General features: G+C 62.4%; 57 protein-coding genes, 1 tRNA gene and 2 pseudogenes. 40 read left to right on the top strand and 20 right to left on the bottom strand.

The genetic code is table 11. The annotated features are described in order from the left end of the window. Both QW863_RS35220 and QW863_RS35215 read left to right on the top strand, forming a co-directional pair. The coding region (locus tag QW863_RS35220) for a transposase (protein ID WP_315718325.1) at positions 1–487 on the top strand (487 nt) is incomplete at its 5' end. 223 nt (positions 488–710) lie between these two features. Further along, positions 711–1,412, top strand: a complete 702-nt coding sequence (locus QW863_RS35215) for a hypothetical protein (protein WP_315718324.1) — start codon at positions 711–713, stop codon at positions 1,410–1,412. A gap of 402 nt (positions 1,413–1,814) precedes the next feature. On the opposite strand, the gene QW863_RS35210 is transcribed toward QW863_RS35215, so the two are convergent. Further along, complete coding sequence (locus QW863_RS35210; protein WP_315718323.1) at positions 1,815–2,363, bottom strand: DUF6714 family protein; 549 nt, start codon at positions 2,361–2,363, stop codon at positions 1,815–1,817. Positions 2,364–2,771: 408 nt separating this feature from the next. Next, positions 2,772–3,707 carry a hypothetical protein gene (locus tag QW863_RS35205; RefSeq protein WP_315718322.1) on the bottom strand — a complete coding sequence of 312 codons (936 nt, stop codon included), beginning with the start codon at positions 3,705–3,707 and terminating at the stop codon, positions 2,772–2,774. A 429-nt stretch (positions 3,708–4,136) separates the two neighbouring features. On the opposite strand from QW863_RS35205, the gene QW863_RS35200 reads away from it, so the two are divergent. The 5 genes from QW863_RS35200 to QW863_RS35180 all read left to right on the top strand — a co-directional run bounded on the left by QW863_RS35200 (position 4,137) and on the right by QW863_RS35180 (position 8,581). Next, positions 4,137–4,547, top strand: coding sequence for a hypothetical protein (locus QW863_RS35200; RefSeq protein WP_315718321.1), 411 nt, complete (start codon positions 4,137–4,139; stop codon positions 4,545–4,547). Positions 4,548–4,733: 186 nt separating this feature from the next. Further along, positions 4,734–5,234, top strand: a complete 501-nt coding sequence (locus QW863_RS35195; protein ID WP_315718320.1) for a hypothetical protein — start codon at positions 4,734–4,736, stop codon at positions 5,232–5,234. Between the two features lie 417 nt (positions 5,235–5,651). After that, complete coding sequence (locus QW863_RS35190) at positions 5,652–6,197, top strand: hypothetical protein (RefSeq protein WP_315718319.1); 546 nt, start codon at positions 5,652–5,654, stop codon at positions 6,195–6,197. A gap of 477 nt (positions 6,198–6,674) precedes the next feature. Continuing rightward, positions 6,675–6,917: a hypothetical protein gene (locus QW863_RS35185; protein WP_315770016.1), complete on the top strand. Its 243-nt coding sequence runs from the start codon at positions 6,675–6,677 to the stop codon at positions 6,915–6,917. Positions 6,918–6,934: 17 nt separating this feature from the next. Next, complete coding sequence (locus QW863_RS35180) at positions 6,935–8,581, top strand: recombinase family protein (RefSeq protein ID WP_315718317.1); 1,647 nt, start codon at positions 6,935–6,937, stop codon at positions 8,579–8,581. A 280-nt stretch (positions 8,582–8,861) separates the two neighbouring features. Here QW863_RS35180 and QW863_RS35175 read toward each other — a convergent pair whose 3' ends face one another. The 3 genes from QW863_RS35175 to QW863_RS35165 all read right to left on the bottom strand — a co-directional run bounded on the left by QW863_RS35175 (position 8,862) and on the right by QW863_RS35165 (position 10,833). Continuing rightward, on the bottom strand, positions 8,862–9,947 hold the full coding sequence (locus tag QW863_RS35175) for a YeeE/YedE family protein (protein WP_315718316.1): 1,086 nt from the start codon (positions 9,945–9,947) through the stop codon (positions 8,862–8,864). A 121-nt stretch (positions 9,948–10,068) separates the two neighbouring features. Continuing rightward, complete coding sequence (locus tag QW863_RS35170; protein ID WP_315718315.1) at positions 10,069–10,419, bottom strand: metalloregulator ArsR/SmtB family transcription factor; 351 nt, start codon at positions 10,417–10,419, stop codon at positions 10,069–10,071. A gap of 24 nt (positions 10,420–10,443) precedes the next feature. Then, on the bottom strand, positions 10,444–10,833 hold the full coding sequence (locus QW863_RS35165; RefSeq protein WP_315718332.1) for a thioredoxin: 390 nt from the start codon (positions 10,831–10,833) through the stop codon (positions 10,444–10,446). 121 nt (positions 10,834–10,954) lie between these two features. Here QW863_RS35165 and QW863_RS35160 point away from each other — a divergent pair, with 121 nt between their 5' ends. Then, entirely contained in the window at positions 10,955–11,689 is a 735-nt protein-coding gene (locus tag QW863_RS35160; protein WP_315718314.1) for a cytochrome c biogenesis CcdA family protein, read from the top strand. On the opposite strand, the gene QW863_RS35155 is transcribed toward QW863_RS35160, so the two are convergent. Next, on the bottom strand, positions 11,690–12,406 hold the full coding sequence (locus QW863_RS35155) for a hypothetical protein (protein ID WP_315718313.1): 717 nt from the start codon (positions 12,404–12,406) through the stop codon (positions 11,690–11,692). A gap of 94 nt (positions 12,407–12,500) precedes the next feature. Here QW863_RS35155 and QW863_RS35150 point away from each other — a divergent pair, with 94 nt between their 5' ends. From QW863_RS35150 to QW863_RS35070, 17 genes are all read left to right on the top strand, one after another. After that, entirely contained in the window at positions 12,501–13,091 is a 591-nt protein-coding gene (locus tag QW863_RS35150; RefSeq protein WP_315718312.1) for a thioredoxin family protein, read from the top strand. Positions 13,092–13,220: 129 nt separating this feature from the next. Next, on the top strand, positions 13,221–13,664 hold the full coding sequence (soxX, locus tag QW863_RS35145; protein ID WP_315718311.1) for a sulfur oxidation c-type cytochrome SoxX: 444 nt from the start codon (positions 13,221–13,223) through the stop codon (positions 13,662–13,664). A 20-nt stretch (positions 13,665–13,684) separates the two neighbouring features. After that, positions 13,685–14,137 (top strand): thiosulfate oxidation carrier protein SoxY, encoded by a 453-nt coding sequence (soxY, locus tag QW863_RS35140; protein ID WP_315718310.1) that lies wholly within the window; start codon positions 13,685–13,687, stop codon positions 14,135–14,137. 18 nt (positions 14,138–14,155) lie between these two features. Continuing rightward, positions 14,156–14,482 (top strand): thiosulfate oxidation carrier complex protein SoxZ, encoded by a 327-nt coding sequence (gene soxZ / locus QW863_RS35135; RefSeq protein WP_315718309.1) that lies wholly within the window; start codon positions 14,156–14,158, stop codon positions 14,480–14,482. 33 nt (positions 14,483–14,515) lie between these two features. Beyond that, positions 14,516–15,340: a sulfur oxidation c-type cytochrome SoxA gene (soxA, locus tag QW863_RS35130; RefSeq protein ID WP_315718308.1), complete on the top strand. Its 825-nt coding sequence runs from the start codon at positions 14,516–14,518 to the stop codon at positions 15,338–15,340. 24 nt (positions 15,341–15,364) lie between these two features. Beyond that, complete coding sequence (gene soxB, locus QW863_RS35125; protein ID WP_315718307.1) at positions 15,365–17,059, top strand: thiosulfohydrolase SoxB; 1,695 nt, start codon at positions 15,365–15,367, stop codon at positions 17,057–17,059. A 5-nt stretch (positions 17,060–17,064) separates the two neighbouring features. After that, the gene (gene soxC / locus QW863_RS35120; RefSeq protein ID WP_315718306.1) at positions 17,065–18,348 is read left to right on the top strand and encodes a sulfite dehydrogenase; all 1,284 of its coding nucleotides are present in this window, start codon (positions 17,065–17,067) and stop codon (positions 18,346–18,348) included. After that, positions 18,332–19,033 carry a c-type cytochrome gene (locus QW863_RS35115; RefSeq protein WP_409978003.1) on the top strand — a complete coding sequence of 234 codons (702 nt, stop codon included), beginning with the start codon at positions 18,332–18,334 and terminating at the stop codon, positions 19,031–19,033. Before soxC ends, QW863_RS35115 begins: the two co-directional genes overlap by 17 nt. Before the next feature lie 26 nt (positions 19,034–19,059). Next, complete coding sequence (locus tag QW863_RS35110) at positions 19,060–19,494, top strand: hypothetical protein (RefSeq protein WP_315718331.1); 435 nt, start codon at positions 19,060–19,062, stop codon at positions 19,492–19,494. 10 nt (positions 19,495–19,504) lie between these two features. After that, positions 19,505–20,407, top strand: a complete 903-nt coding sequence (locus QW863_RS35105; protein WP_315718304.1) for an alpha/beta hydrolase — start codon at positions 19,505–19,507, stop codon at positions 20,405–20,407. An 8-nt stretch (positions 20,408–20,415) separates the two neighbouring features. Beyond that, positions 20,416–20,856, top strand: a complete 441-nt coding sequence (locus tag QW863_RS35100) for a DsrE family protein (protein WP_409978004.1) — start codon at positions 20,416–20,418, stop codon at positions 20,854–20,856. A 68-nt stretch (positions 20,857–20,924) separates the two neighbouring features. After that, positions 20,925–22,025 carry a YeeE/YedE family protein gene (locus tag QW863_RS35095; protein ID WP_315718303.1) on the top strand — a complete coding sequence of 367 codons (1,101 nt, stop codon included), beginning with the start codon at positions 20,925–20,927 and terminating at the stop codon, positions 22,023–22,025. A gap of 418 nt (positions 22,026–22,443) precedes the next feature. After that, a complete protein-coding gene (locus QW863_RS35090) occupies positions 22,444–24,132 on the top strand; it encodes a methyl-accepting chemotaxis protein (protein WP_315718302.1) in 1,689 nt (562 codons plus the stop codon). A gap of 452 nt (positions 24,133–24,584) precedes the next feature. Beyond that, positions 24,585–25,127 carry a YeeE/YedE thiosulfate transporter family protein gene (locus QW863_RS35085; RefSeq protein WP_315718329.1) on the top strand — a complete coding sequence of 181 codons (543 nt, stop codon included), beginning with the start codon at positions 24,585–24,587 and terminating at the stop codon, positions 25,125–25,127. A gap of 10 nt (positions 25,128–25,137) precedes the next feature. After that, entirely contained in the window at positions 25,138–25,695 is a 558-nt protein-coding gene (locus QW863_RS35080) for a YeeE/YedE thiosulfate transporter family protein (RefSeq protein WP_315718301.1), read from the top strand. Between the two features lie 48 nt (positions 25,696–25,743). After that, positions 25,744–26,085, top strand: a complete 342-nt coding sequence (locus tag QW863_RS35075) for a rhodanese-like domain-containing protein (protein WP_315718300.1) — start codon at positions 25,744–25,746, stop codon at positions 26,083–26,085. Positions 26,086–26,344: 259 nt separating this feature from the next. Further along, positions 26,345–28,312 carry a methyl-accepting chemotaxis protein gene (locus QW863_RS35070; RefSeq protein WP_315718328.1) on the top strand — a complete coding sequence of 656 codons (1,968 nt, stop codon included), beginning with the start codon at positions 26,345–26,347 and terminating at the stop codon, positions 28,310–28,312. Between the two features lie 100 nt (positions 28,313–28,412). Here QW863_RS35070 and QW863_RS35065 read toward each other — a convergent pair whose 3' ends face one another. Further along, complete coding sequence (locus QW863_RS35065) at positions 28,413–29,252, bottom strand: SDR family NAD(P)-dependent oxidoreductase (RefSeq protein WP_315718299.1); 840 nt, start codon at positions 29,250–29,252, stop codon at positions 28,413–28,415. Between the two features lie 151 nt (positions 29,253–29,403). On the opposite strand from QW863_RS35065, the gene QW863_RS35060 reads away from it, so the two are divergent. Continuing rightward, complete coding sequence (locus QW863_RS35060) at positions 29,404–29,793, top strand: response regulator (protein WP_315718298.1); 390 nt, start codon at positions 29,404–29,406, stop codon at positions 29,791–29,793. A gap of 105 nt (positions 29,794–29,898) precedes the next feature. On the opposite strand, the gene QW863_RS35055 is transcribed toward QW863_RS35060, so the two are convergent. Next, a complete protein-coding gene (locus QW863_RS35055; RefSeq protein ID WP_315718297.1) occupies positions 29,899–30,126 on the bottom strand; it encodes a hypothetical protein in 228 nt (75 codons plus the stop codon). A gap of 227 nt (positions 30,127–30,353) precedes the next feature. Here QW863_RS35055 and QW863_RS35050 point away from each other — a divergent pair, with 227 nt between their 5' ends. Beyond that, positions 30,354–31,589: a GGDEF domain-containing protein gene (locus QW863_RS35050; RefSeq protein WP_315718296.1), complete on the top strand. Its 1,236-nt coding sequence runs from the start codon at positions 30,354–30,356 to the stop codon at positions 31,587–31,589. A gap of 21 nt (positions 31,590–31,610) precedes the next feature. Continuing rightward, positions 31,611–32,240, top strand: a complete 630-nt coding sequence (locus tag QW863_RS35045; RefSeq protein ID WP_315718295.1) for a peptidoglycan recognition family protein — start codon at positions 31,611–31,613, stop codon at positions 32,238–32,240. 75 nt (positions 32,241–32,315) lie between these two features. On the opposite strand, the gene rpoH is transcribed toward QW863_RS35045, so the two are convergent. Both rpoH and QW863_RS35035 read right to left on the bottom strand, forming a co-directional pair. Next, a complete protein-coding gene (rpoH, locus tag QW863_RS35040; protein ID WP_315718327.1) occupies positions 32,316–33,215 on the bottom strand; it encodes an RNA polymerase sigma factor RpoH in 900 nt (299 codons plus the stop codon). Positions 33,216–33,434: 219 nt separating this feature from the next. Beyond that, the gene (locus QW863_RS35035; protein ID WP_315718326.1) at positions 33,435–34,430 is read right to left on the bottom strand and encodes an RluA family pseudouridine synthase; all 996 of its coding nucleotides are present in this window, start codon (positions 34,428–34,430) and stop codon (positions 33,435–33,437) included. Positions 34,431–34,461: 31 nt separating this feature from the next. Between QW863_RS35035 and QW863_RS35030 the strand changes: the two genes are divergently transcribed. Next, positions 34,462–34,800 carry a hypothetical protein gene (locus tag QW863_RS35030; RefSeq protein WP_315718294.1) on the top strand — a complete coding sequence of 113 codons (339 nt, stop codon included), beginning with the start codon at positions 34,462–34,464 and terminating at the stop codon, positions 34,798–34,800. Positions 34,801–35,208: 408 nt separating this feature from the next. Next, positions 35,209–35,283, top strand: a tRNA-Glu gene (locus tag QW863_RS35025). Positions 35,284–35,472: 189 nt separating this feature from the next. On the opposite strand, the pseudogene QW863_RS35020 reads toward QW863_RS35025, so the two are convergent. Further along, a pseudogene (locus QW863_RS35020) lies at positions 35,473–36,168 on the bottom strand (tyrosine-type recombinase/integrase); the annotation flags it as partial. A 1,020-nt stretch (positions 36,169–37,188) separates the two neighbouring features. On the opposite strand from QW863_RS35020, the gene QW863_RS35015 reads away from it, so the two are divergent. Beyond that, positions 37,189–37,422, top strand: coding sequence for a helix-turn-helix transcriptional regulator (locus QW863_RS35015; protein WP_315770014.1), 234 nt, complete (start codon positions 37,189–37,191; stop codon positions 37,420–37,422). Positions 37,423–37,832: 410 nt separating this feature from the next. On the opposite strand, the gene QW863_RS35010 is transcribed toward QW863_RS35015, so the two are convergent. The 3 genes from QW863_RS35010 to QW863_RS35000 form a co-directional block, all read right to left on the bottom strand. After that, positions 37,833–38,564 (bottom strand): competence protein CoiA family protein, encoded by a 732-nt coding sequence (locus tag QW863_RS35010; protein ID WP_315770012.1) that lies wholly within the window; start codon positions 38,562–38,564, stop codon positions 37,833–37,835. 406 nt (positions 38,565–38,970) lie between these two features. Continuing rightward, complete coding sequence (locus tag QW863_RS35005; protein WP_315770010.1) at positions 38,971–39,306, bottom strand: hypothetical protein; 336 nt, start codon at positions 39,304–39,306, stop codon at positions 38,971–38,973. Further along, positions 39,306–40,784 (bottom strand): hypothetical protein, encoded by a 1,479-nt coding sequence (locus tag QW863_RS35000; protein ID WP_315770008.1) that lies wholly within the window; start codon positions 40,782–40,784, stop codon positions 39,306–39,308. Before QW863_RS35000 ends, QW863_RS35005 begins: the two co-directional genes overlap by 1 nt. A gap of 361 nt (positions 40,785–41,145) precedes the next feature. Here QW863_RS35000 and QW863_RS34995 point away from each other — a divergent pair, with 361 nt between their 5' ends. The 8 genes from QW863_RS34995 (at position 41,146) to QW863_RS34960 (ending at position 48,989) form a co-directional block, all read left to right on the top strand. After that, positions 41,146–42,042 (top strand): hypothetical protein, encoded by an 897-nt coding sequence (locus QW863_RS34995; protein ID WP_315770007.1) that lies wholly within the window; start codon positions 41,146–41,148, stop codon positions 42,040–42,042. Then, the gene (locus QW863_RS34990; protein WP_315770005.1) at positions 42,039–42,506 is read left to right on the top strand and encodes a hypothetical protein; all 468 of its coding nucleotides are present in this window, start codon (positions 42,039–42,041) and stop codon (positions 42,504–42,506) included. Before QW863_RS34995 ends, QW863_RS34990 begins: the two co-directional genes overlap by 4 nt. Next, complete coding sequence (locus tag QW863_RS34985; RefSeq protein WP_315770003.1) at positions 42,503–43,948, top strand: ThiF family adenylyltransferase; 1,446 nt, start codon at positions 42,503–42,505, stop codon at positions 43,946–43,948. Before QW863_RS34990 ends, QW863_RS34985 begins: the two co-directional genes overlap by 4 nt. A gap of 3 nt (positions 43,949–43,951) precedes the next feature. After that, positions 43,952–44,824 carry an SMODS domain-containing nucleotidyltransferase gene (locus QW863_RS34980; protein ID WP_315770002.1) on the top strand — a complete coding sequence of 291 codons (873 nt, stop codon included), beginning with the start codon at positions 43,952–43,954 and terminating at the stop codon, positions 44,822–44,824. 9 nt (positions 44,825–44,833) lie between these two features. Continuing rightward, positions 44,834–46,303 (top strand): dsDNA nuclease domain-containing protein, encoded by a 1,470-nt coding sequence (locus tag QW863_RS34975; RefSeq protein WP_315770000.1) that lies wholly within the window; start codon positions 44,834–44,836, stop codon positions 46,301–46,303. 25 nt (positions 46,304–46,328) lie between these two features. Then, positions 46,329–47,387: a TIR domain-containing protein gene (locus QW863_RS34970; protein WP_315769998.1), complete on the top strand. Its 1,059-nt coding sequence runs from the start codon at positions 46,329–46,331 to the stop codon at positions 47,385–47,387. Between the two features lie 108 nt (positions 47,388–47,495). Beyond that, a complete protein-coding gene (locus QW863_RS34965; RefSeq protein WP_315769996.1) occupies positions 47,496–48,803 on the top strand; it encodes a hypothetical protein in 1,308 nt (435 codons plus the stop codon). A gap of 60 nt (positions 48,804–48,863) precedes the next feature. Continuing rightward, positions 48,864–48,989 (top strand): hypothetical protein, encoded by a 126-nt coding sequence (locus QW863_RS34960; protein WP_315769995.1) that lies wholly within the window; start codon positions 48,864–48,866, stop codon positions 48,987–48,989. A gap of 87 nt (positions 48,990–49,076) precedes the next feature. On the opposite strand, the gene QW863_RS34955 is transcribed toward QW863_RS34960, so the two are convergent. Continuing rightward, a complete protein-coding gene (locus tag QW863_RS34955) occupies positions 49,077–49,565 on the bottom strand; it encodes a hypothetical protein (RefSeq protein WP_315769994.1) in 489 nt (162 codons plus the stop codon). 71 nt (positions 49,566–49,636) lie between these two features. Here QW863_RS34955 and QW863_RS34950 point away from each other — a divergent pair, with 71 nt between their 5' ends. After that, the gene (locus tag QW863_RS34950; RefSeq protein WP_315769992.1) at positions 49,637–50,437 is read left to right on the top strand and encodes a hypothetical protein; all 801 of its coding nucleotides are present in this window, start codon (positions 49,637–49,639) and stop codon (positions 50,435–50,437) included. A 74-nt stretch (positions 50,438–50,511) separates the two neighbouring features. On the opposite strand, the gene QW863_RS36100 is transcribed toward QW863_RS34950, so the two are convergent. The 5 genes and pseudogenes from QW863_RS36100 to tnpA all read right to left on the bottom strand — a co-directional run bounded on the left by QW863_RS36100 (position 50,512) and on the right by tnpA (position 52,997). After that, positions 50,512–51,132 carry a transposase gene (locus tag QW863_RS36100; protein ID WP_409978005.1) on the bottom strand — a complete coding sequence of 207 codons (621 nt, stop codon included), beginning with the start codon at positions 51,130–51,132 and terminating at the stop codon, positions 50,512–50,514. Beyond that, positions 51,129–51,509, bottom strand: coding sequence for a transposase (locus QW863_RS36095; RefSeq protein WP_409978006.1), 381 nt, complete (start codon positions 51,507–51,509; stop codon positions 51,129–51,131). Before QW863_RS36095 ends, QW863_RS36100 begins: the two co-directional genes overlap by 4 nt. Before the next feature lie 70 nt (positions 51,510–51,579). Further along, positions 51,580–51,876 (bottom strand): annotated as a pseudogene (locus QW863_RS36090) (transposase domain-containing protein); the annotation flags it as partial. A 69-nt stretch (positions 51,877–51,945) separates the two neighbouring features. Beyond that, positions 51,946–52,299 (bottom strand): IS66 family insertion sequence element accessory protein TnpB, encoded by a 354-nt coding sequence (gene tnpB / locus QW863_RS34940; RefSeq protein WP_172179936.1) that lies wholly within the window; start codon positions 52,297–52,299, stop codon positions 51,946–51,948. After that, positions 52,296–52,997, bottom strand: coding sequence for an IS66-like element accessory protein TnpA (gene tnpA / locus QW863_RS34935; RefSeq protein ID WP_315769989.1), 702 nt, complete (start codon positions 52,995–52,997; stop codon positions 52,296–52,298). The genes tnpB and tnpA overlap by 4 nt, the downstream gene beginning before the upstream one ends. Between the last annotated feature and the right edge of the window lie 48 nt (positions 52,998–53,045).

Genomic DNA, 53,045 nt, shown 5'->3' with positions numbered 1-53,045 from the left:
GCCGCACGTGACCGTCTTCGACAAGTCGGCCCGCACCGACGGGACCTTCTCGCGTGAGGCCTTCACCTACGACCATAGCAGGGACGTCTATCGCTGCCCCGCTGGCAAAACCCTCACCACTACAGGGACGCTGGTGAACAACGATACGACGGTCCTCTACCGTGCGAGCAAGCACGATTGCCAAGCATACTCTCTCAGAAGCAGGTGTTGCCCCAACACCCCGGCCCGAAAAGTGCCGCGCTCGGTCTACGAGGGCGCTCGCGACATGGCACGCGAGATCGCAAGCTCACGGGAAGGCCGCACTTCACGCCGGCTCCGCAAGAAGATCGAGATGCTGTTCGCGCATCTCAAGCGCATTCTCAAGCTCGATCGCCTGCGACTAAGAGGGCCGAACGGCGCACGCGACGAGTTCATCCTCGCTGCAGCCGCTCAGAACCTTCGCAAAATGGCCAAGCTGATCCCGATGCCCGCACCGACGCCCGCGTGACCCCCACCAAGCCAACTCATCCGATAAACGGCAGTCGTTCACGACGAAACTACAGCCTACTTTTTCAACGGAATCGACCATAAGCGGACATTCACAGTCTCTTAAGGCCTTGAGGACCAGCGCCGATTGGGCGTATTCACAAGATAGTGCCACTTTGATACTCCTCGCGGCATTGAGCAACTCCATAGGGATTTGACTTCGATCTCTGCCTGCGGGTGCAAATGTGGTTCAGAAGAAAGTCGCCCCTCGTCTTTTTGTGATATTTGCGCGTGAAGCACATGAAGCCGTCATCTTCCGTCGGGGTCCGTCGGACTGGTTTCATATCATTCGCTGGGACACCAAGGGCGATAAGTTCTATCCGGGCGCCTGGCTGAAAGGGCGCATCTATCCAGAAAAATGTGATCTTTCGCCTGATGGCGAATTGCTGCTGTCGTTCATCCACAAAGGTCGTGGCCTGAGAACGGACTACACCGATGCATGGAGCTCGATCAGCAGGAGTCCGTGGCTTCATGCTCTTGGCCTGTGGCCCCAGGGAACAACGTATGGCGGCGGAGGACGATTTACAGATAATCGAAGCGTTGTCCTCAGATTTTACCCGGTAGCAGCACATCCAAATCATCCGGGTACCGGGATCAATGTCAGCTTTATTGCGTCTGACACGAGTTTTGCCAGAAAGACCGATCTCGCACCTTTACATCGATCGACCCAAGAAATTTCGGGAGCCGAGTGGACCGGCCGAGATCAGCGAGGCAGATTGGTTTACGCTGCTAATGGCAAGCTCATGCGCGCAGGCACAAAGACACAGCAAGCTACTTGCCTGGCCGACTTCAACAATCTCGTTCCGGACCCGCAACTGCCCCCTTTCTCCGCGACGGTGCCGCTCGGAGCGAAGAAGCTTCAGAGACGTGTCGAACGTAAACAATGATAGCAGCGCCATCTGGACCTGAGATCGTATATCAACGCGGATGGAATCTCTTTTCTCTTTTGGTGGAAGGCGCATCCCAGTAGCTCGTTCGCTATTGTCCGCTCTGGGTCAAAATGTGAAAATCCGACCTGAGCAATTCTGGTCCGTTGACCACCCCAGAGCGGACCTCAACCCGGCGGCTCGCCACTTCGCTGATGGGGAAGAAGCAGCCGTCGATGCACCCCACCCGGAAGGTCGGCTATGGGCGAATTGCGGACGTGACCGGGTCGCCGGACCGTACCCTGAATGGCCCTGGAGGCTGCCGACTTGCGGCGCTGCATCAAGTCGGCAACTATCCGAGGTACACCGGCCGTGACGCTAGCTCGTTCGGGACGGCAGCAAGTGACCCATAACGTAAGATGGTCAACGTCCTTGAGGCTTCGCCACTCGATCATACCAATACGTTCCTAGTGCCTCGACAATAGCATTATTCACGATATAGCCGTAATCTGGCCGATCTCGCAGTGCTCGCCATTCAAGATAATGAACGATCGCGACAGCCTGGCGGTGATCTAACAAGCTCCAGCGATTGCGAGCACATTCAGCCTCGAGCTTTTCGCTTTGTGGCTTGGCTCTCTTGTTGTGTGATCGGGGGGCAAAGCCGTGAGTGAGTGCAAAGATTGGGTCGACCATCCGCAGCTGGGTGGTCATATCCGCAATAATGTAGGCAGGTATGTAGAAGCAAATCGCTTCATCGGTCAGAAAGCTCAAAGCTGACCCGAGGCCGCTTGGTACCTTATCCAGCCATTCGGGCGCGAGTGTTGTCCAGTCATCCTTATCGTCAAATGCCGCGATGACCCGCAATGGCTCGTCGCCTTGGGCGCTGTTGACCAGCGGAAGGAACCGACCCTGCCGCCGTGCTGGGAAGGCCTGTCGTATTTCTTCGATTAGAGCCTCGACGGATACTGTCATGCTTTCCCTGCAAGATGCTCAGAGACGCGCCCAGTCGACGCGTCAAGCCCATGTCTCAGCTTCAACTTAACCGCCAGGCGCCCAGTGGACACATGAGGCTAAGAGACACGATTAACGCATCGTTTCTAGGGGCTATTTGTTGGCGTTCGACTTCCGGAATTGGCCCATGGCTGCCGACTTGCGGCGCTGCGGCAAGTCGCCTGTTATCTGGGGTACACCGGCCAAAGCGCCACCCCATTTCGGAGGACAGCCCATGGCCCGGCAGAGAAAGGCCGTCAGGGCCATGCCATGTCGGTTATTCGAGGTTGTGCAGAAGAGAGTCACTCGGCATAAGAATTTCAGTCTTTGACCCGAAGCTGACCTCGACACCAACTTGGAATCCCCCGACAACCCGCTCGGTTGATCTCGCTACGAGCGGCGGTGAACCTCGAACGACGCCATCAAGTCAAGGATACGCTGCTGCATCCTCTGCCAATTGGGCACGTCCTCCGGCCGATGACGGAAATAGAAGTGTCGGCCCTTGTTGATGAAGCGGTGCTGACAGGACTTCGGAACAGCCTCGGACGGCGTGCCGCAGCCTATTATCGTGGTGTTGACGCCATGACCGTCATCATAAGCAAGATAGCCATTTCCGACGTACTCCTTGCCGTCCTTGCCATGCGTGATGGTTTTGGTCTTCACGAGACCAAACTCTCTACTTTGCTCGACAATTTCTCCGCCGGGCGGATCTTTCATTAGACTTAGCATCCATTCGGGGTCCCACGTGACGAAGACCGAGTTGCTGTCAAATTCCGCCGGCATCAGACGGCGGTCGAGTGGTTGGAAGTCGGGAGCGGTCGTCGCAAGCAGCAAGCTCGGGCTTGACCCGCCGCTCCACTCTGCTTGCCAGACGGTTGGGATGAGATATGTCTCACCTCCAGAATACCTGATGTAATAGCTGTCCGGCGACACGGGGATCAGTGCCAGCCGCTTACCCACGAAGTCACGCACCTGCAGGCAGGTAATCGCCGGCCCCCGACCCTCAATATGCCCGTTTATTACGCCCGGCTCGAAGACGCGGTGGAGATACGACCAGTGATATAGGCGCACATTGGAGGGTTCGCCGACAACGAGGATCGCGTGGTGCTGCATGTAGAGCAGACCATCGTGCCTGGCCCTCATTTTAAAGATCGACAGGTCGAACCATACGCGTGCGGGCCGGTAGTCGGAGGCCCCGTCAGAAATCTGGATGCAATACGGCTCAGATCCAGCGATCTCTTCAGCGCCATGAGCTACAAGGAGCGATGTCGCCGCGCCTGCGGCGACAAAGAGCAAGGTCACAATTAGAGCCAGACCAACAAGCATTCGTAGCGAAATCAACTCAATCCCCGCCGTGCCACACATTCTATTTCGACCGGCGATATTGGAGTTTGCGCGTGGGGTCGCAGCAAGCACCGTTTATCGGAAAGTTCGGCAAATGGCCGGTGGTCGCGTACGGTATTGTACTTGTTCGTCCGCCTCCCAGAGTGAGAAACGTCAGTGTCTGGCCCAAGGCTGCCGACTTGCGGCGCTGCGGTAAGTTGCCTGTTATCTGGGCTACACCGGCCATAGCGCCACCCCATTTTGGAGAACAGCCCATGGCCCCGCAGAGAAAGGCCGTCAGGGCCATGCCATGTCGGTTATTCGAGGTTGTGCAAGAGATTTGCGCGGCATGAGAATCTCAGTGTTTGACCCATTGCTGACCTTGAGAAGTCTTGGCATCGTGTCGCGATTACTAGCGATCAGGGTGCGAATATGCGTACATTGAAGATGACAGGGCTCGGCGCGCTTTGCTTGATTGCTTGTCTTTTATTCGACCGAGCAGAGGCATGCGCGGTGGCGAGCGCACAGACTGGCGTGCTCTTCGACCATATCCCTGCGGAGCTCGATGCGCCCGTCATCGTAGAGGTGACGATCGTTGGCAGAGAGGCCGATATCAGTTCTCAGAAATACGGCCGTTTGGCTGTGATGGATGCTCGGGTCGACAGGGTTGTCAAGGGGACACCCGATCTTGACGCGTTGAAGGTTGTTACGTCCATCAGCACCTGCACCCGAATTGGCGTCGGACATGGTTTTGTTGCCGGTGCGATTGATCACGATGCCCGGATCGGCCTCGAGCTGATTGCGATACAGCGACCCTATCAAACCCTAACGCAAAGACGATGAACTCGACCGGGCTTATCAAAATGTGCTTCGTAAGGCTTCCTGTCCCGTTCACCGCGCCGACGTGAGCTTCGTTCAGCGACGTTGGCATTCATGCAATCTTTACTTGTATTCCGGACAACTCCGCTGAATGCCCCTAGAGGCCTTGGCCGATGGCGCCGGAGTTCTGACGCACCCTATGAGCCTCGTATGACATTTATTGGCCCGAGAGCCCTTTTTGGGATTTTGCTGTCTTCGTTGATAGCTGGATGCGATCTCAATCCTCAACTCCGTCCACTGCCCGTGCCAGCCGACCAGGCAGCGTTTCAGAGTGCGTGGAACGCTGGCCGCAGCTACAGTACTCTCACCAACTCGTCCAGCTACGATGGTCGTGTGGAAGAGAAAATGCCAAGGAATCTGCGTAATTGGACCGGGAAGGTGCTCATCAAGAAGACGGTGCGCGGCAAGGTCGATTTATTTGTAATACAGGTCGCCGATCAAGTTGCCGTCGTCGCCTACAACGTCGATCCGGCGCTTCGCGCTGATCTGGCAGATCGAGATAACTACGTTCAATTCAGCGGAGTTCGACCGGAACACCCGTCGCCAACATTTCCTTCGGACGAGCTACAGGTCTCCGGAATATGGGTACTTTTCGAAATGAGACTGGACAAGGTCTCAGTCCCTAATCACCGGCAGGGACAAGGCATATAAAGAATCCTTCAGAGCACGTTTCGAATGTTGGCGCGAAGGCGAATTTCACGCGCAGTCTGCGGAAGTCAGCTTTTGGCCCATCGCGACGAAATCCGCCTATGGCCTGCATGGAGGCTCTGAGGGAGTAGACCGGACCTGCCAGAGATCGGGCAAAGCCGTCGCGATCGACCCATCGCGACATATTGCGGTTCTGCACGAAGTCGGTCGCTATAGGGACAAAGCAGACATTGCTTTAGTCGCATCGCGCCGCAGGGTTTATGGGTACACGGCCTGGCCGTGAGTGAAAACCGGATATCCATTGACGTAACGAATCGGCCGTGATTCGATTCGCGGCACTGGCCGCTACAGGCCAGGCAAGCGGCCCGCACAGGTGCTGAAGACACCTGCACGAGCCTAACCCTCAACATGGAGAGTGCCATGTCTCAGGCTGATTCTGCCTATACCACGAGTCGTTCAATCTTTCCTGCCAGCCCGGCCGTTCGGCGCCGGCAGTTTGTCACCGGCGGCGGCGCCATCCTGGCCGGGGTCATCACGGCCTCACAGGCTGAAAGTGTTGGCGTTTCGACCTCGCCCGACCCGGTCCTCGATGCCATCGAGGGCCACCGCCGAGTCTTTGAGGAACTGGGGCGCCTGCTCGCCGAGCAGGATGCTGCCGAGCGCGAGCTGCGCGGTGCGCCCTGCGGCAGGCGGGCCGAGCTGGAGGCCAAGTTAAGTGGCCTCTGCGCGGCTGAAGGCGCACTCGGTCGGGCTGAGATGAAGGCCTCGCGTCAGCTCGCCGGAGTCGTGCCGGGAAGCCTCAAAGGAGCGGCCGCGGCGTTAAAGTATGTGCGCGAGTGTTATGAAGTTGGCCAGTACCCCCTTTACGAGGAGGATGGCTACCGGCTGCTGCTGCTCTCGACTGAACGCGCGATTTGTGCGGCCGTTGGTCTCGCTATTCCGCATCGTGTTGTTGATCCTCGCTAACGATTGCGCGTCTTCCTACGAGCGGGATGTGGAAACGAAGTCCTGGTCGAACCGCGACGCACCCCCAGACGAAGGCGGTGGAACGGATATCTGCGACCTACGACCATCGTGCCACATCTCGGCTCCACAAAAGGACGAAGAACAAGATCAACGTGAAGGCAATCCGGGTGCGCCTAGACATGACGCAGGAAGAGTTCGCAGCTCGCTTCGGATTCAGCGCTCAATACGCTATGCCATTCGGAGCAAGGTCGCGACAGCCGGAGGGGCCGACACGCGTGTATCTTCTCGCGATCGAGCGCGCCCCGAAGGCCGTGCAGAAGGCTTTGCAGGCTGTGTGATGCGTTCGAAATCTACGCCAAAACGGCCGTTCGTAAGTATCTGCGCGCTCCCGTACGATGGCAGGATTTTTGGTCTTCTCTTCCTGAATTCGTCGCCGCTTGATGCTCGTTTGACTTCACCAATCGGGCGAGCGACGGCATGGCAGATGACACAGAACTGGAGCTGGACGACATCAGACCGGCCAACGACAATCAAGGTCCGGAGGATGGAACGAGCAAGGCGGATAACAAGACGCGGCGACAGTTGGAGCAGGTGACGTTGACCATTGCCCGGCTGATCGGACGCCGGATTGCACGGAAACAGTTCGCGGCGCTCAGCGCCGCCAATGATAACAGGCCTCAAGCCACGAACGATGCGGAGGACGAGGCCGGCAAGGATTAGACAGAACGGAGACCGTCATGCCCCGCGTTGCGCTTTACGCCCGCTACTCGTCCGACAATCAGAGCGAAAGCTCGATCGAGGATCAGTTTCGCCTCTGCCGAGAGCACGCCAAGCGCGAGCGATGGAAGGTCACGAGCACCTATCACGACGCCGCCATTTCGGGCGCGAGCATGATCCTGCGGCCCGGTATCCAGTTGTTGTTGCAGGATGCGCAACGCGGTCTGTTCGATGTCGTGTTGGGCGAGGCGCTGGACCGGATTTCTCGTGACCAGGCGGATGTCGCCACGCTGTTCAAGCATCTGCGCTTCGCGGGCGTCTCCATCGTCACCCTGGCCGAAGGCGAGATCAGCGAGCTTCACGTTGGCCTCAAGGGCACTATGAATGCCCTGTTCCTCAAGGACCTCGCCCTGAAGACTCATCGTGGTTTGCGCGGCCGAGTGGAGAAGGGCAAGGCCGGCGGTGGCCTCTGCTACGGCTACAACGTCATGAAGGGGCTCGACGCCAACGGTGAGCCGATCCGGGGCGATCGCGAGATCATCGTGGAGGAAGCGAGGATTGTCCGACGCATCTTCCGCGCCTTTGCCGCCGGCAAGAGCCCGAAGGCCATCGCGGTCGAACTGAACAAGGACGGCATTCCCGGCCCGCTCGGCCGGGCCTGGGGCGACACCAGCATCCGAGGCCACGTCTCGCGCGGCACCGGCATCCTCAACAACGAACTCTATGCCGGAGTCCTGGTCTGGAACAGGCAGCGTTTCGTCAAGGATCCAGCGACTGGCAAGCGCGTGTCACGGCCGAATCCGGAAAGCCAGTGGATCAGGATCGAGGTGCCGCATCTCAAGATCGTGGACGATGAACTGTGGCAGGCCGCGCGGGCGCGGCAGCAGCAAATCTCGGCACTCTTTGGCCCCAACCCGGCCAATACGCGGGAGGGCAGGGCCAAGCGGCTGCACCTCGCCAACCGGCCCGTCTCCCTCCTTTCCGGCCTTCTCACCTGTGGCTGCTGCCGCGGCAAGATCGGCATCCTGACGCCGAATCGTTATGGCTGCCTCAACCATCATCGTCGCGGAACTTGCGCCAACAACCGCACCATCATGCGCGAGAAGATCGAGGCGCGGGTGTTGGCGGGACTGAAGGATCGCCTCGTCTCCTCCGAGGCGGTCGCAGAAGCGGTGCGTGCCTATGCCGAGGAGATGAACCGCCTCAACCACGACCGGCGGGCGCGGGCGGAAACAGACCACCGTGCGCTTCAGAAGATCGAGCGGGCCGTTGCCGGCATCATCGCAGCGATCGAGGACGGCCTCTACCAGCCGTCGATGAAGGCGCGGATCGACGAGCTTGAACGGCAGAAGGCGGAGATCACACAGCGCCTGTCAGAGGCTCCCGCCGACATTCCCGACATGCATCCCAACATCGCCAACGTCTATCGCAAGAACGTCGGTCGGTTCACCGAGGCGCTCGCCGATCCGGATGGCGGACGCGAGGCCGCCGAGGCGCTCCGCTCGCTCATCGGCGAGATCGTACTCACTCCCGGCAAGAAACGTGGCGAGGTCCATGCCGAGCTACGCGGCGAGTTGATGGGTATCCTTGAATTCTCTAATACCCAGGAAAATCAAAGAAGTAGTCTTGTTATGCCAGCAGTGGCTGCACCTCCCCGCAACCATTGAGACCGACACTCCCGTAGCCGACGAGGCTGCGGGAGTTTTGGTTTGTGAGCTGCTGTGCAGCTGAGGACAGTGCCGTCTCCCCCTGAAGCGTGGCATCGGAAGATCCGGGAATTATCACCAGGACGGCGCTCAGGCGACCATGCGAGCCGGCAGACAATCTGCGAAGCGCGTGAACTGAAGTATTGAGGCATCGGCGAAATTCACAATCCGTCTGCCTGCGGTACAACCCCATTGCCCTGGCGTGGGAGCGAGCTTGCACATTGCGCGAGCGCAGCCGCCGTCACGATGTCAGACGCAGCAGGTTGCGCACGGCAGGGCGCCATTCGCCGGTCATGGTGTATTCGAGGCCGAGACGTGCGCCGCAGGTGATCGCCAGCATCGTCAGCGGCGCCGAGATCGCCAGCGTCGAGAAAGCCGACAGGCCCTGTCCGATCGTGCAGCCCATCGACATGATGCCGCCGGTGCCCATCAGCAGCGCGCCGGTCATGTGACGCTTCAGCTCACGCGCGTCATCGCAGGCCTCCCAGCGGAAGACGCGCGAAAACATTGCCGCGACGAACGAGCCCAGGATCACGCCGGCGACGGAGCCGATCGCAAAGTCGGCCCGGCTGCCCGAAAGCGTGGCGATGTAGAGCACGGTATTGCCGAGCGGGGCAACGAAGGTCAGGGATGCCACGCGCGCCGGATCGAAATCGTCATTGCCGAGCCAGCTGGTGGCGAACCAGCCGAACGCCACCGCGCAGCCTACGGCGAGGCCGGAGAGCAGCAGGCGCGGCGATCTCACGAGGCGCCCGTCGGCCAATGCCCAGGCCGCGAGCGCGACCGCTGCGACGGAAACGGTTGCCGGCCGCGCATATGAGCCAAGTGCGGGCGACAGCAGCATATCCATGCCCTGGGTCATCGTTTCGGGCAGGCGTATGGAGAGCGGCTCGATCAGCGAGATGCGCAGGAATCCCGTGAGCCCGCGCATCGCGGCCAGGGCTGACACGCCCAGCACCAGAAACACGACGATGGCGCGCAAATCACCGCCGCCGATACGGACCAGTGTCCCGAAGCCGCAGGTGCCGACCAGGGCCATCCCGATTCCGAACGACAAGCCGCCGAGGATGGCGCCGCCGAGCGGAATGGACGACGTCAAGTAGATCGAGCGCGACAGGTCGATCAGGCCGAAGCTGGCGAGCAGCTGGGTTGCGACCAGCGCGACCGCGGCCGCCAGAGCGAAGGATTTGAGTCGCCGGGTATCGGCGCCGAAGAACGCGTCCTCCAGCATCGCGAGCGTACAGAAGCGGCCGGCGCGACCGGCGACGCCGAGAACGGCGCCCGCGAGGAGCCCACACATGAACGTCAGTGCTGATGGGCTGAGCATTCCTCTCCGACATCCTCGTTGGTTTCCTGGCATTGTGCGCCAGGAGCGGCGGGGACGCCAGACCTCTTGCGCCGCTACGGGGCGCGCCGATGCGAAGCCCGAGACCGCGAGGGCCAACCGGTCAGCGGCGGCGCTTGCGGACCGGCTCGCAATAGACGTCGTAGATCGCCGTCAGGATCTTGCGGACATCTTCGCTCGCAAGGCTGTAGTAGATCGTCTTGCCCTCGCGCCGCGTCGTGACCAGCCGGTCGAGCCTGAGACGGGCGAGCTGCTGCGAGACGGTCGACTGCCGCTCGCCCAGGAACTGCTCGAGCTCGGTGACGGATTTTTCGCCTTCGGCGAGGATGCAGAGCAGCAAAAGCCGGGACTCGTGGGACAGCGCCTTCAGCATCTCGCTGGCTTCCCGCGCCTTCTCGATCATCTGCTCGAGCTCGGCAGAGGTTTCGATGTCCTTCAACTTCGGCAGCGGCATGAATTCTGAATCCCTCGGTTGGCGTCAGGAGCGGGCCGGAGCCCCGCTTGTAGCATTCATTATGCGGCCGAGCAGCCCAAAGAAGAACGCATCGCCAGGATAACCGCGGATGCGTCCGATCTCGCGGCCCTGATCGACCACCACGAAGGTCGGGGTGAACGCTCCCGGATCGATACCGGAAAGGTCCGTCGGCAGCGGCTTGGCAAGGTCGACCCGTCGCAGCGGCAGCGCGCGCCCCTCGTCGGTCTTGTCATAGATCGGACCGATTTCCGCGTTGAAGCGGGCGCACCAGCCGCAGCCCGGACGTTCGAAAATCACGAGCTCGGAGGCGAACGCCGGCGACGAGAGGCAAATGCCGGTCACTACCGCTCCTGCGAGCGCTGCGAATCCGCGCGATGCACGTCTGCTGGTCATGCCGAGATCCTCTCTGGACTTGTCGGCCAATCTATCATTAAATTCGAATATGTACTAGTGCGCGATTTCCGAATCCTGCCCGGCAGGCCGGGCACGCGGCGCTGGCCGACCGGGAGGAAAGATGGATATCGACGTCACGCTGGGCGCCGCGCTGGCCGCGGGTCTGTTGTCGTTTCTGTCACCGTGCATTCTGCCGCTGGTCCCGCCGTTCCTGTGCTACATGGCCGGCGTGTCGGCGGCCGACGCGATCGGCGAAACCAGCACGGCCCAGCGGCGGCGGACGGTGCTGACGGCGCTGTGCTTCGTCGGCGGTTTTTCGCTGGTGTTCGTCGGTCTTGGCGCCACCGCCTCGGTGTTCGGACGGTTCATCGCCGGCCATCTCAGCCAGCTCGGCATCCTCGCCGGCCTCGTCATCATCACGATGGGGCTGCATTTCCTCGGGGTGCTCCGGATTCCGCTGCTGTACCGGAGCGCGACGATCGACGTTGGAAGCAAGCCGGCCGGCCTGCTCGGTGCGTTCGTGATGGGACTTGCCTTCGCCTTCGGCTGGACACCGTGTGCGGGGCCGGTCCTTGCCGCCGTCCTGATGATGGCCGGCGCGGAGGCGACGGTGGGGAAGGGTGCGCTGCTGCTCGCCGCCTATTCGGTCGGGACCGGCATCCCGTTCCTGATCGCCGCTGCCTTCACGGGACAGTTCATGACCATGCTCAAGGGCATCAAGCCACATCTCCCCCTGGTCGAGAAGACGATGGGCGGCTTTCTCGTCCTGACCGGCGCGGCCTTTCTCGCCGGCGTGATCCCGCGGATGTCGGAATGGATCTTCGAGCGCTTTCCGTCGCTCGCCACCATCGGCTGATCAGCCGAAGCGGAAGTCCAATAGATTGACGAAGGACTGCAGTTCGATCTCATAGCGATGCACCAGGCCGGCGTCGCTCTCGCGCGCCGCGCGGCCGATCTCGCCGGCACTCGTCGTGGCGCCGTCGATCAGGCGGCGGAACTCGGCCTGGCTCGCCACGTCGGGCGCGGCGAGGCCGTTGCAGCGTTGCAGCCGGTCGCGCAGCGCTGTGCCGGCCTGGACGACCTCGCCAGGCTCGGCCTTGCCCGCAGCGAACCGCGCAGCTGCGTTGCGCAACGCGTCCATGACGGGTGACAGGTCGAACACGCAATCGCTGAGTTCGACCACGCCGGCGTCCTGCCTCAGGGCGTGAAGCGACCGGCGCAACGCGGCAATGGCCGCCGCAGCGCGTGCCCCGTCACCTGCGGTCAGCGCTTCGTCCGCCTGCTTCAGGCGATCGTTTCCGGTGGCGATCAGTTCTGCAAAGGATTTGGCCGAATAGGGCGCATTGGAGCGCTCGGCGAGCCGGCTGAGCCTGCCCCAGGCGATCCGGGCGTCGTCGAGCTCGATCTGCGCCAGGCCCACATTGCCGGTGCGGCCATAGCTCGCGGCTGTGCGCAGGCTGGCCATCGCCGAGCGCATGAAGGCAGCAACGTCCGCGTTCTCTTCGGCGTGCCCACGGACGCCATGCGTGAGGCATGACAGCACGAGCGACAGCATGATGACGCGGCGCAGCATCGAATGTCCTTTTCACATTCTGTTATTCGAATATCATGTATCGAAATTCCGTGGACTTGGCAAAGTGGACTTGGCAAAGCGCGTGAGCAGGCCGATGACGACGAACCGGACGATGACACGGCGCGATCTGGTTGCGCTGCTGCCTGCCGCGGCGGCCGTCGGCCTGGCGTCAGCGCCGGCGCAGGCCGACGCGGCGCTCGGCGACGACGGGCTCTATCACCAGTCCTGGTTTCTCAACAGCTTCCTGGACCTGCGCGAGGATCTCGAAAGCGCGGCGTCGGAAGGCAAGCGGCTTGCGATCATGTGGGAGCTGCGCGGCTGCCCGTATTGCCGCGAGACGCATCTGGTGAACTTTGCCGATCAAGAGATCACGGACTACATCCGCGCCAATTTCGAAGTGCTGCAGCTCAACCTGCTCGGCGCGCGCAAGGTGATCGACTTCGATGGCAAGGAGCTTGCCGAGAAGGAGCTCGCCGAGCGCTACGCGATCCGCTTCACGCCGACGTTCCAGTTCTTTCCGCCATCGGCCGAGGGGGTCTCTGCGAAGGAGCCGCTCGCGCGCGAGGTGGCGCGCGCGCCGGGCTATCTCAAGCCGCCGCATTTCCTCGCAATGTTCCGCTTCGTGCGCGAGAGGGCCTATGAGCGCGGCACATTCCGCGACTATCTCGCTTCGACCAGGGGTTGAGTGCAGTGCGGCATCGAAATGCGCTTGACACCAATCACATTATCAAATCATAATTCTTGAATATGATGGATCGTAAGTCCGTCGTGTCATCGTAAGGCGAGGGGACGCCTCGCCGGTCAGGGTGGAAACATGCGCCGTTTGATTCCGGCCGCCTTGCTCTGCGTGTTGCTGTCGGCAGCCGCGCGGGGTGACGAGCCGATCAGGCTCGATGTCGTCGACTATGCCATTCCGAAATCGCTGACGGGCGCGCCCGGCAATGCCGATGCCGGCAAGAAGGTGTTCTTGACGCGGACGCTGGGCAATTGCCTCGCCTGCCATCAGGTGTCGTCGCTGAAGTCGGAAGAGTTTCACGGCGAGTTCGGTCCGTCGCTCGACGGCGTCGCGACCCGCTACAACATGGCGCAATTGCGCCTGATCGTCGCCGATCCCAAGCGCATCTTCACCGATACGGTGATGCCCGCCTTCTACAAGAACGACGGACTCAATCGCGTCAGGTCGGAGTTCGTCGGCAAACCCGTCCTCACCGCCGCGCAGGTCGAGGACGTCGTCGCCTTTCTCGAAACATTGAAGTAACCGCCTCTGGAGGATGATGCATGGGCGCAATCAACAGACGACAGGCGTTCCTTCTCGGCGGCGGTTTCGTCGCCCTGACGGTGCTGCCGATGGCCGCCAACGCCGAGCCGAGCAACGACGCGGCCGAGATGATCAAGAAGTTCACCGGCGGCAAGGAAGCGGCCAAGGGCAAGATCACGCTCGATCTGCCTGAGATCGCCGAGAACGGCAACACCGTGCCGCTCGCGCTCTCGGTCGAAAGCCCGATGACCGCCGAGAACTACGTCAAGGAAGTGCTGTTCGTGGCCGACGGCAATCCGAATGCCGGCGTCGCCACGCTGATGTTCACGCCGATGTCCGGCAAGGCCGAGGCATCGATCCGCATCCGTCTGGCGCAGACCCAGAACGTGATCGCGGTCGCGAAGATGAGTGACGGCTCGCTCTTCACGGAGCGCAAGACCGTCAAGGTCACCATCGGCGGCTGCGGCGGCTGAGACAGGGGAGAGACGAACATGGCAGACAAGCCGCGGATCAAGCTTCCGAAGGAAGCCAAGAAGGGCGAGATCATCCAGATCAAGACGCTGGTCTCGCATCTGATGGAATCGGGTCAGCGCAAGGATGCGCAGGGCAAGCCGATCCCACGCAAGATCATCAACAAGTTCACCTGCGAGTTCAACGGCAAGCCGGTGTTCTCCTGCGCGCTGGAGCCGGCGATCTCGGCCAACCCGTACATCCAGTTCGACGCAAGGATCGACGAGGAAGGTACGTTCAAGTTCGCATGGACGGATGATGATGGCTCCGTGGTGACGGCCGAAGAGAAGATCGCGTTGAAGGCCTGATCGGCAGCGTGTGATCGCTAGGAGGAGTGACGGATGTCCATTCGCTACGGTTCTCTCGCCGTCCTGGCTTCGGCCGCGCTGGCCCTGTCGGCAGTCGCGACGTTCGGCCAGGAGGCCGAACGGAAGGGCATTCCGGCGCCTCCCGGTCACGTCTTCAAGACCATCATCTCGGGCTATCAGTTCCGCACCAAGGAAACGCGCGCGCTCCAGGATGACGACCTGGAGAATCCCGGCTTCCTCGCGGTGGAGCGGGCCGCCGACGTCTGGAAGACGGTCGACGGCAGCGAAGGCAAGTCGTGCATGAGCTGCCACGGCGAGGCGGAAAAGACCATGAAGGGCGTCGGCGCCGCCATGCCCAAATGGAGCGATAAGCTCAACAAGCCGGTCAATCTCGAGCAGCAGATCAACATCTGTCGCACCGAGCACATGAAGGCGCAGCCCTGGGCCTTCAAGTCGAAGGAACTGACGGACATGACGGCGTTCGTCCGCTACCAGTCGCGCGGCATGCCGGTGGCGGTGAAGACCGACGGTCCGATGTCGCCATGGTTCGAGAAGGGCAAGGAGATCTACTATACGCGGGTCGGGCAACTCGATCTCGCCTGCGCGTCCTGCCACGAGAAGAACAACGGCAAGTTCATGCGCGCCGATTTTCTGAGCCAAGGCCAGATCAACGGCTTTCCGACCTACCGGCTGCGCGATCAGCGCCTGATCCCGCTGCACGAACGGTTCGAGGGCTGCATGTTCGACGTTCGCGGCGTGCCCTACAAGCCGCTGTCGGACGAGTTCCTCGCGCTCGAAGTCTACGTCGCCTGGCGCGGCATCGGGCTGCCCGTCGAGACACCGTCGGTCCGCAACTAGCCGCGGACACAAGGAAGATACATCATGATATCGCGTCGCGAATTCGTTCAGGTCGCATTGGCGGCGGCTGCCCTGGCGGGTGGCTCCGGTCTTGCGGGTGCGACCCGCGCCTTTGCTCAGCAGAAGCTGACCGAGAAGGAGCTGCTGGCGTTCGATCCGGTCGGCAACGTCACCTTGGTGCATGTCACCGACATCCACGGCCAGCTGATGCCGCTGTATTTCCGCGAGCCGTCGACCAATCTCGGCGTCGGTGACGCCAAGGGCCAGCCGCCGCATGTCACCGGCAAGGATTTCCTCACCCGCTTCGGCATCGCGCCGGGCTCGTCGTCGGCCTATGCGCTGACCTCGGAGGATTTCGAGGCGCTCGCCAAGACCTACGGGCGGATCGGCGGGCTCGACCGCGCGGCCACCGTCATCAAGGCCATCCGCGCCGAGCGCGGCGACAAGGTCGTGCTGCTCGATGGCGGTGACACCTGGCAGGGCTCATGGTCGTCGCTGAAGACCCGCGGCCAGGACATGATCGACTGCATGGCGCTGCTGAAGCCGGATGCGATGACGGGGCATTGGGAGTTCACCTACGGCACCGAGCGCGTCAAGCAGGCGGTCGATGGTCTGGGCTTCCCCTTCCTCGGCCTCAACATCCGCGACACCGAATGGAACGAGCCGGCGTTCGAAGCCTCGACGATGATCGAGCGCGGCGGCGTCAAGATCGCGGTGCTCGGCCAGGCCTTCCCGTATACGCCGGTCGCCAATCCCCGCTGGATGATTCCGAACTGGTCGTTCGGCGTGCGCGAGGAGGATGTTCAGACCCAGGTCGACAAGGCGCGCAAGGACGGCGCCGGCCTCGTGGTGCTGCTGTCACACAATGGCTTCGACGTCGACCGCAAGCTGGCCAGCCGCGTCAAGGGTCTCGACGTCATTCTCACGGGTCATACCCATGATGCATTGCCTGAAGCGGTCAAGGTCGGCAAGACGCTGCTGATCGCGTCGGGCTCCTCCGGCAAGTTCGTCTCGCGGCTCGATCTCGACGTCAAGGACGGCGAGGTGAAGGGCTATCGTTACAAGCTGATTCCGCTGTTCTCCGACGTCATCACGCCGGATCCGGCGATGGCGGCCAAGATCGCCGAGGTGCGCAAGCCGTTTGCCGCCGATCTCGCCCGCCCGCTGGGACGGACCGAGACGCTGCTGTATCGCCGCGGCAATTTCAACGGCACGTTCGATGACCTCATCTGCCAGGCGCTGCTGCAGGAGCGCGATGCGGAGATCGCGCTGTCGCCGGGCTTCCGCTGGGGCACCAGCGTGATGCCGGGCCAGGACATCACGTTCGAGGACGTCACCAACGCCACCGCGATCACCTATCCGGCCGTCTATCGCATGGGCATGACCGGCACGCGGCTGAAGGAGATCATCGAGGACGTCGCCGACAACCTGTTCAACGTCGATCCCTACTACCAGCAGGGCGGCGACATGGTCCGCATCGGCGGCATGTCCTACGCCATCGACGTCAACAAGCCGCAGGGGCAGCGCATCTCCGACATGCGCCTGATCAAGACCGGGGCCGCGATCGATCCGACGCGCGAGTATCAGGTCGCGGGCTGGGCCAGCGTCAACGAAGGCACGCAGGGGCCGCCGATCTGGGAGGTCGTGTCGAGCTATCTGCAGCGCCAGAAAACCGTTCGTCTCGAGCCCAACCGGGCCGTCAAAGTCTCCGGAGTGTGACGACGATGTCCAAGGACAAACTACTTCCCTCAGCCCCACGCGCGTCGCGCCGTGGTTTCCTGACTGCAGCCGGCGGTCTTGCCGCCACGGCGCTGGCCTCGCAGGCGCGTGCCGGCGTCGGCAATCCCGCCAACCAGCCGCCGAACGTGCCGGAATGGACGCGGACCCTCGGCGAGGGCGTCGCTGTGCGCCCCTACGGCAAGCCGTCGAAGTTCGAGAAGGACGTTGTCCGCCGCGACGTCGAATGGCTGACGGCTTCGCGCGAATCCTCGGTCAGCTTCACGCCGCTGCATGAGCTCGAAGGCATCATCACGCCGAACGGGCTGTGCTTCGAGCGCCATCACGGCGGCGTAGCCGACGTCGATCCGGCCGATCACCGGTTGATGATCCATGGCCTGGTCGAGCGGCCGCTGCTGCTGTCGCTCGACGAGCTCAAGCGCTACCCGCGCGTCAACCGCATCCACTTCATGGAATGCGCGGCCAACTCCGGCATGGAGTGGCGCGGCGCCCAGCTCAACGGCTGCCAGTTCACCCATGGCATGATCCACTGCGTGCAATATACCGGCGTGTCGCTGCGCACCCTGCTCGAAGAGGCCGGCGTCAAGACCAACGGCAAATGGCTTCTGGTGGAGGGCGCCGACTCCGCGTCGATGGATCGAAGCCTGCCGATCGAGAAGGCGCTCGACGACTGCATCATCGCCTACAAGATGAACGGCGAGGCGCTGTATCCCGAGCAGGGCTATCCGATGCGCCTGGTCGTGCCGGGCTGGCAGGGCAATCTCTGGGTCAAGTGGCTGCGCCGCATCAAGGTCGGCGACCAGCCCTGGCACACCCGCGAGGAAACCTCGAAATACACCGATCTCTTGCCGAACGGAAAGGCGCGGCGCTTCACCTGGGCGATGGATGCCAAGTCGGTGATCACGAGCCCAAGCCCGCAGGCGCCGATCAAGCACGGCAAGGGCTTTACGATCGTCTCGGGGCTGGCGTGGTCGGGCAACGGCAAGGTCAAGCGCGTCGACGTCTCGCTCGATGGTGGCCGCAACTGGTGGCCGGCGCGGATCGACGGCCCGGTGCTCGACAAGGCGCTGACCCGGTTCTACTACGAGTTCGACTGGAACGGCGAGCCGCTGCTGCTGCAGTCGCGCGTCCAGGACGAGACCGGCTACGTCCAGCCGTCCAAGGCCGAGCTGCGCAAGGTCCGCGGCTACAACTCCATCTATCACAACAATGGCATCCAGACCTGGCATGTGCAGGCAAACGGTGAGGTCGAGAATGTCGAGGTCGCCTAAGCTCATCATTGCCGCCGCAGCGCTGGCAACGCTTGCGGGCTCCGTGGCGTTCGCCGGCGGTCCGAGCGAGAAGTCCGATGCCAAGCCGGCGCAGCGCTTCAACATCGGCCGCGCGCCGAGCGCCGAGGAGATCCGCGGCTGGGACATCGACGTCCGTCCGGACGGGCAGGGGCTGCCAGTCGGCAAGGGCACCGTTGCCCAGGGCGAGAAGCTGTTCATGGACAATTGCGCCAGTTGCCATGGCGAATTCGGCGAGGGTGCCGGCCGCTGGCCGGTGCTCGCCGGCGGCAAGGGATCGCTGACATCAGACAATCCGGTCAAGACGGTCGGTTCCTACTGGCCCTACGCCTCGACGCTGTTCGACTACGTCCGCCACGCGATGCCGTTCGGCAGCCCGCAGTCGCTGAAGGTCGACGAGTACTACGCGCTGGTCGCCTATGTGCTGTATCTGAACGACGTGATCACCGATCAGAACTTCGAGCTGAGCAACAGCAATCTCGCCACGATCAAGATGCCGAACGAGGGCGGGTTCATCATGGATGACCGGAGCACGAGCGAGAAGGCGTTCTGGCAGAAGGATCCTTGCATGAAGAACTGCATCGCGCCGGTCAAGATCACCGGACGCGCGACAGCGGTCGACGTCACGCCGGAAGACAAGGACGGCAAGCCGCGAGGCGTCGAGTGAGGATTGCCGGATGCAGCCGCCGCCAGATGCTGTTGGCGGCCGCATCCGTCGCCCTGGCCGGAAGCGGGGTTGCGTCCATCGCCACTGCAGCCGAGCCACATAGGCTCGCGCTGCAGATCAGCGACGAGGATCCGGCCAAGATGCGCGCGGTGCTCGACGTGGCCGCGAATGTCTCCCGCCACTATTCGGGCGAGGGCGCGGAGGTCGAGATCGTGATCGTCGCGTTCAATGGCGGCCTCGACATGCTGCTGGCCGACCGCTCGCCGGTGAAGGAGCGGGTGCTCGGCTTCGCCAAGTCGATGCCAAATGTGAGCTTCATCGCCTGCGGCAATACCTTGGAGACGCTCGCGAGCAAGGAGGGACGGCAGCCGCCTCTGCTCGACGGTGTCACGGTCGTCAAGACCGGGGTCGCGACCCTGCTGGAGCTGTCCGAGAAGAACTGGACGATCGTGCGTCCCTGAGGAATTTGCGATGCGGTGGTGGCTCGCTCTTGTCGTCTCGTTCATTGCGTCGATCGCCTTCGCGGCCGAGGAGCCGCGCGAGCTCACGATCGGCGGGCGTACGGCGCTCGGCACGCTCCGACTGCCGGCGCAGTCTGGACCGGATGTGCCGCTGGTGCTGATGACGCACGGCACGCTCGCGCACAAGGACATGGAGACCATCCAGGGCCTGTCCAAGGCGTTGGCCGAGCGGGGGATCGCCTCGCTCGCGCACAATCTCGTGCTCGGTCTCGATCGCCGCACTGGCATGTACGATTGTGCCAAACCCCATGACTATGTGACGGACGATGCTGTCGTGGAGATCGCCGCCTGGCTGAGTGAAGCGCGCAAGACGTCGTCGCACGTCTTCGTCCTCGGTCATTCGCGTGGCGCCAATCAGGTCGCGCGCTATCTGGCCGCCAATCCCAAAGCGGCGGTCGACGGTGCGATCCTGCTGGCGCCGGCGACGGCGAGCATCGAGGCCGGTTTGAGAGACGCCTATGCGGAGAGCTACGGCCAGCGATTGGCGCCGCTGCTCGACAAGGCTGAGGCTGCGATCGCCGCCGGGCGCGGCGGTGATTGGATGTCGGTGCCGGGCTTCATCTATTGCCGCGATGCCAAGGTGACGGCGCGCGCATTCGCAGCATTCTATCGCGCCGACCGGCGCCAGGATACGGCGGCGCTGGTCGCCGATGTGAGCCTGCCGGTTCTGGTGCTTGCGGCAGCGCAAGACAAGACGGTACCGGACGTGGCAGCGTCGTTCGCGCCGCTGGCGTCACGCGCCGGCAGCCGTGTCCGACTGGAGACGATTGACGACGCAGATCACTTCTTTCGCGATCTCGCCGCCGAGGATGCCGCTGATCGCATCGCAGGATTCATTGCAGCCGCGCGTTAGGAGCCACCATGGAACGTCGATCTTTGATGCAAGCCGGTCTTGCCGGCCTGTTTGGAATCTTCGGTGTCAGCAGCGCACGCGCGGCGACGGAATCTCCGCGCCAGCGCGTCGCCTATCATCTCGCCGATCAGGACCGCGCCCTGTTCGTTCTCGGCAACCTCCAGAACCACGTCGACGGGACCGGAGGACCTGGACGCGCAGACATTCGCCTGGTGATCCACGGTCCGGGCTTGCGGGCCTTTCATGCGATTTCGGCCGACCAGACCATCTCGGCTCTGGCCGAGCGCCTCATGAAGGCCGGCGTCGGCTTCGAGGCCTGTGCGAACACCATGAAGGCGCAAGGCGTGAAACTCGACGATCTCTTGCCAGGGTTCGCGGTGGCGGAGAAGGGCGGCGTCGTGCGCCTCACGGAGCTGCAGCAGAGTGGATACGCCTACCTGCGCCCGTGACGGGCGCATGCGTCCTTGCCGATGCCGCCCGGCATGTTGAGCGGCAGGCCTGAACGACGGGAGCGCCTGTGCTCACCGCATTGATCGACCTTCTGGGTGAGGAGCTGGTGTCGCTGCTGTGCGGGCTCGCGGCCGGCGGCGCGTTCGGCTTCTTCGCCCAGCGCAGCCGCTTCTGCCTCCGGGCGGCCACGGTCGAGTTCGCGCGCGGGCAGGGCGGTCCGCGGCTGGCGGTGTGGCTCCTCACCTTCGCCTCGGCGCTGCTGGGCACCCAGGCGCTGGTGGCGATGGGCCTGCTCGACGTCTCCGAAGCGCGCCAGCTGGCGCAGCAGGGCAGCATTTCCGGCGCGATGATCGGCGGCACGCTGTTCGGCTGCGGCATGATCCTGGCGAGAGGCTGTGCCAGCCGTCTGCTGGTGCTCTCGGCCAACGGCAATCTGCGGGCGCTGCTGTCCGGCCTCGTCTTCGCGGTGACGGCGCAGTCGGCCTATCGCGGCCTGCTCGCGCCGGCACGCGAGTGGCTCACCAATCTTTGGCTCGTCGACGGCGGACCGTCGCGCGACATCATGAGCTTGTTCGGCGGGGGTACGCCCGAGAAGCTCGGCTTCGGCATGCTGTGGTTCCTCGCCGGGCTCGCCGCCGTGTCGAAGTTTCAGGTTGGCCCGAAGATCCTGCGCTCGGCGGTGGCCGCGGGCGCGGCGGTCGCCGGGGGCTGGCTCCTCACCTATCAGCTCGGCCAGGCCTCGTTCTCGCCGGTGCCGCTGAAGAGCCTGACATTCAGCGGTCCTTCGGCGGAGCTGCTGATGCAGGTGCTCGCCAGCCCGCAACTGAAGCCGGGCTTCGATCTCGGCATCATTCCGGGTGTGTTCATCGGCTCGTTCGTTGCGGCCGCGCTGGCGGGTGAACTCAATCTCGAAGGCTTCTCGGATGGGCGCGGCATGCGCCGTTACATGATCGGCGCCGTCCTGATGGGATTCGGCGCGATGCTGGCAGGCGGCTGCGCTGTTGGCGCCGGCGTAACCGGGGCATCGGTGTTTGCGCTCACCGCGTGGATCGTGCTCGGTGGAATGTGGTTGGGTGCGGCCGTCACCGATTTTGTCGTCGACCGCTGGCTGTTCGCCACCAAGCCGGCGCAGAGTCCGGTTCAGTCCCCCTCCGTCATGCCTTCTTGAGGCATCCTGCGGAAGCGGGCCTGCTTCTGCTGAGCGGCATTGGACATGCAGCGTCAAGGCGCAGCATCCATGAATCTCCGGGACCTGTCTGTCACAGGCTCGTCGACGCGTGGCGTGTCGGCGCACTTCAAGCCTCTGACAAAGAACATTGTCTGATCAGATCGGATCGAGCCCGAAGACACGCGTCTTGGCGTCGTCACGCCGGAGCGCAGATCGCGTAGTCCGCGGATCGGCCACAGGAGATGCGTGCCGACCACGGCAGTCGGACCATCGTGCCCGATCATGACGTTGGTCGATTCCAGTCCGGAAATCCCGCCCGTTAACCAATTTGCGAAGGTCGGGTGATACCGTCGCGAGGGGACGACGCAATCATGCGGCGCACCGATACGAATCGCCGGGACTACGAAAGGCACGCGTGATGTCGCAACTCTCCATTCGAGCAAAAATGGCGGCCGTCATTGCGCTGCTGCTGGTGGCGATGACCATCGTCGGGTTGCTGGCCGTCCGCGGCATGCAGACGATCAATACGCATACCGAACAGATCTCCAAGAACTGGCTGCCGAGCGTGCGCGTGCTCGGCGAGTTGCGTTCGGCGATCAATCTCAATCGGGCGCAGCTGCGAGCCTACATGACGGCTGATACGACTGAGGAGAAGGACAATCTCGACCGCAACATGAAGGCAACGCTCGCCGTCATCGCGACGGCGCGCCGCTCTTATGAAGCGATGATCTCGTCGGCCGAGGAGCGCAGCCTGTTCGAGAGCTGGTCGCGGGGCTGGGAGCAATATGTCAAGGCTGCCGATGGTGTGCTCGAGGTGCTGCGCGCAGGGAACGGCAACGCGACCAAGCAGGCGAGCGATCTGTTCAACAAGACGGTCCGGAGCGTCGCCAATCAGTCGGACGAATTTCTTCGAAAGCTGATTGACCTCAACAATCGTGGCGCCGACGCCGAAACCAAGATCGCCGCGGATGGCTATGCCGAGGCATTTGCATTGATGTCGACGGTCATCGTCCTTGCCGTTCTCACCGGCATCGGCGTCGGAAGCTGGTTCGTTCGCGACATTTCCCGGTGCATCGCTTCCATCATCAGGCCGATGCAGGCGCTCGGTGAGGGTAACCTGGCGATGGAGATCCCCTATCGCGGCCAGAAGACCGAAGTAGGCATGATGGCCGACGCCCTGGAGGTCTTCAAGACCGCCTTGATTGCGAAGAAGCAGGCCGACGACATCGCTTCGAGAGAGGCAGAGGTGAAGCTGGAACGCAGCCGGCGGCTCGACGAGATCGCTGGCCGCTTCGAGGCCGTGGTCGGCGAGATCGTCGACACCGTGTCCACGGCATCGAGCGCTTTGGAGGGTCACGCCGGCGGGCTCAGCAACACGGCGAGCCGCGCACAGAACCTGGCCACATCCGTCACCGCGGCTTCCGAGGAAGCCTGCACCAATGTGCAGTCGGTGGCATCTGCGACCGAGGAGCTCTCCGCGTCCGTCAACGAGATCAGCAGGCAAGTCCAGGATTCGGCCCGGATGGCCAATGAAGCGGTGGCACAGGCCCGTAGGACCAATGAACAGGTCGGCGAGCTCTCGAAGTCCGCTGCCCGCATCGGCGACGTCGTCGAGCTGATCAATACGATTGCCGGACAGACCAATCTGCTCGCGCTGAATGCAACGATCGAGGCCGCACGCGCCGGCGAGGCCGGCCGTGGATTTGCGGTGGTCGCATCCGAGGTCAAGGCGCTGGCCGAGCAGACGGCGAAGGCCACGGGCGAGATCGGCCAGCAGATCTCCGGCATCCAGTCCGCCACCCAGCAATCGGTCGGTGCCATCCGCGACATCAGCATCACCATCGAGAAATTGCAGGAGATTTCGTCGACGATCGCATCGGCCGTGGAGCAGCAGGGCGCTGCCACGCAGGAGATCTCGCGCAACGTCCAGCACGCGGCGGCGGGAACGCAGCAGGTCTCAGCCAACGTTGCGGATGTGCAGCGCGGTGCCGTCGATACCGGAACCGCCGCGTCCCAGGTGCTGTCCGCCGCGAAATCGCTGGCCGACGACAGTGCCAGACTGAGCATGGAAGTGAAGAAGTTCATCGCCGGCGTGAGAGCCGCCTAGGAACTCGCAGCGACTGAGAGCCGCGCAGATCCGATCTCGCCGCCATTCGCCGGCCCGCATCGGGAGTGCTGAACAGGTGCGCAGCCCGGCCACCACGCGCCGGCCATCGCTTCTGCATTGGCCTGCGAGCCTCATCTCGAGGACTTCTCCCGCGGCCGCGGCAAGCTGCGCGACCGAGTCGCGTGGTGACGATGGACCTGCGAGAGGCGGCGCCGACATGAACAGAGCGTGGGGCTGCGGCGGATCATGCTCCGCTGCGGCTTGCTCGGGCCTGCCAGCCCCGAGGTCGTCCGTGCCGCTGATTCCTCGCCGTCACACTGCCGCAGGGCCCCGCCTTTCACCTATCGGCACCGGCTGATTTATATTTGCATAAATTCGAATATATGCATATAGTGGCCTACGTCGGTCGCGGCGTTGGGCCGCGTCAGCAGGGAGGTCCCGTCGTGGCAATGATGAACGACGTCATGGTCAAGGATCTGGGCGAGTCCGGGCGCATCGACTGGTCGCCTTATCTGGTCGGCGCCGGCATCGGCATCCTCAGCTGGGTGGCCTTTGCCGGGTTCGGCGACCCGCTCGGCGTGACGACGGCGTTCTCGCGCATCGCGTCGCTGTTCGCCGTGCCGGTGATCGGATCCGACGCCGTCGCCGCCAACAGTTATTGGAAGTCGATGCCGCTGAAATGGGATTATGGCGTCTGGTTTCTGGTCGGCATTCCGCTCGGCGCATTCTTGTCGGCGGTCATCTCCGACACGTGGCGGCTCGAACTGGTGCCGGAGGTCTGGAGGGAGCGCTTTGGTCCGTCGGTGTTCAAGCGCTTCGTCGCTGCGTTTCTCGGCGGCATCGTCATCATGTATGGCGCGCGTCTGGCCGGCGGCTGCACCAGCGGCCACGGCATTTCAGGCGGTCTGCAACTGGCGCTGTCGAGCTGGCTGTTCCTCGCCGTGATGTTCGCGACCGGCCTGGTCGTGTCGCGCGTCATGTTCCGCAAAGCATAGGAGAAGGGCTATGACCTCATTGATGAGCATCGCCGGTCCGCTGTTGATGGGCGCCGTGTTCGGCTATCTCCTGCAGCAGGGCAAGGTCACGAGCTGCAACGTGATCGAGAACCAGTTCCGGCTGCGCGACTTCACCGTGCTGAAGGTGATGGGCACGGCGATCGTGGTCGGCGGCATCGGCGTTCTGCTGCTGGTCGATACCGGCAACACCAAGTATTACGTCAAGGACGCCAACATGCTTGCGGTCGCGCTCGGCGCGGCGCTGTTCGGCGTCGGCATGGTGGTTTACGGCTACTGCCCGGGCACTGCGCTCGGCGCCATCGCCAGCGGCAGCGTTCATGCTGCAGTGGGCGCTTTCGGCATGATCGTCGGGGCGATCCTCTATGCGCTGAGCTTCGACTGGGTGAAGGCCCATGTCCTGAACGTTTGGGCGCTCGGCAAGGTGCGGCTGCCCGACATCACCGGCGTGCCGGATGGCGTCTGGTTCGCCGCGCTCGCGATCGGTGCAGGTGCGTTCTTCTTCTGGGTCGAAGCGTCCGCGGCCAAGGCGAAGCGGACACAGGGCTAGGCTGAGTCGCCCGAGTGCCCCTATGTCAAACAGTGAGAGGTTCCTCCCATGCTATCAGGACTGTTCAGCAGGTTGACCGGGTCGACCAGCGTGCCGGCGATCGAGCATGATGAGCTGGTGCGGGCGCATCAGCAGCGGAGCTGCGTCATCGTCGACGTGCGCGAGCCGCATGAGTTCAAGGGCGGCCACATCCCCGGCGCCGTCAATCACCCGCTGTCGCGTTTCGACCCGGGCAGCCTCGTGCACGACAAGCCGGTGGTTCTGATCTGTCAGGCCGGCGGTCGCTCGGCCACCGCCCTGCGGCGGGCGCTGTCGGCCGGGCGGCAGGATATCCGCCACTATGCCGGCGGCATGAGCGGCTGGCGGGCGCGCGGCGGTCCTGTCGCCTGAACGCGCCCTGCCGGACAGGTCGGACGCTCTGCTCTGTCAGCATGTTCCGACGGGACTTGTGAAGGGTTGAGGTGAAGTGATCTGCAACCAGCATGGATTGCGGCAGGTTAAGAGCAAAGTGTGCGGCGGAAGGCTCCGATAGCCGTTCCCGCCCCGCAGCAGCTAATTTGTTGTTGGTCCAGTCCATTGGTTGACTCGTTCAGGAATAATTAGTTGCAACGCTGCAATACTCGAACACCGGTCGACGTTCGAGGATCGCATGTTGAAGTTTGTTGGCTTGAGAACCCGGATCACCCTTTCTCTGGTGATCGGTGCGGCAGCGACGGCTTTCTTCGTGCTGCTGGTCGCCATGTGGATCATCGGCGGCATCATCGACCGCGCCAATGAGCGCGAGCTCCACGCCCAATATGACGCCTTCAATTCGCGCCTGCAGCTGGAGTCGACCCGCGCGGAAGCCATGAGCGCGGTGGTCGCCAAGATCCCCGCAGTCCAGGACGCCATGGCGCAGAACGACCGCGACGCCTTGATGCGGCTGTTCGGCGCGGGCATGGCCAGCCTGAAATCCGATTACGGCGTCGACCAGTTTCAGTTTCACACGCCGCCAGCGATGTCCTTCCTGCGGGTGCACCAGCCGGCCAAGTTCGGCGACGATCTGTCTGGATTCCGCAAGACGGTGGTGGCCGCCAACACCGACCGCAAGCCGATCGTCGGGCTGGAGGGCGGCGTTGCCGGCCTCGGCCTCCGCGGCGTCGTACCGATCGTTTCCGCCGGCAAACATCTGGGCTCGGTCGAGTTCGGCCTGACCTTTGGCCAAAACTTCTTCGACGAGTTCAAGCGCAGCCGGAATGTCGAGGTTGCGTTCCGCCTGGCCGGCGACACCGGCTTCAAGCTGTTCGCGACGACGATCGGGGAGACCTCCTTCTTTGCAAGCGGCGACTATCGGGAGGCATCGGCCGGCAGCTTCCTGTCGCGCCAAGGACAGCTCAAGGGTGTTCCGGTCGTCGCGCTGCTGGGCCCGATCAAGGATTTCTCCGGCAAGCCGATCGGGGCCGTCGAGATCATCATGGACAACAGCGAGTTCATCCAGGCCCGCAATCGCGCCGGGGCGTTGGCGATCGGGATGACGCTGGCCGGCCTCGTGCTGATCGCGCTCGCCGGGCTGTTGATCGCGCGCAGCATCTCCCGCCCGATCGTCCAGATGACGAGCGCCATGCGCGAGCTCGCCGACGGCAACCTGGACGTTCGCGTCCCGGCCGACTGGCGCAAGGACGAGGTCGGACAGATGGCACGCGCCGTTTCGATCTTCAGGGACAACGCCGTCCGGATGAGGGATCTGCAGGCGGAGCAGGAGAAGGCCCAGGCTCGTGCCGAGGAGGACCGGCGCCGCATGCTGATGGAGGTGGCCGATGGCTTCGAGGCCAGCGTCCGCGGCGTCGTCGACGCCGTGTCGGCTGCGGCCATCGAAATGGAGGCGACCGCCCGTTCGATGTCGGTGACGATCGATCAGTCGAAGCAGCAGGCCCTGACGGTATCGCAGGCGTGCGGCTCCGCGTCGGACAATGTCAACACCGTTGCCTCGGCGGCCGAGGAGCTGTCATCCTCGATGAACGAGATCAGCAAGACGCTCGAGCGTGCGTCGTCCGTGGTTCGCAAGGCCGCGGACGAAGGGCAGCAATCCAACGACAAGGTGCAGCGGCTCAACATTGCGGCCAGCAAGATCGGCGAGGTCGTCGCACTCATCACCCAGATCGCCAGCCAGACCAATCTGCTGGCGCTGAATGCGACGATCGAGGCCGCGCGCGCCGGCGAGTCGGGCAGGGGATTCGCCGTCGTCGCCAGCGAGGTGAAGACGCTGGCGACCCAAACGGCCAAGGCGACCGAAGAGATTGGTGCTCAGATCGCCGCGGTTCAGGCCGAAACCGCCGCCGCGGTCCAGAGCATCGGCATGATCTGCACCACGATCCAGGAGGTCGACGAGATCTCGACCATCATCGCCTCATCGATCGCGCAACAGGACGCCGCGACCCGCGAGATCGCCGGCAATGTGAACGTCGTCGCCGGCAAGACCCAGGACGTCACGCGCAACATCGCGGGCGTCACGTCCGGGGTGGTGCAGACCGGCCACGCCGCCAACGAGGTGCTGTCGGCGGCCGGGGAGCTCGCGCAGCAGTCGACCCGGCTGCGTAGCGAGGTCAACCAGTTCCTAGCCCATATCAGGGCGGCCTGACCGGTCGTTGGGTGGCTGAAGTACAAGCTCGCCGACACGCCGATCACTCCGGCGTATCCGCCACGGGCGCGAGCCGGGGCGGGGGCTCCTGTCCCGTGGCTCATCCCTGCTTCGCGGCCGCCTTCTCGAGCCGCTTCGCCATCACGCGCCAATAGGTGGCCGGCATGAACCGCTGCAGGAGATCCATGAAGCGCGCATCGCCGCCAATCAGGATGCGGGGCTCATTGCGCTCGATGCCCTCGATGATCCGCAACGCGGCGTCGCGCGGGCTGGTCCTGGCAAGCCGCTCGAACCGCTCGATGGCCTGCACGCGGCGCGCATTGTCGGTCATGCCCTGGCCGGCGCGGGCATTGCGCGCAATCGCCGTGGCGATGCCGCCGGGATGCACGACGGACAGCCGCACGGGACTGCCGGCGGCTGTGAGTTCGTGACGCAGGCTCTCGGAAAATCCCCTTACTGCGAACTTTGCCGCGGCGTAGGCCGATTGGCCGGGCGGAGCGATGATGCCGAAGATCGAGGACAGGTTGACGACGTGCGCTTCGCGCTGGCGCGAAAGATGCGGCAGGAACGCGCGCGTGCCGTGCACGACGCCCCAGAAATTGATGTTGAACAGCCACTCCATCTCCGCCTGATCGATCTCGGCGAAGCTGCCGAACAGTGCCACGCCAGCATTGTTGACGACGATGTTGAGGCCGGGATGCGCGCGGGTCGCGTCTACTGCGAACTGGGTGACTGCAGCCACATCGCTGACGTCCAGCCGGTGCGTGGTCACCTTGCGGCCGCTTGCGGTGAGTTCGGCGGCGAGGCTTGCGAGGCCCGCCTCGTCGCGGTCGGCGAGCGCGAGATCGCAACCGCGGGCCGCCAGCTCCTGCGCCAGCGCACGGCCAATGCCGCTGGCTGCGCCTGTCACGGCGGCAGATGCGCCTCGAATGATCGTCATTGTCGCTTCACTCCCCTGATCGACCGGTTCTGCGTGCCTGTTCCAATTGCAGCTGGGTTTTCGGCCACTTTTTCTGATTGGAACCGAACCATCCGGCCGTTCAGCTTTTAACTCACATTACTTTGCGAGCACACATTCGTGGAGGACCTGCATGGGACAGTCGCAACCTTTTCGCGCCACCGCACTGATCGTGGAAGACGATCTGGCGCAGCGCGAGATGATCACGCTGCTGCTCGAAGAGAGCGAGTACGACGTGATCGCGTGTGAGAGCGCGGAGGCCGCCGAACTCGTCCTGAACAAGCCGGGTCATCGCATCGTGCTGCTGATGACCGACGTCAATCTGGCGGGCCGCATGAACGGGGTCGAGCTTGCCCATCTCGCCAAGGCGCGTCACCCCCACATCAATGTGGTCGTCACTTCTGGCCGGCCGTTGTCGCAGCCGCTGCCGGGCGGCACGAAGTTCTGGAGCAAGCCGTGGGCGCCGCTGGACGTGCTGCGCGAAGCCGAGGTGACGCTCGAGCGCACGCCCGATATCAGGTGAGGCGTGTTGCGTGGCAACCGCCGACCGGTGGAGACGTAGGATCGGCTAGCGGGTCGAGCTGACTGAGAGCCGGGTGGAAGCCGCGCTCCCACCCGGGAAGTGCAACTACTTCTTCTTGGCAGCCTTCTTGGTCTTCTTCGCAGCTTTCTTGGTGGCCTTTGCGGCCTTCTTCGCCTTCTTCGCCATGGAATCCTCGTCAGGAGTTGATGGATTGCAACGCGACTTTGAGGCTTCGCTGGCGCACGCCAGCCATGCATCAGCCTCGGGTGTCGATCCCAGCAGATTCGCGAAGCTCTGCCTCACGCTGTCACCAGCGCGGTTGCGCTTATCCACAGCTCGATGCATTCGCCGGCCAGTTGCGCCGCTGGCGCTCGGGGTGTGACAAGGTTAGCGGATCGTAAAAGGTGTCTTCATTGATTCAAAACCAAGGCGCAACCTTGGTTGGGCCCTTGAGGAACCGTTAACTGCGCCGCGCCCATGTTGCCTCGAGCAACAGGGTAGCTCATGAGCGCGGCGTTATTGAACATCGAGGACAGGACCTGCGGCGTCCTGCTGTCGGGATGCTGAACGTTCCGACGCTGTGGACCGCCTTCGTGGTCAATTTCCTCGCGTTGGGCCTGATCTGGGCCTACGTGATGCGCAGCTATCCCAATCTGGATTCGGCGCGGTACTGGACGGCATCTGCGTTCATGTGCGCGCCGGCGGCGGCGTTCGCGCTGACGCGGTTCTATTTCGGCTCGTTCGTTCCGCTGCTGGTCGGCGGCTCGCTGATGACCTTCGCGATCTGCCTCGCGGCGATGGGCGTCGAGCGCTTCTATGGCTCCAGGGCGTCGTGGCGACTGAGCTTGACCGTCGTCGCGATGACCTGCTCGTCGATCGCATTTTTCCAATACGGATACGACCACGGCCCGCTGAGGATCCTGTGCTACTCGATCGGGCAGGCGGTCCCCATGGCGATCATCGCGCGGCTGGTGCTGGATGCGAGGCGCGGGCCCGTCAATCCGGGAGCGCGGCTGGCCGGCCTGCTGTCCGTTCTGATCATCGCGGTGTTTGCCGCGCGCTCGATCGGGGCGTTCATCGGCGCCGATTTCAATTTCAGCCGCTCCACCAGCGGTCAGGCCGCCGCGGTGCTGCTGCTGATATTCCTGTCGATGTCGCTCAATTTCGGCTTCCTGCTGATGGCGGTGGACCGGCTGCGCAACGAGGTCGCCGACCTCGCGCTGCTCGACGATCTCACCGGCGTCGCCAACCGCCGTCACCTGATGCAGCGCCTGAGCGAGGAATGCGCGCGCGCCGAGCGCTCGCGGCGGCCGTTCGCGCTATTGGTGATCGATCTCGACGGCTTCAAGATCATCAACGACACCCATGGCCATGCCGCCGGCGATGCCTGCCTGCAGCACTTCACGCTGATGGCCCAGACCCGGCTGCGCCCCGGCGACATGCTGGCGCGCACCGGTGGCGACGAATTCTGCATCGTGCTGCCGGCGTCCGCCTTGCGCGAAGGCGCGATGATCGCGCGGCGCATCCTGCAGGTCTGCCGCGACGATGCGGAGGCCTGTGCCGGCGCCGAGGTGCCGATCGAGGTCTCGATCGGCGTCGCCGAATGGACCGAGGATGTCGGCGCCTTCCCCGACCGGCTGATGGCGCGGGCGGACCAGGCGCTCTATGCCGCCAAGAAGGAGGGCAAGAACCGCTATGCCGTCTTCGCCGCCGACCACGAGACGCCGACATTGGCGCCGGACCAGATCGAGCCGATGATGGCGCCGCCGCGTCGGCAGGATGCCGCCGCCGGGTAGCCGGTGCTATCGTTGCCGGCCATGAGGCCGGTCCTGTTCTCCCTCCGCGCAGCGCTCGCGCTGCTTCTCGTCGCGCTGCCTCTGCCTGTTGCGGCTGAGGATCTCACGTCGCTCGCCCGTTCGTCCGGCACGCCGGACATCCCGGGACTGAAGATGGTCTGGCTGGCGCCGTGGGGCGATCCGCACCTCGCCCATCCCTGGACCAACATCATCGTCCACCAGACCGAGGGTCCGGCCGGGTCGGCGCGAGCCGGGGCGCTGGCGCAAGCCAAGAACCCGAAACGGCGCGGCGTCACCGTGTGGGTGGAAACCGACGGCACGGTGTATTGGGCGGTGCCGGACACCCTGGTGACCTTGCATGGCGACGGCGCCAACCGCAACGACAGCCGCTATATCGACAACGGCCCCACCTATCGCAAGGTCGTGCGCGACAATTCCATTGGCGTGGAGTTCGCTGGCAACTATCCCGACGTCACCACGCCTCCGACGGACGCCCAGGTCGCCGCCTGGCGCGTGCTCTCGAAGCTGCTCCGGCTCCGCTATGGCATCGCCCGGGAGCGGATCTATGCGCACAACTGGATCGACTACAAGGACGCCCGCTACTGCGAGGGCTGTGCGCTCGCCGAGCTCGCCCGCGCCGCGCCGGACTGATCCCACCTAACAAGAAGCCGGCGTCTCCGCCGGCTCCGATCGCATCCAAAAACCACCTTCAAGCAAGCCGCGCGTCTAGTGCGCGGCCTCCAGGGCCGCCGCCTCCTGCTTGGCGATGGCGCCCTTGACGGCGGACTGCACCTTCTCGAACGCGCGCACTTCGATCTGGCGCACGCGCTCGCGCGACACGCCGAACTCGGCCGCCAGGTCCTCGAGCGTCATCGGCTCGTCGGCCAGGCGCCGCGCCTCGAAGATGCGGCGCTCGCGCGCGTTGAGCACGCCGATCGCGCCGTTCAGCGCCTGCCGCCGGTGGTCGTATTCCTCGTGCTCGGCCATGATGGCTTCCTGGTTGGGCGTATTGTCGACCAGCCAGTCCTGCCATTCGCCCGCTTCGCCGTCGTCGCGGATCGGCGCGTTCAGCGAGGCGTCGCCGCCGAGGCGGCGGTTCATGTCGACCACGTCCTGATCGGTCACGCCGAGGCGCTTCGCGATCAGCTTGACCTGATCCGGATGCAGATCGCCTTCATCCAGCGCGTTGATGCGGCTCTTGGCCTTGCGCAGGTTGAAGAACAGCTTCTTCTGGTTCGCGGTGGTGCCCATCTTCACGAGCGACCACGATCTCAGAATGTACTCTTGTATCGACGCCTTGATCCACCACATGGCGTAGGTGGCGAGGCGAAAGCCCTTCTCGGGCTCGAACCTTTTCACCGCCTGCATCAGGCCGACATTGCCTTCCGACACGACTTCGGATATCGGCAGGCCGTAGCCGCGATAGCCCATGGCGATCTTGGCCACGAGCCTGAGGTGGCTGGTCACGAGTTTATGCGCTGCGTCGCTGTCGTCATGCTCGCGCCAACGCTTGGCGAGCATGTACTCCTCCTGCGGTTCCAGCATCGGGAACTTGCGGATCTCGGCGAGGTAGCGTGAAAGTCCCGATTCTCCGTTGAGAACCGGCAGTGTAGCTGTACGGGCCATTGAGCGCCCTCCAGTTGGTTCAGGCCCCCGATAGCGGCGGGCCAGGCAAAGCGGTCGCTTGGTTAAAGCCAACCGGTTTGCGACGTTCCATGCGTCGACCATTCGACGCAGGCGCAACATACACCATTTTCGCCCCCCGGTGGAAGGATTCCGGGGGTCACGTCCCCGTGTGGCTGCCATAACCTGTTGGCATGCTTGCGGTTTTCTGAAGGCGCTGCGTCATAGCGCCGCTCGCAGGGCGCCTCTCAAAAGCATGAGATCCTCCGGCAGCTCCGATTCCCAGTGCATTATTTCTCCCGTCCGCGGGTGCTCGATGACCAGCAGATAGGCGTGCAGCGCCTGCCGCCCGAGCGCCTCGAGCGCGTCCCGCGCCGCCGGCGCGAGCTGGTTCGCCTTGGTCTTGAAATGCGGGCCATAGACGGCATCGCCGAGCAGCGGATGGCCGAGATGGGCCAGATGCACCCGGATCTGGTGGGTGCGCCCGGTCTCGAGATGGCAGGCGATCAGCGACGCCACCGGCTTGCCGTCGCGGCCAGGAAAGCTCTCCCGCACCTCGTAATGGGTGATGGCCTCGCGGCCTTTGGGCCGCACCGCCATCTTGTCGCGGGCATGCGGATGCCGGTCGATCGGCGCGTTGATGGTGCCATGCGGCCGGTGCGGCACCCCCCATGCGAACGCCAGATAGCCGCGCTCCATCGCGCCGGTGCGGCCATGGTCGGCGAACTGCGCGCTCAGCGAGGCGTGGGCCTGATCGTTCTTCGCCACCACCATCAGCCCGGTGGTGTCCTTGTCCAGCCGGTGCACGATGCCGGGCCGCTTGACCCCGCCGATCCCGGAAAGACTGGCGCCGCAATGCGCGATCAGCGCGTTCACCAGCGTTCCCGTCTCGTGCCCGGCCGCCGGATGCACGACGAGGCCGGCCGGCTTGTCGATGACGACGATGTCGTCGTCCTCGTAGATGATTTTCAGCGGGATCGCCTCGGCCGCGGGCTCGGCGGCGACAGCCTCCGGCACGTCGATTGTGATCGTGTCGCCGGCTGTGACGTGATAAGCGGGGTCCCGCACCGCCTCCGCGCCAAGGCTCCCTGAAGTAAGGCTGACCTGACCGGCCAGGATCAGCGCCTTCAGCCGCGACCGCGACAGCTCCGGCAGCCTGGCCGCGAGCACGCGATCGAGCCGCGGCGAGCCTTCGTCGCCGGCGACCGTGACCGTCATCAGACCGTGGGATTGTGAAGTCGAGATGTCCATGAACTCTACCGTTGCGCCCGAGCCGTCCTCGCCCGAGCAGGCCCAGCTGATGGCGCGGCTGCGGCGCATGATGATGATCGCGGGCGTGACCACCTCGATCGCGATCGCAGTGCTTCTGGTCGCCATCGGCTACCGCCTTTTCCGCGGCGATGGAAGCACAGCTTCGGGCCCGGACCTCACCGCCATGCTCCCAAAGGGCGCCCGCATCGTCGCCACCGGCACCGCCGGCGACCGCCTGGCGGTGACGCTCGATGTCGGCGGCACCACCGAGATCCGCACCTTCGACGCCAAGACCCTCAAACCCACCGGCCGCCTCCGCTTCGCGGTCGAGCCGTGAGGGCAGGGCGGTTTCGCCCGGCCATTTCGGCCCTTTCTCTTTTTGACTTTGGCCCATCTCCCCGCCCGCGGGCAGTCAGCGCCTCCCCCGCCTGCGGGGGAGGTCGCATCGCATCGAAGATGCGATGCGGGTGGGGGAACTCTCTCTCCTCTGGCACCGGTGCTCGCGGCGCCCCCACCCCAACCCTCCCCCGCAAGCGGGAGAGGGAGCCCACCGCCGTCGCGGTCGGCTGATTCCATTCCCATTGATATCCACTCCCCTCACCACCCGGGCGGTGAGCTCCCCTCCCCCTTGCGGGGAGGGGTCGGGGGTGGGGGTCCCCACGGGGACCCTCTCCTCCTCCACCCACAAATTCTGCATCCCCCGTCTTGCGGCGCGGCGATTTCGAGGCTATGCGGTTCACCTCACGCTCCCTTCGTCTAGCGGTTAGGACGCGGCCCTCTCAAGGCTGAAACAGGGGTTCGATTCCCCTAGGGAGCGCCAGTTCTGCCTTTCCCCCGCTGATTTCTTTGAGCTTTTGGTCGGTTTTCCCAAACCGGCGGATTGCGGTTGGGGAAGACCGTTCGCCTTGTGTCCTTCAAGCCGCGCCAGAGCATCGACCGCAAGGCTCGCCTGATCAGCCTCCTCAGTGTATCGCTCCGCCTCTGCAAGAGTGGTGTGGCCAAGGACGGACATGATCATCTTTGCCGTCGCGCCGGCCTCCGCCAGGCGGCGGCCGGTCGCCTTCCTCAGGCCGTGCGGCTGACAACCGAGCGGCAGGCCTGCGTCAGTGATGGCGTCGCGCATCCATTGGCTGAAGCCGTCGACGCTGAAGGACTGACCGTAGGCGGTCGTAATGATCGACACGTGGTCACGCTTTGCGACGGCCAAGGCCGAAAGCAGGTCACGGTGGAGCGGAATCAACAATCGCCGTCCTGTCTTCTGCTGCGCGACGGCGATTCTGTTTTCGGGCGTGATGTGGGACCATGCCATGCGGACCACGTCGGATCGTCGTTGGCCCGTGTTTAGGAACAGTTCGAAAGCCAGCCGCTGTTTGGTTTCCAGAGGCCACTTCTTGCGGAAAAGCTCGATCTCGTCCTCGGTCCAAGATCTGATGCGCTGAAGCTTGGGTCGCTTTATCCCGAGCGACGGGTCGTGCTTGATCCAGCCGATGTTGATTGCGTGACGGATCAGAATGCGAAGTTTCTTGAGGGTATCGAGAGCCGCGCCTGGCCGGTCGGCGAACGGCTGAAGAATGCCGGTGATGATGCGCTCGCGAGAAAGTCCAGTGACGGTCCGATGCCCGTGCTCGATTCTGAGGGCCTCGAGGCGTCTGCCGTACCCCTCCTTGCTGGTCTTTCGAAGGCCGACGTATTCCGAGCTTCGCATGTAAGAGGCGATCAGCGCAGAGATTGTGCCCTGAACGGGAGAGCAGATTTCGGGTCTCGATGTTGTCACCTGACCGAGAAGGGCGCTTTGGTAGGCCGACATGAACTCAGGGCTGGTCGGGTCATCTGGCAGGCGAATGCGCCGACCCTTGCCGCGCCGAAATGACAGGTACGTATGCCCCTTGACGTGATTGCGCTCAACGTATGGCGGCAACCTTCGAGGCATCGACATCACTCCACGTCTCGTCAAGGCCAGGATCATTGCCATCTGAAGGCAGCAGATCAATGGCAGTATCCAGTTCTCGGACGTCCCATGCTTTCCGGCGCTCACCTAGGATTTTGGGCCTTGGCATAGTGCCTGCTCGCACCATTTGATCAAAGACGTTGGCGGAAACGCAGATGTATGCGGCTGCCGCCTCGCGAGTAATGAGCCGCGGCTTGAGTGATGACGGGAGAGCCGTCTGCCGTGGCATCGATCGGATACCCTTTCCGAAGCCCTGTGCACCTGCCGGAAAAAAAGCCGGAGGACGTGTCTAGGCCTTGGATCAGGTAACAGTGAAGGTCTTTGCGTCCTTCGGAAGTGTCATCGCGCTATCGGAAGCAAAAGGGTCGGTTCACGGGCTCTATCGCGGGTGCTCATCGTCTGCTTGCGAGGCGTCATCCTGCTCGGACACGAGGAGCTCGGAGACGCGAGATACAGCGTCCGAGTGACTGCGAATCATCCCGCTCCACGTTCTGCTCTCCCGCGTCTCGCCGCGAAGTGGACCTCCCAAAATCGTGGTGATGAAGCCGCAGACCGGGGCGGCGGACACGGTGCGCTCGCACGTTAAGCTTGCAACTGTAATGACCACGTTGCCATGTTCTATCGCGGTCACTGCCACGGCACGACCCTGCGAATTTGGTTCGGCGAAACGACCTTGCGACACAGAACCTCCTCTTAGGCCGATCAGGCGTTACATACTTTAGTGGATACATACTATAGTTGATAAAAACCATGCGCGCAATGGGCTGACTTCTGCCCATGGACATGCGTCGGTTGGTTGGCCGCAACGTTCTGCGGATCCGAAAAAACAAAGAAATGACTCAGGAGAAGCTGGCGGAGATTTCCGGCTTCAGTCAGCAGTATATCAGCGGCCTGGAGAAGGGTCAGCGAAACCCGACCGTCGTCACGATTTACGAGCTGTCGGTTGCGCTTGATGTGGACTATCTCGACCTACTGAAGCCCGACGCTCAGTCGAAGAGAGAAAAGGAATAGCGATCTCTGCAATAGCCCGCGAACGCCGAGAATGCCAAAGCACGGCGTAGGTGTTCCATTGAGCGCCGTTTCCTGACCACGGAACGGCCAGGTATTGGCTTGAGCGAGAAAGGGGATCGCAATATCGAGCAGCGCGGTAGGTTCGCGGACGGCACGACGATTTACCCCTATCCAAACTTGTGCCGTCTGACCGCGTTCGAAAGGATCGCCTATCCTGGGCATATAGAATGCCTCGTCTGTACCGCGACCAATTCAGAAAGCTTGACGATTGCGTGCCTCGACAGTCTCTTTGCAGACATCAGTATCTCATCGCGAGCCGAAGCCGAGCGGATGATACGGTGAACTATCTGACGCCTCATACCGCGGTCTAAAAACGCCGCCGCGCGCGTTGCCTTCGTGTCAGGTGCCAATCAAACGCGTTGGGTTCGGTGTCGGGCTTCCTCACGTTCACGCAGAAGGTTTGCGACTAGCCGAAGCGTCTCCGTAAACGGCTCATCGAATGCCACGCCGTTCCGGTAGACCTCGATAAGATAAGACTTCGCGACAGGCGAAAGAAGGACAGCCCCGCCTTCGCTGCTCGGGTTCAGCCGCCAAAGTGTGGGCTCGGCGAATCGGCAAAGATCGGCAGGTAGGCTGTCGCAAAAGTCGAAATACACCGGGACGCGGCTCGCCTTCCAGTCTCGCAGGAGCGCGCTATCTTGCATGCGCGCAGGGATGACCAGCGGCTGCTGGTGCACGGCAATTCCGAAGGAAGCGAAGAATTGAGCCCTGTCCCGGTTCCGTCGTTGTCCATCGACGACCCAAATCAGCTTGGGATAAAACTGCTCACGCGCCTGTCGCTCTGCTTCTGGCAAAAATGAGTGTTGAAATTCGAGCGTGACGCCTTTTGCTGTTTTGACATCGGCGATGTGTTTTTCATCACCAGGCACCGCGTGGATGCACTCTTGCCAGTCCTTCGGAAAGTGGTCTTTCCAATCGCGATGCCACTGCGTCTCTGCCTCCCACCAGGTGTCGCAGGTGCTTGTCCCTCTGTGTGCCCAATGCCAAACGCGATGCTGACCGCACTTCGCGACCGTGGGATCGCCACAGACGCGGCATACACCGGGCAAGGCCCGGCGCCGCATCGCGGCATTCGCCTTCAACGAGAGCAAATCTCATCAGCCCTCCATTTCGGGCCCGACTAGATCTCGCAGTGCCAGTGTGCGGATGATCAAGTTCTGGCGCATCAGGCGTCTCCTTCGGTAAGGGGGATGCTGATACAGTGCCTCAAGGCCAGTTTTTCCGTCATGGCGGTGAGTGATTGCGGGAGCTGCAAACTCAAGTCACGGCCTAGGCCGGGGTCGCCCGCGTGGCAACGAAGGCCGTCGGAGATGAGCTGGCCTACAGTCTTCGAGCTAGAAAAGTCCACCTTGCCTTCGGCGACATCGTCCGCGGGCACGACCGAGATGCTTGAAGGACCATGTGCCCAAACGTAGGAGGAATTTGTGCGATCTTTCATGTCGTGCACTTGCCGGGCCAGGCCCTTTCGGTCTTTCTTCGACTGAACAATCATTCCCTTGTTGATGTGGATGCCGGGAGCTTCCACAACGGGGAAATATACACGTCTGCGCCCGATTTTTTCTCCCAACTTTTGGGGCCTTTGTCCGGGAAATCTTGTGCGTGCACTTTGACGTGCATGCCCTGCACCTCCATGTCGCGAATTTCGCGTTCGATGAGGGCCGTGATCTTGCTCGTGAACTGGTGCTCTTGAGTGGGCGCCAGATAGTGCCTTGCACAGGTCTGGGCGACGATGCCGTCGACGATCTCGCCGATGAGGCGATAGGCTCGCTCCTGCCGCTCCTCGTCGTCTTCCTTTGTAAGCACCGCTCCCCCCTGAATTTTCATTAGGCCGATCCAAGGGTGGTTGGCGGTTGCCCGTCGGCCCGCATGGCTTCCAAATACTGGAGAAGTTGCTGCAGTTGCTCTTCCGGTGTGAGATGCAATTCCGCAGCCCATTGCTTGGCAATCAAGGCCGGATCTCCAAGCGCCGCGACATCCGGCTGTCCATCGATAACGGGGAGCGATCGAAGTTTTTCGGCCAAGCCCTTAGCCGCTTGGTCGCGGTGAATACGAAAAAAGGTGTTTAATCCTTCCGCTGCCCGTTCTTTTCCAAGCTTGCGAAGATTTTCACCGATGCGCCGTTCCAAGCGCTCACTGGAAGTGCGCACGATGCCAGCGCGGTTGTCGAGCCAATCGGTGGCCGCGGCAGCCGTGATCTCTACTTGTGACGTGAGATGCAAAAGAAAGGCTGGCACGTCACGGGCATCGGGACTCACGATCTCAAGGCGCCGGTCAGGGTGGAACTCGAGCCACTCGCGGATGACAAGATTGATATGCAGATCGCCAAAGCCGTAGCCGATACACACGAGCGTAGTGACGAAATTGAGGTTCTGCTGAAAATGCTTCAGCATGCTTTTGGGAAGGACCTGTTGGCTTCGGGCATCGAACTTGTAGGCACCCGCAAGCAACGTTCGCCGTAGAAACTGCATCACGCCCTGTTCATCCGGGTAGCAGATCTCGTTTGCCGCCTTCACCGCGCCGGGATGACCCGGAATCTCGTAGAACAGGCCTTCGTTGACGGCGCGCAACACGTCGATCACGCCTTGCTGCCCAGGCGCGTTGGGTAAGAGCTTCAGCAGGTCCTTACCTTCGTTGAACGTGAAAATGTCCAGCGCGCCGTGAATCTTGAGGAGATAGATTCCAGGCACCGCCGGGTTCGAGAAACGCATGGCGCCGTGTTCATGCTCCTGCTGCGTGAGCACTTCCGCCTGGATCTCACCGATCGGTTTTCCCGTACGATCACGACGGACGAAGCTTTTCCGCTCCGGGCTAAACCCGCTGTGAAGCGGAATGGAAAGGCGGGCCGAGATGGCCTCGACGATCACGTCGTGGTTAAGCGAGAAAATCCATAAGGGCGTATTCTCATCGGCCAGCGCGCGCAGCCCATCATAGGCGGATAGCTGCCGCGCGAAAAACGCTTCGTTGTTGACATGCCGGTAGTAGAGCATGTGGTAGACCATTTCGACCAGCCACACATAGAGCCCGTGATACGCAAGCGCATGGGCGCGGTGACGGCGCCATTGCGTTTCAAGATAGCCAAGGATCGCTTCGTAGTGCATCTCCGGCCGTCCGAGGCAGACAATCATGTCCTCGATCACCTCGTCGGGATAGCCGCCTCCCTGAATCCGCCATCCTCTGTTGAACTCGCGCAGCTTGTCAGGTGTCAGCCATTCCTTGAGTTCTTTCGTCAGTTCCCAAACGAGCGGCAATCCCGCTTCGTAAGAGGCGCCGGCGCCGAGAAAAAGTCCGGTAAGCTGCTTCACCAAGAATCCTCCTCGCGGGCCTCGCTGCTGCGCTGCCCCACGAGCCATATTCTCATAGCCGCCAGCCCACCCAGCACAAGAAAATATAGGTTCGCCAGCTGGTTATAGCCGATCTTGATTTGCGGGGAAAAGGCTTGTTCACTCATTGTTCTTGACGACTGCATGGTGCAGAATGGTCTACTCCCGATTCGTAGTTGAGTTGGGTCTTTGAGTTATTGGGTGAGACGGAATGGTAATCAAGCGGATTGCCAGCTTTCTTGGCCGACGCAGGTCTAAGGCACTCGCGCCGTCCGCGCCAGCGCCGCGGGTAGACCGCGCGCCCGCAACGCCTCCCGCCCGTCCGGCGGCCAGCAAGCCACTCGTGATTTGGGAGTCGGAGCTGCGCGCGATCGCCGCCGAAGCGGCAGCGTGGACCGTCGAGACGGGAGGCGATCTCTTTGGGCGCTGGCCGGACAATCCGACGGTATTCCTCGCAACGAAGGCAGGGCCGAACGCACAGCGCGACAACGCCCATTTCCGCCTGGACGTCGATTATCTCAGGCAACTCAGCGAGCCGCTCGCGGCGGATTGGGCGCTTCGCTATTTCGGCGACTGGCATTCCCATCACCGCCTCGGCCTCTCGGAGCCGAGTTCGGGCGATCGAAGTCGCATCCGTCAGCTCGGCAAACGTAACGCCTTCCCGGGGATGGTGGAGATCATCGTCACAACGGAAGGGTCCCGCCAGACGCCTACGGTGCGTATTCACCCATGGTTCTACGACCTCGGCACGGAGGAAGAGCCGGTCGCGATGAGCGTCACGGTGCACGCCGGGTGCAGTCCGGTCCGGCAAGCGCTGATCGCGCGCGGCTTGTTTCCGGAGCAGTCGCTCAAGGAATGGGAAGCCGTTGCTCTGGCTCGTGTTCGCATTGGCGATGCGGGTGAGCCGCCTGTCCTCGGTTGTGCGCCTGCGGTTGACGCGGCGACGCGCGAGCGCGCCATCACGCATCTCGCCGAAGCCCTGGAGCGGGAGAGCGGCGCCCCCATTGAGCAGCATACGACGGCGTTCGGAAAAATTCTGGTCGCCCAATTGAAGGAGCCGCATCACCTCGCGTTCGCCATCGATCAGAAATGGCCGATGGATGTGCTTGAGGTTCATCGCCTCGATCGGGCGACGGGCAGCGCGGAGCAAATCGAAGCACCGGCAGGGCTCGTGGTCCCCGACATCAATGGAATCGTGCAGGTATATCGTGCGGCAAAGGGCCAAAGAGGTATTGCGTGACGTGGACAATGGCACACCGGCAGCGCATGGCGCTTGAACACCAAATCCTTCAGAATGAGGGTTTTACGCAGTTCGGCGTTTATCACTACCCGGCAGATGATACGTACAACGCTGGCGGCACGGCGACGACCAGCGTAGGCAGGAGTTATCGTCTTTTCTGCATGATCCCGCCGGGATATCCGACGCAGCGGCCGTCACTCTACATTACAGACCCGAGCCCATTGCTGAATTTCAGCGGTGTGGCTATCTCTCGGCTGGGCGTCTCGCACGCCATGCACACTCTTGAGCCGCACGCGGTGGGCTGGGTTCAGATTTGCCATTGGCGCGCCGATCGCTGGCATGCTGGCATCGTTTTGCAGAAGGTATTTCTCAAGGCGATGCTGTGGCTCGAAGCCTACGAGCAGCACCTCGCCACCGGGCGCGATCTCGCCGACTTTGTCCGTACCATGCAGGAGGCCGCATGAGCGACCAACGCTCGATGATCCGCGATGCGATGCAGGCCATTGCGCAGCGGAAACCCGGCAAGTCGAAGCTCGTCTACGACAAGACGAGGCGCACGATCGTCGCGGTTTCCGAGGGCGTGCCTACCCCGCAGGCGCTCAATATCACCGCTGACGATGCCGACATGTTCGGCGTCGTCACGCTTTCTTCGGGATGGTTGCGCGACAAGTGGCCGTCGTTGACCAAAGCTGGTTCCCTTCCCGTCGGCTTCAGCTCGTGGGACGATGGCGATGCGCTCACGCAGTTGGAATTGTGCATTCAAGGCAGCGGCACCCATGCGGCAGCGACGCTCGTCCTCGGCCAGCAGCAAGGGCAGGCCTCCGAAGGAATGGTGATTGCCATCGTTCCCACGGACAAGCCAACGCATCGCTCCGATGTGTTCGTATCGCCAGACAACATCGCTTACCGGGCCGAGCTGATTGAGTCAGCCGAGCCCGCGGCCAACCCGCGCGACGTCGTGTTCGCCGATATTGAGCCGCAACTTGACCTTCGCCGCGCCGGCATACTGGAAACGACTGTTCTCAAAGACCGAACCGTTCTGTGTATCGGGCTCGGAACGGGCGGCGCCCATGTCGCGGTAGAGCTCGCCAAATCCGGCGTTGGTCACTTCATCCTGGTGGATCGCGACCGCCTGTCGGTTGGCAATGTGGTGCGGCACCCGGGCGGAATCTCGCAGGTGGGCCGGACCAAAGTGAACGTTACGCGTGATCTCATCCTTGAAAAGAATCCCGGCGCGCAGGTCGAGGTGCATGTGATGGACGTCGGTTTCGAGAACCGTGACGTGCTCGCCGGGCTTGTGCAAGCCTCCGACCTCGTCATTTGCGGGACCGACAACCGGCAAAGCAAGTTGCTGATCAACGAGCTTTGCGTGTCGGCCGACAAGCCCGCCGTCTATGGCGGTGCCTTCCGCCGCGCCTATGGCGGGCAAATCCTGCGCGTCCGCCCGAAGCAGTCCCCCTGCCAGCAGTGCTTCGTCTCTTCCTTGCCGGACGAAGCATCCGATGTTGAGGTGTCTTCACAGGATGACGCCGACGCGATCGCCTATTCGGATCGCCCCGTCGCCGTGGAGCCGGGCCTTTCCTTAGACGTGCTGCCCATCGCGACGCAGCTCGCCAAGCTCGCCATGCTCGAACTCCTTGCCGACAAATCCTCCACGCTCAATGTGCTCAAGCGTGACTTCGATGCGCCGTGGTATCTCTGGCTCAACCGGCCCGAACCCGGCACGCAGTATGCCGACATGCCTCCCTTGAGCGAGAGCCGCGATGAAATGACGATTAATCGCTGGTATGGCATCTACTTTGAACGCGACGAGCAATGTCCCGTTTGCGGCGATTTCCTTTCCGGTATCGCCGCGGCGTACGGCCTCGACGCAACAAAACTTCCTGCGCTTCCGGAAAAGGAGTGACGGGTGGAGCTCTCTGCTGATTTCGCGCGCTACGTCAGCTCATGCGAGCCCGATGACGATGCTGTAAAGACAGCCAAGAAAGCGCATGAGAAAGTTCGTGATGAACTGAAGACGGACGAAGAAACCAAGGACGCTCACGAAGAAACGTTCCTGACGGGCTCGTATCGACGGCATACCGCCATCCACAATATCGAAGACGTCGATGTGGTGTGCATTCTCGATTTAGATATTTATGCCGACGGCTCCGAGCCCGAGGTTGTTCTCACCTGGCTTCAGGGCGTACTTGACAAATACTACAGCGAGACACGGCCGCAAGGCCGCTCGATTGGCATTAGTGCCAAGGGCGTGTGGCTTGACATCGTGCCCGGCACGCCCGTTTACGAGGACGGACCACTCTGGATTCCGGATCGCGACGCCAAGCAATGGGTGCAGTCGCATCCCAAGGGACAGATCAGCGCCGCAAGCGAGAAGAACAAGGATACGGGCGGTTATTACGTGCAAATCGTCAAGCTGATGAAATCCTGGCGCGACCGGCTTCCCAGCGAGAAATCGAAGCCGAAATCCTACATTCTGGAAACGCTCGTCCACCAGACGATCGGGCTTCCGACGTCGCACGCGCGGGCTGTCGCGAATGTGCTCGAAGGGATCAACTCGACCTTCGGGTTCTACCGCGGCTTGGGCACCGTGCCGTTCATTGCCGATCCGGGTTTGGGAACCGTCAATGTTGCCAAGCGCTGGGACAGCGCCGAGTTTGATGCGTTCCTCGACCAGGTGAAAGCGGCGGCTACGACCGCTCGCCAAGCGCTTGAAGCAACCGATGAAGCCGAAAGCCGCAAGCTATGGCGAAAGCTTTTCGGCTCGACCTTCGGGGCGTAGGAGAAAGGAATGGCCAAAACCCCCTCTGGACTGCCCGACACCACCGGATCCCTTCTGTCGCCGGACGCGATGGGCGGTCTGAATGCTGGAAAGGGCTTTGATTTTCAAACGCGCTACACGGTGTGCCATCTTCCGATCTGGTTGCAAGATGGCTCGTTCCATCAAATCTTTACGGAAGGCACCGGCGATATCGACATCCGCTATGTTGACGAAGGTAAGTCGCTCCGGAAACACATCCAAACCAAGGACCACGATGTCGCGCCCGCCGAATTCAAGGACGTGATCGAGGCGTTTCGCAGATACGATGCCGACATGCCGGGCACCTACCACGAGTTCCGGCTGGCATGCCCAAGCCTTTCGCAGCAGATGCGGCCGGTTGAAACCGGCCTCGCGCGCTATCGTAACGCCAAGCCCTTTTATGACGACGCCGTTCCCGCGCTCGCGCAGACACAACACGATGTCGACCAGCGTATGCGGGCCGTCGGCCTGAGCGACGAACAAATCGCCTTCATCCATGAGAAGGTCTTTATTGACATCGGGTATGGCGATCTGGCGCATGATGAGCGAGCGCTTGATATCTTCATAGCGAGAATGCTCAGCCATCCCGATTTTGCGAGCAAGATTCGAGCGATGGTCCAGCCCGCTTACGCTGCCCTTATGAACAAGGTCGGGGCCAGCAAAGGCGTGGTGCTGGACAAATCCTCGATCGAAGCGCTCTTGCGCTCTGCGGTTCTCGCGGACTTGTCCGCAGAAGCCAGTGTGACGCTTTGGGTTCATAACTGGACGAAGGAAGCCTTCACGCCGCCGGCGGATTACGAGCTGGATTGGACGCCGCTCTTTGACCGGGCCGCGCGCAAGGTGCCTTCGCCGGACGCCTGGACCAACGATCTTGTCCCGCAACTCGATACCTTGCGGAAGCAGATCATGGCGGCCGGAGCCGTACGCACAATCCGGCTCCGCGGAAAATGCGCCCTTTCAACCGGCCTTGCCGTTGGCGCAACGTTTCCGGCCGTGGGCAGTTGGACGTTCGAAATTCCGCAACCGCCCGCAAAGGAGTTTTGGCGCTCGGATGCGACCCCGACGCCCGGCTACACTTTGCAGACGGAAATCACGGAGGCCGACCCAAACGGCACCGACCTCGTGCTCGGACTGAACATTCGTGGCGATGGCCGCGTGGATGTCATGCGGTATATCGAGTCCACCGGACAGGCTCCCAATGCGTACGTCTTCATGGCACCGCCAAGCCAGGGCGCGCAATCGATCGGCGGCGATGGCGACGCCATCGCGATGGCGATGGCAGTTCGGGAGGAATTCGGCAAGCTCCAGAAGGCACGCCAGCTCCGTACGACGCGGCTCTTCTTCTATGGGCCGTTTGCGCTCTCGGTGTTCCTCGGCCAGCAGCTCACATCGATGGGACGCGTCCAATTGTTCGAGTATCAAGACCCCAGCTACGTACCAAGCTGCCTTTTGAAGACCTAACCCCTTTGATCGCATCCCTCGTCTCATGCCGGCGCCAGATAAACGACCAGAACTGATACGGCTGCAAAAGGCCTTCGAGGAGGAGGCCGGGAAGTTCCCGGATATCTCGCTATCCATCTTGTATTTCTCTCAAGAAAAAATTCCGGCCGATCGCCTCTTGAGAAAGCCCAATCACCAGATCATGCTCTGGCAGTACTACGGCCAGCTCGACGACTCCGACGATGCAGTCATGCGACTGTACAACAATATGCAAACTAGCAACTTCGCCATGGCCGGCTTAAGGGGCTGCCAGTTCTCCTGTTACGGGTTGCTGGAAGGCGAACCGACGGCCCACTTCATTCGTATGGCGCAGCGCGCTGCCAACCTCTTTTCCGAGAAGGAATGCGAGCGGATCAAGAACCAAGCCATCGCCGATTTCACATCGAACCTTCCTCCGTCGACGACGGGCAAGCCGATCTCCTGTAGCAATGCGAACAGTTTGGCGATTTGGCTCAATCATCTTCTGCATCACCTCGGACGAACGCATCCTCGCTACCTCATGGAAGCCAAGATTGGCGTTGATCCTTACGCGGCCTCCCTCTCTGCGATCGATGCGATGCTCGCCAAGGCGAAACGCAAGGCACCGGCGCCGCAGGCGATCGATACACGGCGCTTCAGAGTTGCGCTTTCCTTTCCTGGCGAATACCGCCCGTTCGCCTGTGCGATCGCCGAGCACCTCAAGGACGAGCTCGGAAACGATGTCGTATTCTATGACAATGATTATGTCGCGGAGCTGGCGCGGCCCAATTTGGATGTGCTGTTGCAGCGCATTTATCACGAGAACGCGGACCTTGTCGTCGTATTCCTGTGCGGTAACTACAACGGGAAAGAATGGTGCGGCCTCGAATGGCGAGCGATCCGGGACATCCTCAAGCAACGCCGCGATGCAACGGTGATGCTCCTGCGCCTTGATCAGGCGCAGGTGCCCGGACTGTTCGGTATCGATGGTTACATCGATGTCTCGGCATGGACGCCGGCTCAGACCGCCGAGGCGATCGTCAAGCGTCTCCAGTCAAATGATGCTTCGGCTCGCCACATCGGCTAACCTTGCGACTGACGCACGCGCATCTGAATTGAAGGTCGTTCTTTATTTTTCCGGTCCTTTGCCCCAGGCATCTGAGAAACGACCGGGATAAGAGACAGGAGTGATGGGATGGCCAGCCGATTTGCTGCGGGACGCCAACGTGATCACTTGGCTATGCCCGATGATGAATTCGACCGCCGGCTCGGGGCGATTGAAACCGCGTTTGGGGCCGATTGGCTCGCGACTAGCGATACAAGCCTCGGTAAACTGTGGCGGCGGAAGGACGCCGCGGCCGTAAACCAGTTGTGTTTGCTCGGGGACGCGATCGCTGGATTGGAGGGCATCGACCCGAACTGGGTCGCTGATCATGTCAAGAAAATCAAGAGCACCGATGCGAATAGCCGACGCGGCTCCCTTTTCGAGCTGATGGGCGTCAGTCTATTTCACCGTCCGCCTCAGACTGTAAGGCCGACTACACGCAACCATCCGGGTTACGATGCCGTCGTTACGACAGCCGACGGCGCGACTGCCGATATATCCTTGAAGAGTTACGGTGCGTCGGCACATGAGCAGGAGTTCACAAAGCAGGCGAAATTGACCGAGGAAGCTATCCTGCGCGTATTCAAGGAGCGCGGGCACGGCGGTGTGCTGTTCGCGATCGCGAACGCCTATCCCTCGACGGCAGATTGGAATCAACTCCGCGACGCGTTACCGACGCTGACATCGGGGCAATCAGCTTCGGTGGGGGTATGGGCCGTCAAGCTCGACAATACCTTACCGCAGAAATTTGGGCCTTACAGTAAGCAGCAGATATCCTATCAATTGTTCTTTGGCGCTCCATTTCACCAGAACGAAAGCAAGAATCTTTCGGACAAGTTTGATGGCGCGTTTGCCAACGCAACCAAGCATGCGGAGACATCGCCGAATGGTGTTCGTGTCGTCCTTATGCGCGTCCCGGAGACGATGTCGCTGCCTGCTTGCGATGGATGGGCCAAAGATTATTTGAAGAGCAATCCCGCCAGCCCGATCGATGCTATTTTTCTGTACCAACTGGCGGTGGTCGATCAGCCGAATGGCAGCAGCGTCATGGGCCATTCATTGATGGTTTCTGATACGCCCCGGTTCGCCGCATGGCGAAGCGCGGTGACGCCGCCACGAGGATTGGTCATGAATCTCGCGGTTGGAATTGGGATTGCGCCGAGCCGAGTCCTCATTACGAACGGTCCGACGAACGCTGTTTATCAAGATGGCTACCACTATCAGCGCGGCGAGTTCTTCACCGCGTATCCTCATGATCCGAACCGGCCGACGAACGTAGTCCTCCGTAATCTCGCGTCCGGCATTTTCCAGCATGCCGTGATTATTTACCCAAATGGCACAGAGCAGCTGCTCGGAGGGCATTTTCCGCCAACCAAGGACATCACCCTCTTCGAATGAGTCTACAACATTGAATCAGTGCCATGGCGAACTCGAAACAACTTCCTTCACGGTAACAAGATGCAGCCCGCGAACCGCAAGCGCGATACCGACCTCATGCGCTCCGCTCTCTTTGTCATCGAGGCCGTATTGGATGCCGATCGTGCATTTGGCGGCGCCTTCCGCGAACCGCAGCAATTCTTCTAGCCGAGCTCGTGACGGCGATAGTCGGCGTAGCTGTTCGGGCAACTATGGGAGCGCGGGATAGAGTTTTTCTATGACCGCTTGACACAACTAAAGGGATGCGAGCGCGCCTTGCGGAAGCAAATGGATATTGCCGTGGGCAACGTGATTGCGCAGCATGGGTATGAAATCGAGCTGGCACGCCATGGCGCCGCTTCCGGATGGCGAGGGCACTTCAAAGTCGCCGCGCTGAAGATACCCCTTGTCAAGCGCTGCTTGCAGGAGTCGGCTTAAGCCGGGGCTCCTCGAGGTGTTGGGCATAACCGCCGGGTCAAGGCGCCGGCGAAGAGCCAATTCCAGGACGGTGTAGCCGCCAAGTTCAGCGAGCGTGGTGAACTCGTATACAAACCACGAATAGACGAACGCGTTCCGCGCGGTGTCGAATTCGCGCCGTATCTCGTCCGGCACGGCATCCGATAGCTGGATCGGCTCGACCATGGCATGCAGATCCGCCATCGACATCGGACGGGTCCCGCTCGCATCCGCCAGGTTGCGGAACCGGATGTCGGGCTTGTAGATCGATGAAATGGATTTGAGCATGCTAGGTCCATCGGCACGTTGTCGCGGCGCCGCCCATTGGAATCGGCCGCCATACGGCGCAGAATATCCCAATGTCCATTGAAGCCGAAATTGAAGCCCATGTCGCCGCGATCACGGAGGCGTACCGGGAAACCGTCATGGGGCCCGATGCGCAGATCGAGGGGGGCGCGCGCCTGTGGGGCCAGTTTGAAGACGCCGTCGCCGCATGGCGGGCAAAGCCGTCCCCGAAACGGGTCCTCGCCATCATCGAACGGGTCAACGAATTGACCGTCGCGGGCCTGTTCATCAAGGACGATTCCATCGTGAAGCTTGAATACGAGCCACGACAGGCGGGGCTTGAAGGGCGTATCGACTTCCGCCTCGGCCTCGATATGGGGAAAGCGGCCCATGCCGAAGTGAAGACGGTCCAGCCGCAGACCGATGACAGCGACGAAAACTGGGAGAAATACGAGGAGCGCCGCCAACATTTTACCGCTGACACGCATGTCATCGTCCGAAAGGAATGGATGGGCGCGCAGCTTTTCGGTCGGTCGTTCTCAGCCCGGTCCGCCTTCATGCGGTACACGCTGGAATTCGAGAAAAGACTTGAAGCGGTTCAGGCCGCGTCGCCCGGTTCGGGCTGCCTGATCTTCTGCGGAAACGGTATCGATTGGCATCCGTCGCAGCTCGAAGACTTCGCCGACTTCTACCGTACGGGCAAGCACCGCCCGGACGATTCCTTCGGGGATATGGAACGTCATCACATGAAGGAGAACAACATCACGCTGCGCCGGAATATCCATTCCTTCGGCTGCCTGACCCGAGGGCATAGCGATCTTCAACCCAGCCGCTGGATTCTCCCGGTTCGAGGACCCCCCATCCCTTGCGCGTAACCTTGGCATGGCCAAGCCGCAAGCCTAGCTGTCGAGCCGACCGAGGTAGCGCGCCGCGCCGAGGCGCATCAAGTTTAATAGCGTCCGTTGATCGCAGGGTGACCGCGCTGCATCGTTTGTCGGAAAAGCGGTTCATATCGGGGTAAGGGATCGGCGTTCGACCGGCAGCTTACCTCCCGTGCGCGGGCGAACGCCGTCTCGCTTGTCATGGTGGCGATCTCCGCAGGCGTCAGATCGTACATCATCTCGGGCGGCGTCGCCCAGCGCTCGGCGTCGGCATGCCCGTCCGGGCAAGAAAGCCGTCGAATTTGCGTAGGCCGAGCGCCGTTTGCCTCTGACGCGCTCGGACCATTGCGGTCCACCGTCATCCACGAAGCGGAACATATGCACTCCGAAGACATCCCCGTCGCGGCGGAAGCCGCTGGCCCATATGAAGGAGCATGCGCTCGCGCAGAGGCAGGCAAAGCCATCGGGGTCTGCGAGGCCGTCCCCTTCCGGCCGCGCCTTGTCTTGCGTCGCGAGTGGCTCCAACAAGCTGCGAGCGTGATGCCCTCCTTGTCGGCCAGTTGCTCGAAGCCGGCATATCCGTCGACATGCAGGATACCCTTGAAGGCAGCAAGATGTGCGGCTGGACGTTCGGCTTTGCGGTCCGGAGCGAACAAATAGATGGCGGCCGGAGGTTTGGGGCCGCTCACGGCCTTTGCTCGCGCGCGTACACCCAAAGCCGTCCCGTCTTGGTTCGCCCACGGCCAGGATCGAGCACCGGGATCGGCGTGTCATCGGCAAAGAGATGGTTGGAGGCGAACACGTTATTGCACAGCCGTTCGTGCAAGGCCTCGAGCCACCAGCATGCGCCGCCAACCCAGCCCGCGAGCGTCGAGCGGCAGAGAGCGGCGCCATGACGGTCGAAGATCTGCGACTGCCGATAGACCGGAAGGTGATCGCAGTATTTGCTGATCAACACGTGGGCGAGCACCGCGGGCGTCGCCAGGCCGCCAACAATCAACCGCTCCGGCGCGCCGGCACCACGGTGTTGAGCTCGGCAGCCGTATTTCGGACGGGTCGTACGCATGACGCGAAGCTGCGCCGGGACCACAGCGGCCACAAACCCTGTCTTGCACGTTGAGCAGAACGTCTTCGCGTGGCAGATGATCGGGCAGCGCACGGCGTCGCGGTGGAGACTTGGCTTCCGGAGTGGCCTTCGGTTGAGCTTCCTCGACGCGGCCGATGTCGCTGTCGAGATCCTCCAGACCGAGTGCAAGCTGATCGGGATCGATGCGCTCCGAGCTACGACCGAACTGCATCCGCTGCAGCTGTTTGATGATGGACTTGAGACGCTCGATCTCGGTGTCGCGATGGTCGATGGCGGCCGCAATGTCGCGCACCAGGCGCTGCAGAAGCTCAGGATCAGAGGGAAGATTGGCGAGATCGAGCTGCATGTCCGATGGTACTCGAACACGCTGATTCGTAGAAGAATCGCAACTCAGTTCAGCACCGGTTTTGGCGGATCATCCTGCAATCGCAGGCCTCCATACGCGTTCTGGCGCGCGCCAGTCGATGCCTTCGATCAGCATCGCGAGCTGCGCCGGCGTGAGCGTGATCGAGCCATCATAACCCGCCATCACCGGCCACACGAAGCCGCCCTGGTCGATGCGTTTGGTGAACAGACAAAGCCCGTTGCCGTCCCAGAACAGGACCTTCAGGATCGATGCCTTTTTGCCGCGGAAGGCAAACAGATGACCAGAGAACGGGTCCTTCTTCAGCGTGTCTTGCACCAGCATTGCGAGGCCGTCCATGCCCTTCCGCATGTCGGTGTAGCCGAGGGCCAGGTGCACCTTCACGCCTGCAGGAACGAACATCATGATGCTGTCTCTCCGCTTTCGATCTGCGCCCGCACCGCATCCGGATCGCTGCCGGCGGGAGCGAAGACACGCCGTCCGTCAGCGAGGTCGACGGCCATCATGCCCTCCGGTGGACGCACGAGATCGCGCAGGGCGCGTGCGGCGGGCATGTCGTCGGGCAGCACAACACCGGCGAGCTTGGAGCGCTTCTTTTGCGCGATGCCGAACTGCGCGCGCCAGCGGAACAGCAGCCCGGTGACGATACCATGCTTGCGAGCGACGGCAGAGACTTTGGCGCCTGGTAGCTCGGTTTCCCTGGCGATCGCGAGCTTCTCCTCGTCGCTGAAGAAGCGCCGGGCCGGCGTTTTGGGCGCGGCTGGATCGCCGATTTCGGCGGCTGTCAAGCGACGTTCGGGCTGTGAGTTCCTAGCACTAGTGCTAACGGTGGGACGGGCGGAGGGATGAAGATGGGCGCGCCAATCGATCGTGACCTCGCCGGCCGCCAATCGGTCGCGCCATTTGCGCAGCGAATGCGGCGACAGCTGCATCGCCGCAGCGTAGGCGCGGAGCTCCATCCCGCTCCAGTTCAGCGCCTCAACATGCATCGCCCAGAACGCCTGCGAGGCCCGATTGCGCACATCCGAGGTGATCGTGAACCTGCGCTGCTTCTGCTTTCGGAGCGCCTTTTCTCGCTCTTCCCGGGCGCGCTCGCGGCGCAATTCCGTCTGATATTTCTCAAGCTTAAGCGCAGTCTCGTTGCCGGCCAG

It is taken from the genome of Bradyrhizobium sp. SZCCHNR1017, from assembly GCF_032381375.1.
GTDB lineage: Bacteria > Pseudomonadota > Alphaproteobacteria > Rhizobiales > Xanthobacteraceae > Bradyrhizobium.
Note: the sequence above shows the minus strand (reverse complement) of the source record. Positions and strands in the feature narration are given on the sequence as shown.

What these genes read in the sequence shown, in the direction of transcription:
- QW863_RS35210 (WP_315718323.1), bottom strand. Translation starts at nt 2,363, where the DNA reads ATGACAGTATCCGTCGAGGCTCTAATCGAAGAAATACGACAGGCCTTC.
- QW863_RS35205 (WP_315718322.1), bottom strand. Translation starts at nt 3,707, where the DNA reads ATGCTTGTTGGTCTGGCTCTAATTGTGACCTTGCTCTTTGTCGCCGCA.
- QW863_RS35200 (WP_315718321.1), top strand. Translation starts at nt 4,137, where the DNA reads ATGCGTACATTGAAGATGACAGGGCTCGGCGCGCTTTGCTTGATTGCT.
- QW863_RS35195 (WP_315718320.1), top strand. Translation starts at nt 4,734, where the DNA reads ATGACATTTATTGGCCCGAGAGCCCTTTTTGGGATTTTGCTGTCTTCG.
- QW863_RS35190 (WP_315718319.1), top strand. Translation starts at nt 5,652, where the DNA reads ATGTCTCAGGCTGATTCTGCCTATACCACGAGTCGTTCAATCTTTCCT.
- QW863_RS35185 (WP_315770016.1), top strand. Translation starts at nt 6,675, where the DNA reads ATGGCAGATGACACAGAACTGGAGCTGGACGACATCAGACCGGCCAAC.
- QW863_RS35180 (WP_315718317.1), top strand. Translation starts at nt 6,935, where the DNA reads ATGCCCCGCGTTGCGCTTTACGCCCGCTACTCGTCCGACAATCAGAGC.
- QW863_RS35175 (WP_315718316.1), bottom strand. Translation starts at nt 9,947, where the DNA reads ATGCTCAGCCCATCAGCACTGACGTTCATGTGTGGGCTCCTCGCGGGC.
- QW863_RS35170 (WP_315718315.1), bottom strand. Translation starts at nt 10,419, where the DNA reads ATGCCGCTGCCGAAGTTGAAGGACATCGAAACCTCTGCCGAGCTCGAG.
- QW863_RS35165 (WP_315718332.1), bottom strand. Translation starts at nt 10,833, where the DNA reads ATGACCAGCAGACGTGCATCGCGCGGATTCGCAGCGCTCGCAGGAGCG.
- QW863_RS35160 (WP_315718314.1), top strand. Translation starts at nt 10,955, where the DNA reads ATGGATATCGACGTCACGCTGGGCGCCGCGCTGGCCGCGGGTCTGTTG.
- QW863_RS35155 (WP_315718313.1), bottom strand. Translation starts at nt 12,406, where the DNA reads ATGCTGCGCCGCGTCATCATGCTGTCGCTCGTGCTGTCATGCCTCACG.
- QW863_RS35150 (WP_315718312.1), top strand. Translation starts at nt 12,501, where the DNA reads ATGACGACGAACCGGACGATGACACGGCGCGATCTGGTTGCGCTGCTG.
- soxX (WP_315718311.1), top strand. Translation starts at nt 13,221, where the DNA reads ATGCGCCGTTTGATTCCGGCCGCCTTGCTCTGCGTGTTGCTGTCGGCA.
- soxY (WP_315718310.1), top strand. Translation starts at nt 13,685, where the DNA reads ATGGGCGCAATCAACAGACGACAGGCGTTCCTTCTCGGCGGCGGTTTC.
- soxZ (WP_315718309.1), top strand. Translation starts at nt 14,156, where the DNA reads ATGGCAGACAAGCCGCGGATCAAGCTTCCGAAGGAAGCCAAGAAGGGC.
- soxA (WP_315718308.1), top strand. Translation starts at nt 14,516, where the DNA reads ATGTCCATTCGCTACGGTTCTCTCGCCGTCCTGGCTTCGGCCGCGCTG.
- soxB (WP_315718307.1), top strand. Translation starts at nt 15,365, where the DNA reads ATGATATCGCGTCGCGAATTCGTTCAGGTCGCATTGGCGGCGGCTGCC.
- soxC (WP_315718306.1), top strand. Translation starts at nt 17,065, where the DNA reads ATGTCCAAGGACAAACTACTTCCCTCAGCCCCACGCGCGTCGCGCCGT.
- QW863_RS35115 (WP_409978003.1), top strand. Translation starts at nt 18,332, where the DNA reads ATGTCGAGGTCGCCTAAGCTCATCATTGCCGCCGCAGCGCTGGCAACG.
- QW863_RS35110 (WP_315718331.1), top strand. Translation starts at nt 19,060, where the DNA reads ATGCTGTTGGCGGCCGCATCCGTCGCCCTGGCCGGAAGCGGGGTTGCG.
- QW863_RS35105 (WP_315718304.1), top strand. Translation starts at nt 19,505, where the DNA reads ATGCGGTGGTGGCTCGCTCTTGTCGTCTCGTTCATTGCGTCGATCGCC.
- QW863_RS35100 (WP_409978004.1), top strand. Translation starts at nt 20,416, where the DNA reads ATGGAACGTCGATCTTTGATGCAAGCCGGTCTTGCCGGCCTGTTTGGA.
- QW863_RS35090 (WP_315718302.1), top strand. Translation starts at nt 22,444, where the DNA reads ATGTCGCAACTCTCCATTCGAGCAAAAATGGCGGCCGTCATTGCGCTG.
- QW863_RS35085 (WP_315718329.1), top strand. Translation starts at nt 24,585, where the DNA reads ATGAACGACGTCATGGTCAAGGATCTGGGCGAGTCCGGGCGCATCGAC.
- QW863_RS35080 (WP_315718301.1), top strand. Translation starts at nt 25,138, where the DNA reads ATGACCTCATTGATGAGCATCGCCGGTCCGCTGTTGATGGGCGCCGTG.
- QW863_RS35075 (WP_315718300.1), top strand. Translation starts at nt 25,744, where the DNA reads ATGCTATCAGGACTGTTCAGCAGGTTGACCGGGTCGACCAGCGTGCCG.
- QW863_RS35070 (WP_315718328.1), top strand. Translation starts at nt 26,345, where the DNA reads ATGTTGAAGTTTGTTGGCTTGAGAACCCGGATCACCCTTTCTCTGGTG.
- QW863_RS35065 (WP_315718299.1), bottom strand. Translation starts at nt 29,252, where the DNA reads ATGACGATCATTCGAGGCGCATCTGCCGCCGTGACAGGCGCAGCCAGC.
- QW863_RS35060 (WP_315718298.1), top strand. Translation starts at nt 29,404, where the DNA reads ATGGGACAGTCGCAACCTTTTCGCGCCACCGCACTGATCGTGGAAGAC.
- QW863_RS35050 (WP_315718296.1), top strand. Translation starts at nt 30,354, where the DNA reads ATGCTGAACGTTCCGACGCTGTGGACCGCCTTCGTGGTCAATTTCCTC.
- QW863_RS35045 (WP_315718295.1), top strand. Translation starts at nt 31,611, where the DNA reads ATGAGGCCGGTCCTGTTCTCCCTCCGCGCAGCGCTCGCGCTGCTTCTC.
- rpoH (WP_315718327.1), bottom strand. Translation starts at nt 33,215, where the DNA reads ATGGCCCGTACAGCTACACTGCCGGTTCTCAACGGAGAATCGGGACTT.
- QW863_RS35035 (WP_315718326.1), bottom strand. Translation starts at nt 34,430, where the DNA reads ATGACGGTCACGGTCGCCGGCGACGAAGGCTCGCCGCGGCTCGATCGC.
- QW863_RS35030 (WP_315718294.1), top strand. Translation starts at nt 34,462, where the DNA reads ATGAACTCTACCGTTGCGCCCGAGCCGTCCTCGCCCGAGCAGGCCCAG.
- QW863_RS35015 (WP_315770014.1), top strand. Translation starts at nt 37,189, where the DNA reads ATGGACATGCGTCGGTTGGTTGGCCGCAACGTTCTGCGGATCCGAAAA.
- QW863_RS35005 (WP_315770010.1), bottom strand. Translation starts at nt 39,306, where the DNA reads ATGAAAATTCAGGGGGGAGCGGTGCTTACAAAGGAAGACGACGAGGAG.
- QW863_RS34985 (WP_315770003.1), top strand. Translation starts at nt 42,503, where the DNA reads ATGAGCGACCAACGCTCGATGATCCGCGATGCGATGCAGGCCATTGCG.
- QW863_RS34975 (WP_315770000.1), top strand. Translation starts at nt 44,834, where the DNA reads ATGGCCAAAACCCCCTCTGGACTGCCCGACACCACCGGATCCCTTCTG.
- QW863_RS34970 (WP_315769998.1), top strand. Translation starts at nt 46,329, where the DNA reads ATGCCGGCGCCAGATAAACGACCAGAACTGATACGGCTGCAAAAGGCC.
- QW863_RS34965 (WP_315769996.1), top strand. Translation starts at nt 47,496, where the DNA reads ATGGCCAGCCGATTTGCTGCGGGACGCCAACGTGATCACTTGGCTATG.
- QW863_RS34960 (WP_315769995.1), top strand. Translation starts at nt 48,864, where the DNA reads ATGCAGCCCGCGAACCGCAAGCGCGATACCGACCTCATGCGCTCCGCT.
- QW863_RS34955 (WP_315769994.1), bottom strand. Translation starts at nt 49,565, where the DNA reads ATGCTCAAATCCATTTCATCGATCTACAAGCCCGACATCCGGTTCCGC.
- QW863_RS34950 (WP_315769992.1), top strand. Translation starts at nt 49,637, where the DNA reads ATGTCCATTGAAGCCGAAATTGAAGCCCATGTCGCCGCGATCACGGAG.
- QW863_RS36095 (WP_409978006.1), bottom strand. Translation starts at nt 51,509, where the DNA reads ATGCGTACGACCCGTCCGAAATACGGCTGCCGAGCTCAACACCGTGGT.
- tnpB (WP_172179936.1), bottom strand. Translation starts at nt 52,299, where the DNA reads ATGATGTTCGTTCCTGCAGGCGTGAAGGTGCACCTGGCCCTCGGCTAC.